Annotated in this window: 49 protein-coding genes; 17 read left to right on the forward strand and 32 right to left on the reverse strand. The window is 70.8% G+C overall.

Features of this window, described 5'->3' with window-relative positions; all coding sequences use genetic code 11:
* Positions 1-133 precede the first annotated feature (133 nt).
* Entirely contained in the window at positions 134-715 is a 582-nt protein-coding gene (locus ACFQV6_RS07930) for a dihydrofolate reductase family protein (RefSeq protein ID WP_378026695.1), read from the reverse strand.
* A gap of 241 nt (positions 716-956) precedes the next feature.
* Here ACFQV6_RS07930 and ACFQV6_RS07935 point away from each other — a divergent pair, with 241 nt between their 5' ends.
* The gene (locus ACFQV6_RS07935) at positions 957-1,730 is read left to right on the forward strand and encodes a neprosin family prolyl endopeptidase (protein ID WP_378026696.1); all 774 of its coding nucleotides are present in this window, start codon (positions 957-959) and stop codon (positions 1,728-1,730) included.
* A 7-nt stretch (positions 1,731-1,737) separates the two neighbouring features.
* Here ACFQV6_RS07935 and ACFQV6_RS07940 read toward each other — a convergent pair whose 3' ends face one another.
* From ACFQV6_RS07940 to ACFQV6_RS07955, 4 genes are all read right to left on the reverse strand, one after another.
* A complete protein-coding gene (locus ACFQV6_RS07940; protein WP_378026697.1) occupies positions 1,738-2,094 on the reverse strand; it encodes a cupin domain-containing protein in 357 nt (118 codons plus the stop codon).
* 96 nt (positions 2,095-2,190) lie between these two features.
* A complete protein-coding gene (locus ACFQV6_RS07945) occupies positions 2,191-2,469 on the reverse strand; it encodes an excalibur calcium-binding domain-containing protein (RefSeq protein WP_378026698.1) in 279 nt (92 codons plus the stop codon).
* A gap of 243 nt (positions 2,470-2,712) precedes the next feature.
* Complete coding sequence (locus tag ACFQV6_RS07950) at positions 2,713-3,867, reverse strand: glycosyltransferase family 4 protein (RefSeq protein ID WP_378026699.1); 1,155 nt, start codon at positions 3,865-3,867, stop codon at positions 2,713-2,715.
* 126 nt (positions 3,868-3,993) lie between these two features.
* The gene (locus tag ACFQV6_RS07955) at positions 3,994-5,103 is read right to left on the reverse strand and encodes an MFS transporter (RefSeq protein ID WP_378026962.1); all 1,110 of its coding nucleotides are present in this window, start codon (positions 5,101-5,103) and stop codon (positions 3,994-3,996) included.
* 304 nt (positions 5,104-5,407) lie between these two features.
* Between ACFQV6_RS07955 and ACFQV6_RS07960 the strand changes: the two genes are divergently transcribed.
* Entirely contained in the window at positions 5,408-6,046 is a 639-nt protein-coding gene (locus ACFQV6_RS07960) for an alpha/beta fold hydrolase (RefSeq protein WP_378026700.1), read from the forward strand.
* Positions 6,047-6,096: 50 nt separating this feature from the next.
* Here ACFQV6_RS07960 and ACFQV6_RS07965 read toward each other — a convergent pair whose 3' ends face one another.
* Complete coding sequence (locus tag ACFQV6_RS07965) at positions 6,097-6,228, reverse strand: hypothetical protein (protein WP_378026701.1); 132 nt, start codon at positions 6,226-6,228, stop codon at positions 6,097-6,099.
* Between the two features lie 261 nt (positions 6,229-6,489).
* Between ACFQV6_RS07965 and ACFQV6_RS07970 the strand changes: the two genes are divergently transcribed.
* Positions 6,490-7,476 (forward strand): TerC/Alx family metal homeostasis membrane protein, encoded by a 987-nt coding sequence (locus ACFQV6_RS07970; protein WP_378026702.1) that lies wholly within the window; start codon positions 6,490-6,492, stop codon positions 7,474-7,476.
* Between the two features lie 12 nt (positions 7,477-7,488).
* Here ACFQV6_RS07970 and ACFQV6_RS07975 read toward each other — a convergent pair whose 3' ends face one another.
* A complete protein-coding gene (locus ACFQV6_RS07975; protein WP_378026703.1) occupies positions 7,489-10,710 on the reverse strand; it encodes a PAS domain S-box protein in 3,222 nt (1,073 codons plus the stop codon).
* 113 nt (positions 10,711-10,823) lie between these two features.
* Here ACFQV6_RS07975 and ACFQV6_RS07980 point away from each other — a divergent pair, with 113 nt between their 5' ends.
* Both ACFQV6_RS07980 and ACFQV6_RS07985 read left to right on the forward strand, forming a co-directional pair.
* On the forward strand, positions 10,824-12,845 hold the full coding sequence (locus tag ACFQV6_RS07980) for a response regulator (protein ID WP_378026704.1): 2,022 nt from the start codon (positions 10,824-10,826) through the stop codon (positions 12,843-12,845).
* 340 nt (positions 12,846-13,185) lie between these two features.
* On the forward strand, positions 13,186-14,841 hold the full coding sequence (locus ACFQV6_RS07985) for a VanW family protein (RefSeq protein WP_378026705.1): 1,656 nt from the start codon (positions 13,186-13,188) through the stop codon (positions 14,839-14,841).
* Positions 14,842-14,946: 105 nt separating this feature from the next.
* On the opposite strand, the gene ACFQV6_RS07990 is transcribed toward ACFQV6_RS07985, so the two are convergent.
* A complete protein-coding gene (locus tag ACFQV6_RS07990; protein ID WP_378026706.1) occupies positions 14,947-16,032 on the reverse strand; it encodes a class I SAM-dependent methyltransferase in 1,086 nt (361 codons plus the stop codon).
* Complete coding sequence (locus ACFQV6_RS07995; RefSeq protein ID WP_378026707.1) at positions 16,029-18,935, reverse strand: BTAD domain-containing putative transcriptional regulator; 2,907 nt, start codon at positions 18,933-18,935, stop codon at positions 16,029-16,031. Before ACFQV6_RS07995 ends, ACFQV6_RS07990 begins: the two co-directional genes overlap by 4 nt.
* Positions 18,936-19,058: 123 nt before the next feature.
* Between ACFQV6_RS07995 and ACFQV6_RS08000 the strand changes: the two genes are divergently transcribed.
* The 3 genes from ACFQV6_RS08000 (at position 19,059) to ACFQV6_RS08010 (ending at position 22,297) form a co-directional block, all read left to right on the forward strand.
* On the forward strand, positions 19,059-19,772 hold the full coding sequence (locus ACFQV6_RS08000) for a LamG-like jellyroll fold domain-containing protein (protein ID WP_378026708.1): 714 nt from the start codon (positions 19,059-19,061) through the stop codon (positions 19,770-19,772).
* Between the two features lie 133 nt (positions 19,773-19,905).
* Complete coding sequence (locus ACFQV6_RS08005; protein WP_378026709.1) at positions 19,906-20,829, forward strand: diacylglycerol/lipid kinase family protein; 924 nt, start codon at positions 19,906-19,908, stop codon at positions 20,827-20,829.
* Positions 20,830-21,127: 298 nt separating this feature from the next.
* The gene (locus ACFQV6_RS08010) at positions 21,128-22,297 is read left to right on the forward strand and encodes an alpha/beta fold hydrolase (RefSeq protein ID WP_378026710.1); all 1,170 of its coding nucleotides are present in this window, start codon (positions 21,128-21,130) and stop codon (positions 22,295-22,297) included.
* 45 nt (positions 22,298-22,342) lie between these two features.
* Here ACFQV6_RS08010 and ACFQV6_RS08015 read toward each other — a convergent pair whose 3' ends face one another.
* On the reverse strand, positions 22,343-23,296 hold the full coding sequence (locus ACFQV6_RS08015; RefSeq protein WP_378026711.1) for a sulfite exporter TauE/SafE family protein: 954 nt from the start codon (positions 23,294-23,296) through the stop codon (positions 22,343-22,345).
* A 174-nt stretch (positions 23,297-23,470) separates the two neighbouring features.
* On the opposite strand from ACFQV6_RS08015, the gene ACFQV6_RS08020 reads away from it, so the two are divergent.
* On the forward strand, positions 23,471-23,836 hold the full coding sequence (locus tag ACFQV6_RS08020) for an MmcQ/YjbR family DNA-binding protein (RefSeq protein ID WP_378026712.1): 366 nt from the start codon (positions 23,471-23,473) through the stop codon (positions 23,834-23,836).
* 67 nt (positions 23,837-23,903) lie between these two features.
* The gene (locus ACFQV6_RS08025) at positions 23,904-24,515 is read left to right on the forward strand and encodes a GNAT family N-acetyltransferase (RefSeq protein ID WP_378026713.1); all 612 of its coding nucleotides are present in this window, start codon (positions 23,904-23,906) and stop codon (positions 24,513-24,515) included.
* A gap of 83 nt (positions 24,516-24,598) precedes the next feature.
* On the opposite strand, the gene ACFQV6_RS08030 is transcribed toward ACFQV6_RS08025, so the two are convergent.
* From ACFQV6_RS08030 to ACFQV6_RS08100, 15 genes are all read right to left on the reverse strand, one after another.
* Positions 24,599-25,312: a YcnI family protein gene (locus ACFQV6_RS08030; RefSeq protein WP_378026714.1), complete on the reverse strand. Its 714-nt coding sequence runs from the start codon at positions 25,310-25,312 to the stop codon at positions 24,599-24,601.
* A gap of 56 nt (positions 25,313-25,368) precedes the next feature.
* Complete coding sequence (locus tag ACFQV6_RS08035) at positions 25,369-25,926, reverse strand: copper resistance protein CopC (protein ID WP_378026963.1); 558 nt, start codon at positions 25,924-25,926, stop codon at positions 25,369-25,371.
* Between the two features lie 370 nt (positions 25,927-26,296).
* On the reverse strand, positions 26,297-27,211 hold the full coding sequence (locus ACFQV6_RS08040) for a metal ABC transporter permease (RefSeq protein ID WP_378026715.1): 915 nt from the start codon (positions 27,209-27,211) through the stop codon (positions 26,297-26,299).
* Positions 27,208-28,083: a metal ABC transporter permease gene (locus ACFQV6_RS08045; protein ID WP_378026716.1), complete on the reverse strand. Its 876-nt coding sequence runs from the start codon at positions 28,081-28,083 to the stop codon at positions 27,208-27,210. Before ACFQV6_RS08045 ends, ACFQV6_RS08040 begins: the two co-directional genes overlap by 4 nt.
* A complete protein-coding gene (locus ACFQV6_RS08050; RefSeq protein WP_378026717.1) occupies positions 28,080-28,934 on the reverse strand; it encodes a metal ABC transporter ATP-binding protein in 855 nt (284 codons plus the stop codon). The genes ACFQV6_RS08045 and ACFQV6_RS08050 overlap by 4 nt, the downstream gene beginning before the upstream one ends.
* Entirely contained in the window at positions 28,934-29,320 is a 387-nt protein-coding gene (locus ACFQV6_RS08055; protein WP_378026964.1) for a metal ABC transporter solute-binding protein, Zn/Mn family, read from the reverse strand. Before ACFQV6_RS08055 ends, ACFQV6_RS08050 begins: the two co-directional genes overlap by 1 nt.
* Entirely contained in the window at positions 29,206-29,781 is a 576-nt protein-coding gene (locus ACFQV6_RS08060; protein WP_378026965.1) for a metal ABC transporter substrate-binding protein, read from the reverse strand. Before ACFQV6_RS08060 ends, ACFQV6_RS08055 begins: the two co-directional genes overlap by 115 nt.
* A gap of 211 nt (positions 29,782-29,992) precedes the next feature.
* Positions 29,993-31,153 carry an aminotransferase class V-fold PLP-dependent enzyme gene (locus ACFQV6_RS08065; protein ID WP_378026718.1) on the reverse strand — a complete coding sequence of 387 codons (1,161 nt, stop codon included), beginning with the start codon at positions 31,151-31,153 and terminating at the stop codon, positions 29,993-29,995.
* Between the two features lie 2 nt (positions 31,154-31,155).
* Positions 31,156-32,469: a pyridoxal-phosphate dependent enzyme gene (locus ACFQV6_RS08070; RefSeq protein ID WP_378026719.1), complete on the reverse strand. Its 1,314-nt coding sequence runs from the start codon at positions 32,467-32,469 to the stop codon at positions 31,156-31,158.
* The gene (locus ACFQV6_RS08075) at positions 32,466-33,821 is read right to left on the reverse strand and encodes a Y4yA family PLP-dependent enzyme (RefSeq protein ID WP_378026720.1); all 1,356 of its coding nucleotides are present in this window, start codon (positions 33,819-33,821) and stop codon (positions 32,466-32,468) included. Before ACFQV6_RS08075 ends, ACFQV6_RS08070 begins: the two co-directional genes overlap by 4 nt.
* Before the next feature lie 92 nt (positions 33,822-33,913).
* On the reverse strand, positions 33,914-34,981 hold the full coding sequence (locus ACFQV6_RS08080; protein WP_378026721.1) for a hypothetical protein: 1,068 nt from the start codon (positions 34,979-34,981) through the stop codon (positions 33,914-33,916).
* Positions 34,978-35,673 (reverse strand): TIGR03943 family putative permease subunit, encoded by a 696-nt coding sequence (locus ACFQV6_RS08085; RefSeq protein WP_378026722.1) that lies wholly within the window; start codon positions 35,671-35,673, stop codon positions 34,978-34,980. Before ACFQV6_RS08085 ends, ACFQV6_RS08080 begins: the two co-directional genes overlap by 4 nt.
* A 34-nt stretch (positions 35,674-35,707) precedes the next feature.
* Positions 35,708-36,706, reverse strand: a complete 999-nt coding sequence (locus ACFQV6_RS08090) for a permease (protein WP_378026723.1) — start codon at positions 36,704-36,706, stop codon at positions 35,708-35,710.
* Positions 36,707-37,023: 317 nt separating this feature from the next.
* Positions 37,024-38,121 (reverse strand): calcium:proton antiporter, encoded by a 1,098-nt coding sequence (locus ACFQV6_RS08095; protein WP_378026724.1) that lies wholly within the window; start codon positions 38,119-38,121, stop codon positions 37,024-37,026.
* A gap of 36 nt (positions 38,122-38,157) precedes the next feature.
* Positions 38,158-38,460 carry a SelT/SelW/SelH family protein gene (locus ACFQV6_RS08100; RefSeq protein ID WP_378026725.1) on the reverse strand — a complete coding sequence of 101 codons (303 nt, stop codon included), beginning with the start codon at positions 38,458-38,460 and terminating at the stop codon, positions 38,158-38,160.
* A 55-nt stretch (positions 38,461-38,515) separates the two neighbouring features.
* Between ACFQV6_RS08100 and ACFQV6_RS08105 the strand changes: the two genes are divergently transcribed.
* The 3 genes from ACFQV6_RS08105 to ACFQV6_RS08115 all read left to right on the forward strand — a co-directional run bounded on the left by ACFQV6_RS08105 (position 38,516) and on the right by ACFQV6_RS08115 (position 41,637).
* Positions 38,516-39,325 carry an SGNH/GDSL hydrolase family protein gene (locus tag ACFQV6_RS08105; RefSeq protein ID WP_378026726.1) on the forward strand — a complete coding sequence of 270 codons (810 nt, stop codon included), beginning with the start codon at positions 38,516-38,518 and terminating at the stop codon, positions 39,323-39,325.
* 69 nt (positions 39,326-39,394) lie between these two features.
* Positions 39,395-40,225, forward strand: coding sequence for a hypothetical protein (locus ACFQV6_RS08110; protein ID WP_378026727.1), 831 nt, complete (start codon positions 39,395-39,397; stop codon positions 40,223-40,225).
* On the forward strand, positions 40,222-41,637 hold the full coding sequence (locus ACFQV6_RS08115; RefSeq protein WP_378026728.1) for a hypothetical protein: 1,416 nt from the start codon (positions 40,222-40,224) through the stop codon (positions 41,635-41,637). The genes ACFQV6_RS08110 and ACFQV6_RS08115 overlap by 4 nt, the downstream gene beginning before the upstream one ends.
* Positions 41,638-41,792: 155 nt before the next feature.
* Here the strand turns inward: ACFQV6_RS08115 and ACFQV6_RS08120 are convergent, their stop codons facing one another.
* Together ACFQV6_RS08120 and ACFQV6_RS08125 are read right to left on the reverse strand one after the other, a co-directional pair.
* Entirely contained in the window at positions 41,793-42,911 is a 1,119-nt protein-coding gene (locus ACFQV6_RS08120) for a glycosyltransferase (protein WP_378026729.1), read from the reverse strand.
* Positions 42,901-43,863, reverse strand: coding sequence for a glycosyltransferase family 2 protein (locus ACFQV6_RS08125; protein ID WP_378026730.1), 963 nt, complete (start codon positions 43,861-43,863; stop codon positions 42,901-42,903). The genes ACFQV6_RS08120 and ACFQV6_RS08125 overlap by 11 nt, the downstream gene beginning before the upstream one ends.
* Positions 43,864-44,077: 214 nt before the next feature.
* Here ACFQV6_RS08125 and ACFQV6_RS08130 point away from each other — a divergent pair, with 214 nt between their 5' ends.
* Entirely contained in the window at positions 44,078-46,573 is a 2,496-nt protein-coding gene (locus ACFQV6_RS08130; protein ID WP_378026731.1) for an HAD-IC family P-type ATPase, read from the forward strand.
* 631 nt (positions 46,574-47,204) lie between these two features.
* Positions 47,205-47,411: a hypothetical protein gene (locus tag ACFQV6_RS08135; RefSeq protein ID WP_378026732.1), complete on the forward strand. Its 207-nt coding sequence runs from the start codon at positions 47,205-47,207 to the stop codon at positions 47,409-47,411.
* A gap of 24 nt (positions 47,412-47,435) precedes the next feature.
* Here ACFQV6_RS08135 and ACFQV6_RS08140 read toward each other — a convergent pair whose 3' ends face one another.
* On the reverse strand, positions 47,436-47,987 hold the full coding sequence (locus ACFQV6_RS08140; RefSeq protein ID WP_378026733.1) for a GNAT family N-acetyltransferase: 552 nt from the start codon (positions 47,985-47,987) through the stop codon (positions 47,436-47,438).
* A 294-nt stretch (positions 47,988-48,281) separates the two neighbouring features.
* On the opposite strand from ACFQV6_RS08140, the gene ACFQV6_RS08145 reads away from it, so the two are divergent.
* Positions 48,282-48,452, forward strand: coding sequence for a Flp family type IVb pilin (locus tag ACFQV6_RS08145; protein WP_378026734.1), 171 nt, complete (start codon positions 48,282-48,284; stop codon positions 48,450-48,452).
* A gap of 6 nt (positions 48,453-48,458) precedes the next feature.
* Here the strand turns inward: ACFQV6_RS08145 and ACFQV6_RS08150 are convergent, their stop codons facing one another.
* The 3 genes from ACFQV6_RS08150 to ACFQV6_RS08160 all read right to left on the reverse strand — a co-directional run bounded on the left by ACFQV6_RS08150 (position 48,459) and on the right by ACFQV6_RS08160 (position 50,296).
* Positions 48,459-49,274 (reverse strand): siderophore-interacting protein, encoded by an 816-nt coding sequence (locus ACFQV6_RS08150; protein WP_378026735.1) that lies wholly within the window; start codon positions 49,272-49,274, stop codon positions 48,459-48,461.
* Positions 49,252-50,004 carry an AraC family transcriptional regulator gene (locus ACFQV6_RS08155; protein ID WP_378026736.1) on the reverse strand — a complete coding sequence of 251 codons (753 nt, stop codon included), beginning with the start codon at positions 50,002-50,004 and terminating at the stop codon, positions 49,252-49,254. Before ACFQV6_RS08155 ends, ACFQV6_RS08150 begins: the two co-directional genes overlap by 23 nt.
* Positions 50,005-50,167: 163 nt before the next feature.
* Positions 50,168-50,296, reverse strand: coding sequence for a hypothetical protein (locus ACFQV6_RS08160; RefSeq protein WP_378026737.1), 129 nt, complete (start codon positions 50,294-50,296; stop codon positions 50,168-50,170).
* An 80-nt stretch (positions 50,297-50,376) separates the two neighbouring features.
* On the opposite strand from ACFQV6_RS08160, the gene ACFQV6_RS08165 reads away from it, so the two are divergent.
* Positions 50,377-51,180, forward strand: coding sequence for an alpha/beta hydrolase (locus tag ACFQV6_RS08165; RefSeq protein WP_378026738.1), 804 nt, complete (start codon positions 50,377-50,379; stop codon positions 51,178-51,180).
* 244 nt (positions 51,181-51,424) lie between these two features.
* On the opposite strand, the gene ACFQV6_RS08170 is transcribed toward ACFQV6_RS08165, so the two are convergent.
* Positions 51,425-52,315, reverse strand: coding sequence for a DUF559 domain-containing protein (locus ACFQV6_RS08170; protein WP_378026739.1), 891 nt, complete (start codon positions 52,313-52,315; stop codon positions 51,425-51,427).
* Between the last annotated feature and the right edge of the window lie 441 nt (positions 52,316-52,756).

Below are 52,756 nucleotides of genomic sequence, written 5' to 3' on the forward strand. Positions count from 1 at the left end.
GGCGGCGAGAGTGCTCACCCACTCGCGGCTACCAGGCACCGAGTCTGCCAGCGGCTGACCCGGTAGCTCCCATTAGGCGGTACACGGTCGCCTGACGCGGGCCGTTCGGTCAACCGCGTTACCGTGGTCGGGATCAGTGCGGGGTGGGGCGGTAGGTGAGCTCCTGGATGTGCCCGTCGAAGGTCCGGCTCTCGAGCAGCTCCAGGTCGAAGTCGGCGGCGCCCGCGAAGACCGGGTGCTCGCCGGTCCGGCCGGTGAGCACGGGGAAGATCGTCAGCTGGACGCGGTCGACCAGGCCGGCGGCCATCAGTGCCCGGTTCATCGACAGGCTGCCGTGCGAGCGCAGCGGCACGGCGGACTCCTTCTTGAGGCGGGCGACCACGTTGACAGCGTTCCCGCTGACGAGGGTCGCGTCCGGCCAGTCGAGGGGGCCTTCGAGGGTGGTCGACACCACGGTGGTCGGCATGTTCCGCATCCGGGTGTTCACCGGGTCGAGCCCATCGGGCTGGGCGATGACGGCTCCCAGCAACCGCACGAACTGCCGGAAGGTGTTGGCACCGAGGACCATCCGCTGGTCCGGGCTGTACATCGCCAGGCGACGGTCGAGGAACTCGGGGCCGTGCTTGCCCCAGTAACCGCCCCAGTCGCCGTCGCTGTTGTAGGAGCCGAAACCGTCGAGGCTGGCGAAGACGTCGAAGGTGTAGGTCGCGGTCATGGTGTTCTCCTCGAGTGCCGGTGATCGGACCCGGCTGTCTGCCGGTTCCTGCACCTGCTACGAACGGGGCCGGCCGATTCCGACAGCGGGATCGATGTGGATCGGCCGGCCGGTCGGCCGCGTCGTGGATGCCGTCGACGACCTGGACTGCCGGTGGGGCTCGGGTGACGTATCGTCTCCGGCGAATATGAGCCCTCTGGAAGGACGATGCCGAGTGTCGATCTCACGAAGGCGGCCGCTGATGGCCGCGCTTCTCGTGATCATGGCGAGCACGACCACGCTCACCGCCGCGGGGACAGCACACGCCGATCCCGGCCCGGCGGTCGCGCAACCCATGCCGCCGTTGCCGGTGCTCTCCCTGTCCGACGCCGGTTACATCAGCGTCGGCGCCAGCCAGAAGACCGTCGCCGACGGTGCGATGGCCACCGTCACCGTCGGGAAGCCGATCGTGTCGGCGGACGATTCGCACTCGCTGGCGTCGGTTGCGGTGAGGTCGGCTGACAAGCGCCACAACGTGCAGATCGGATGGACTGTCGACCGGGAGCTCAACGGCGACGACGAGCCTCACCTGTTCGTCATCCACCGGGCCGACGGTGTGGACGCCTGTTACAACATCTGCGGGTTCGAGCCGTACGCCCCGAGTACGGTCCAGCCCGGCGCCGCCCTGCCGGCCGGGACGAGCAAGCGGTTCATCATCCAGCACTCCGGCGACCGCTGGTGGGTCGGTTACGACACCCAGTGGCTCGGGTCCTTCCCCGACTCCCTCTGGGCAGGTGCGTTCACCTACACGGGCGCGGTGCACTACTTCGGCGAGGTCAGCGGGACCGGCGACCCGTCGTGCTCCCAGATGGGCACCGGTTCGTACGCGGAAAGCACGCAGGCAGCGCGTTTCAGCAGCATCTCCCTGATCAACGGGACACCGGCGGCGCTCGTGCCGGGCCCGCCCGATCCGTTCTACGGCTACTACCCGATCAGTGCCGGCTCCTTCCGCTTCGGCGGTCCCGGCCTCTGCTGAGCACGCGTCACCAGTCGGCGCCCTCCGCGAGGGTGACCATCAGGGCGGTGAAGCCCTCATCGGTCGTACTCGAATGGCCGACGCCCGCGGTGTCCTCCACCAGCAGCAGATCCCCGGGCCGGCAGGTCCGGGTTTCGCCGGAGGCCGTGACGGTGCAGGAGCCCGCGAGGACCACGGCCAGCTGACGGCGGGCTTCCGGCTGCTCACCATGCCCGCCGCCGGGCGGTGCAATGAAGATCGAGGCCGACGACACGGCAACGGTGGCGGACCGGCCAAGCCCGTCCGCCACCTGCCGCAATGCCGGATCGAGGTCGGTGATTCGGGCCATCCCGTGCTCGTCGGAGAAGATCCGCAACATCGTCATGGCACGCTCCACAGAATCGGGGATGGGGGCGGCGACCTCGCAAGTCAGCGTCCCGCAGGGTCAGCGCTTCCCGCACGGTCAGCGCTTCCCGCAGGGTCAGCGCTTCTCGCAGGCGATGCCGTCCTTGTCACGGTCGGACTTCTTGTTCGCCTTGTACAGGGCGTTCGACACCTTGAAGTTCGTGACCTTCTTCGTCTTTCCGCGCACCTTGTCCTTCGCACCCTTCTTACCGACGCCGTGCTTGTAGACCTTGTTCAGAGCGGTGCAGTTCTTGTACGTCTTCGCCGCCGCCTGGGCCGGACCGGAGACGACGGCGGTGGCGCCGGAGAACGCGAGCGTGCCGATCAGCAGACCTCGCACGAGCTTGTTGAGCATGAGGCTCCGAATCTTCGGTGGAAGGTGGAAACCGGACGCTACCGCCGTCGAAACGTGGTCACTATCGGTCGTTCCCGCCGAGGGATTCGGCCACTCAGCCGGTCGGCGTGTACGAAATACGGACCGCCACAGTGGACTCCATGACGTACCGCTACCGCGGGGTGAAGGTGGCGAGCGTGCAGCCGACCAGCGCGGCGGCGCTGAGCACACAGGCGAGGGTGCGGATTTCGCCGCACGCTGCTGTCAGCCTCCCAGCGTGGCCACCAGGGGCGAGCGGGTCAAGGACGGTGCGCCCAGCGTGGCCCGGTAGTGAGTGATCAGTTCGTCGCCGATGGCTGACCAGCTGCGGCCGTGGACCGCGGCCCGTGCGGCGGCGCCGAAGGACTGCCGCAGGCTGGTGTCGCCGGCGAGGTGGGCGACGGCCTCGGTGAAGCCGGCGGCCTCGTGGGGTGGCACCAGAAATCCGGTACGGCCGTGCGCGACCAGGTCGAGCGGCCCGCCCGCGGCCGGGGCGACCACGGGCAGGCCGCTCGCCATCGCCTCCTGCACCGCCTGGCCGAACGTCTCGTACGGGCCGGTGTGCGCGAAGACGTCGAGGCTCGCGTAGATCCGGGCCAGCTGGGCGCCGTGCCGCGCGCCGAGGAAGACAGCGCCGGGCAGGGCCCTGCGCAGCGAGGTGGCGGCCGGGCCGGCGCCCACGACGACCAGCCGCACGCCGGGCAGCCGGGCGGTGCCGGCGAGCAGCTCGACCTCCTTCTCGACGGCGAGGCGGCCGACGAAACCGACGAGGATCTCACCGCCGGGGGCGAGCGCGCGGCGGATGGCCGCGCTGCGCCGGGACGGGTGGAACCGCACGTCGTCCACGCCGCGACGCCACAGGTGCAGGCGCCGCACACCGTGGGACTCCAGGGCGGTCATCGATTCGGTGGAGGGGGCGAGCGTACGGCCGGCGGAGTTGTGCACCGTCCGGATCCACCGCCACGCCATCCGCTCGGTCAGGCGTACCCGGTACGCGCGGGCGTACGACGCCACATCCGTCTGATAGACGGCGACCGACGGCAACCCGAGCGACCGCGCACTCGCCTGCGCCCACGCGCCCAGCACGAACGGGCTCGCCAGATGCACCACGTCGGTGTCGTGCCGCCGGATCGCCGCGTGCAGCGCCGGCGCCGGAAGGCCGAGCCGCAGCTGCGGGTAACCGGGCATCGGAAGGGACCGCACCCGCACCACGGGGTACGGCAGCGACCCGACGGACCGGCCGGTACCGGCCGGCGGTTCGGGGGCGACCACCATCGGGTCGTGACCGGTTCGGGCCAGGTGCTCGGCCATTCGAGCGACCGAGTTGGCGACACCGTTGACGTCGGGCAGGAAGGACTCTGTGACCAGCGCGATGCGCATGAACACAGGGGACGGCCGGGCCCGATCGGCGGGGCGACACCACCGTGACACCGAGCCGAACGATCGGCGACAAGACCGCTTTTCGCCCGCCGGACATCGACAGTTACCCGTGGATGGGGAAAGCGGTCAGGCCGGCTGCCGGGCGCGGCGCAGCGTGACGGCCAGCAGCACCGCCGAGAGGACCTGTACGGCGGCGAGCACGACGGCGAGCGCGGTGATCGAGTAGCCGTACAGGCCGCCGGCCAGCGCACCGCCGGCCAGCGCGGCCGCACCCTGGATCGCGGCGAAGACGCCGTAGGCGGTGGCGCGCCGGTGCGACGGCACCAGGTCGGCGACGAGCGCCTTGACCGTCGAGTCCTGCACGCCGACCGCGGCGCCCCACAGCAGGGTTCCGCCGACGATCGCACCGACGTTGCCGGAGAGGGCGAGCGCGGGGGTGGCGGCGGCGAGGGCGGGCAGGGCGTAGAGGACCCGGGCGCCCCAGCGGTCGTAGAGCAGGCCGCTGGCCAGGGCGCCCAGGGCGCCGGCGGCCATCGCGCCGGCGTACAGGACCGGCACCGCGGCCAGCGCGATGCCCGCCGTCTTGCTGGCGTGGTAGGAGATCAGACCGAAAGTGACCAGCCCGGCAGTAGCCGCCGCGGCGGAGGCGGCGAACCAGTAGAAGTCGCGCGGCAGGCGGCCGGCGCTGGTCGTGGCGGGCTCCCGGCGGGCCGGCGCGGGGAAGCGGCGCCGCATCCAGACCAGGAGCGCCATCGCCACCACACCGGGCACGGCCAGCAGGGCGAGCGCGGGCCAGACCGTACCGGCGACCACCACCAGCGCGGCGACCAGCAGCGGACCGGCGAAAGCGCCGATCTGATCAAGAGCCTTGTGTACGGCGAACCCGCGCCCCCGCCCGACGGCGCCCGCCGCCTCGGCGAGCAGGGCCGACTTCGCCGGGCTGCGGATCGCCTTGCCGACCCGCTCGGTGACGATCAGGAACGCCGCGACCGCCAGACCGGCACCCCCCAGGAGTGGCGTCACGGCAAGCAGGGGTACGCACACGGCGGTCAGCGCGTACCCGGTGATGGTGAGCGCCCAGTACCGCCCGCTGCGGTCGGCGAACGGGCCGGAGACCAGGCGCAGCAGCAGTGCCGCGGCCTCACCGGCACCGCTGATCAGCCCGACCGCGAGGGCGGAGGCGCCGAGCGTGGCGAGCAGCGGCCCGGTGACCGAGCGGGCCCCCTCGTAGACCATGTCGGCCGCGAGGCTCACCACGCCGAATCCGGCGATCGCCCGCCAGGGGGTGAGCGAACGCTCGGCCACTTTCCCGGTCACCCGGACTCCCGTCGTTCATTGAGCAATTTTCAACCTGTCATCGGGCCTGGAGCTGCCGGGCCGTTGTCCGGCGTCGGCGGCCGAGGCCCTCGCCACGTTGAAAAAGGCTCATTTTCGATCGGCGACATCATCTCGTCCGTACTTGATCACGAAGTCGACGGTGCCGGTCCCCCACGGCGGCGTCACATGTTTGCCGTCCCCCCGGAACAGGAAGTCCACACGCATGCATCCCCAGCCGCCACGCCGCACCACCCATGCCTACGGAACCCCGAGGAACCGGCTCGTCTACGACAGGTGGGGCGCGTTCGGGCGCCCGGTCGTCCTGCTGCACGGCCTGCTCTACGACCGCACCATGTGGTGGCCGGTCGCCGCGGACCTCGCGCTGGGCAACTCGTGCAGCGTGATCGCCGTCGATCTGCCGGGCCACGGTCAGTCCGCCACGCGCGGTGACTACGACCTGGACGCGCTCACGCAGGACCTCGCCGTGCTCATTGCCGGGCTCGACCTGCACCGGGCTCCGGTGGTGGTCGGTCACGGCGAGAGCGCGCTGCTGGCGGACGCGTTCGCCGGTGCCTACGCGACCCGGGCGGTGCTCACCTTCGACGAGCCGGTGGCCGAGCTCGCGGAGACGGTGGAGCAGCATCTGGCCGCTGCCGACCTGGGAACCATTCCGGCACCGTATCGGCAGTTCGCCGTTGTCCGGGAGGATCCGACGCTGCTCCGGGCGTACCGTTGCTGGTTCTCGAAACCGAACCCGAGCCGTGCCCGGCCGCACCAGGTCTCCGCCGCGCGGGCTCGCTCCGGTTTCCCGCACCTGCGCTCCCCGGCGTCCTTCGCCGCCACGCTGCGCGACCTTCTTTGACGCCGCAGGGTGACCGGCGGCCCGGTCAAACGGGTCGCCGGCCGACGTTTTCAGCTGTGCCGGTGGTGGAACCGCGCCCGATGATGATGCGCGTGCCCGCGCCGGCGTGGCGGCATGAGGGCGGCACTGCTGATCAGCATGCAGGTGATCAGCATGGTGCCGACCAGGATGTCGATCAGCATGTGCTGACCTCCCTTGACCAGCGACTTCGGCCCTTCAACGGTCCTCTTGAACACACAGTCCGTCAACCGGAATCGGCCAATCGCGTGATAGGGATGGCTGCCGCCTCGCCGGTTGCCTAAGCTGCTCGCGAGGGGAGTACCTCCTAAAAGAACGTGGCGGTCACCACGGGCATGCCGAACATGCCCCCGTGCGTTCGCCCGGCGTGATGCCGCGACGGGTGAGGGAGACCTCGGACGACGTAACGTGTCCGAGGGGGACCCGTGTCACATCTGAATACCATCGCGACGCCACAGCTCTGGGCGCTCACCATCGTCGTGCTGCTCGGTCTGCTGGCCGCCGACTTCGCGGTCACCCGCCGCCCGCACGAGGTGGCGATGCGCGAGGCAGTCGGCTGGTCGATCTTCTATCTCGCGCTTCCGGCCGCGTTCGGGGTGCTCCTCTGGCAGGTGTACGGGCGAACGCCCGCGATGGAGTTCTACACCGGATATGTGGTGGAGAAATCCCTGTCGGTGGACAACCTGTTCGTCTTCATGCTGCTGCTCGCGGCGTTCGCCGTACCGGCCGCGCTGGCGCAGCGGGTGCTGCTCTACGGCATCGTCGGCGCGCTGGTACTGCGGGCGATCTTCATCGCGGCCGGTGCCGCGGTGCTCCAGACCGGTGCCTGGGCGTTCCTGCTCTTCGGCGCCGTGCTGCTGGCCACGGCCGTCAAGGTGATGCGCGACGCCATGCGCGCCGAGCAGTTCCACGTCGACATCGACTCGATGCGCAGCGTCCGGCTGATGCGCCGGTTCATGCCGGTGACCAGCGAATATCACGGCGGCAAGCTGACCGTGACGCGGGGCGGCCGCCGGGCGCTCACGCCGCTGGCCCTGGTCGTCGTCGCCGTCTTCATGACCGACGTGGTCTTCGCCGTCGACTCGGTGCCGGCCGTCTACGGTGTGACCGAGGACCCCTACCTGGTGTTCGCCACCAACGCGTTCGCCCTGCTCGGGCTGCGCGCGTTGTACTTCGTGCTGCGCAACGTCCTGGACCGGCTGCGCCACCTCAACTACGGCCTGGCGATCATCCTGGCCTTCATCGGCGTGAAGCTGGTGCTGCACTGGGCGCACAAGGTGTGGGAGCAGGTTCCGGACATCCCGACCGAGTTGTCCCTCGGCGTCATCGCGGTCACGCTGGCGACCGTGACCGCGACGAGCATCGTGGCCAACCGTCGCGAGGCGGCCAGGGAGGGCTCGCCCGTTCCCTGAGCCGCCGCACCGTCACTTTCCGGCTGTCGCCGTCGTTTCCGACGGGCTGAACCGGCGGCGGATCTCCACGACCGCGTCGCGGACCAGGGCGACCATCGGGCGAGCGTACGAGAGCGAGGCCACGGCGGCATCGAGGTCACCGGCGCGGGCGTCCATCTCGAGCCGGTCGCAGGCCTCGGTGGCCGCGCTCGCCCCGAGGTTCGCCATGATGCCCTTGAGCTGGTGTGCCTCGCCGCGCAGCGTCCCGGCGTCGTCGAGGGCCAGCGCCTGCGCGATCTGCTCCAGGTGCTCGGGGATCTTCGCCGCCAGCGCGCTGAGCAGCCCGTTCAGCGCGTTGGCGGTGGCCACCGGATCGGGACCGCGGAGCTGGTCGAGGCGCCTCTCGATCTCGGCCGTCACGGTCGCCGGATCCGGTACGGGCAGCCGGTTGCCCCACCGCTCGAGAACCCGCGCGACGTCGGCCGGGATGAGCGGCTTGGCGATGTGCTCGTCCATGCCCGCCGCCAGGCACCGGGCCCGGTCCTCGGCGAGCGCGCTCGCGGTCAGGGCGATGATCGGCACGTGGTGTCCGGGCGGCTCCCGGCGGCGGATCTCCTCGGTGGCGGCGTAGCCGTCCATCTCCGGCATCAGGCAGTCCATGAAGATCGCCTGGTACTCCTGGCGGGCCGCCATCTCGACGGCCTCGACACCGTTGACCGCGACGTCGGCGCTGTACCCGAGGTTGGCCAGGACGCCGAGGGCGACCGTGCGGTTGATGTCGTTGTCCTCCACCACCAGCAGGTGCCCACGGCGGGGCTGTGCCTCGGCGGTGGCGCCGAGGGCCCGGTCGTCGGCGAGGTCGGTGACCGCGCCGACGAGCGCGTCGTAGAGCTGGGACTGCCGCAGCGGCTTGGCGAACGCGGCGGAGAACCGCCCCGGGTCCGGTTCCACGGGCAGAGCCTGCGCGTCGTCGGCGAGCAGGATGGTCTTCGGCGGCGGGCAGCCCGCCGGGGCGATCGCCATCGCGCTGAGGTGCAGCCCGTCGTCGCGGGCGGTGCCGATGTCGACGATGACCAGGTCGACCGGACGACCGGCCGCGGCCGCCTCGCGCAGGGCGGCGTCGGCGCTCGCCGTGTCCGCCGCACCGGTCGCCTGCATCGACCAGGCGGTCAGCTGGTCGACGAGCACACCGCGGTCGTCCTCGTCCCGATCCACGATCAGGACACGCAGGCCGTCGAGGGAGTGCCGGGGAGAGACGTCGAGACCGGCGCGGGCCGCGCGCAGCGTGACGCTGAACCAGAAGGTGCTGCCGTGTCCCGGCTCGCTCTCCACGCCGATGCTGCCGCCCATCAGCTGGACCAGGTCACGGCTGATGGCCAGGCCCAGCCCGGTGCCGCCGAACCTGCGGGTGGTGCCGGCGTCGGCCTGGGTGAACGCCTCGAACAGCTCCTCCCGCCGGTCCGTGTCGATGCCGATGCCGGTGTCGTGCACCTCGAACCGGATCGGTACCGCCTCCGGGCCGTACGGATGCCGGTCGTCGAGGCTGGCGGTGACGGTGACCTGCCCCCGGCTGGTGAACTTGACCGCGTTGCCGGCCAGGTTGAGCAGGACCTGGCGCAGCTTGGCGGGATCACCGCAGACGGTCGTGGGAAGGCGCGGGTCGCAGACCGCCGCGACGCACACCGCGTCGCGGGTGTCCGGCGGGGCGACGAGCGACACCACGTCGTCGATCAGGTCCCGGACTCCGAAGTTGGCGTCCTCGAGCAGGACCTTGCCGGCCTCCAGCTTGGAGAAGTCGAGAATGTCGTTGATCACCGCGAGCAGGGCCGATCCGGCGCTGCTGATGCCCTCGGCGTACCGGCGCTGCTTCTCGTCGAGCTCGGAGGCGAGCAGCAGTCCGGTCAGGCCGATGACACCGTTCATCGGCGTACGGATCTCGTGACTCATCGAGGCGAGGAACTGCGACTTCAGCCGGGCGGTCTCGATCGCCTGGTCCCGGGCCTCGGCCAGGGCCTGCTCGGTCTGCCGTCGTGCGGTGATGTCCCGGACGAAACCGTGGAACTGCGACCCGCCGTCGTGCCCGAGACGCCACATGGTCAGCTCGACCGGGATCTCGTGGCCGTCCTGGTGCACCGCAGCGATCTCGGTCGGCCGGTCCAGCAGCCACTCCAGGCGGCCGTCGAGCAGCCGCCCCAGCCCTTCCTGATAGCGGCCGGGCATGATGGTGCCCGCCACGTGCCGGCCGAGGATCTCCAGGCGGGGCCAGCCGAAGACGCGCTCGGCCTGCTGGTTCCACTCCGCGACCCGGCCGTCGCCGTCCATCGTGAAGAACGGGTCGCTGGCCGCCCTCATGATCATTTCGAGCTGTTCCCGCTCGACCCGCAGACGCTGCTCGGCCTGCACCCGGGCGGTGATGTCGTGCGCCACCGTCGAGGCGCCGATGACGGTGCCGTCGGTGTCCCGCATCGGTGCCATGCTCAGCGACACCTCGATGATGGTGCCGTCCTTGCGCTTGCGGCGGGTCTCGTACCGGCTCAGGGCACGGCCGCGGAAGACCAGGCCGAGGAGCTCCCGCTCCTCACCGAGCCGGTCCGGCGGCAGGATCCGGGTCACGTCGTTGCCGACCATCTCCTCGGCCGTGTAGCCGTAGAGCCGCTCGGCACCCGGGTTCCAGGTGCGGATCGTGCCGTCGAGCGCCTTGCTGACGATCGCGTCCTGGGAGGCCTCGACGATCGCCGCGAGCCGGGCGTTGGCGTGCGACTGGAGGCGGCGCTCGTCCTCCACCATCCCCTCGGCCATCCGCAGTTCGGTGACCTCGGTACCCACCCCGAAGATCGCGTACGGCCGGCCGCGGCGGTTGCGCAGCGCGCACAGCGTGGTGACGAAGCGCCGGTTCCCGATCTCGTCCTCGAAGGCGATCGGGCCGTCGGCGGCGACCACCGCCCGGTCCCGGCGCCGGAGCTCGGCCAGACGTTTCGGTGAGTGCACGTCCCGGTCGAAGCGGCCGGTGACACTGCCGCGGCGCTGACCCTCGACCCGCTCGAAGGCGGCGCTGACCAGGCGGTACCGGCCGCTGAGGCTCTTCACGAACGCCGGGGTGTCGGTGTGCTCCAGGATCGCGGCGAGGTGGAAGTACTGGTCGACGCGCCGTCCGATGCGGGCGCGGAGGACCTCCGCGCCGAGCGTCACGCCGGCCGCCGCCAGGGCGCCGAAAACGACGAGGACGGGGGTACGCCGGAACCTGCGCACCGACACAACACTCTCCCCTGCAATCCGAATCCGATTCAGCATCACCGTACATGTGATCATTTTCTGCATTAGCCTTATTACCGGACAAAGTTTCTCCGCCTGCCGCAGAGGGAGATGCCGTGGCGACAGTGATGGTCGTCGACGACGTGGCCGCCAACCGGGACATCGTGCGGATGCTGCTCGGCTACCGGGGCCATGACGTCATCGAGGCTCACGACGGGGCCGACGCGCTCCGGCTGGCCCACGTCCACCACCCCGACGTCGTGGTCTCCGACGTCCTGATGCCCGGCATCGACGGCCTGGAGCTGGTCCACCGGCTGCGCAGCGACCCCGATCCACTGGCCGCACAGGCGCCGGTGATCTTCTACACCGCTAACTACCTGGAGCCGGAGACCCGGCCGATCGCCGAGGCGTGCGGGGTGAGCCAGGTGGTCCTGCGCTCACAGGACCCGCACACCCTGCTCGACGCGGTGGACACCGCCCTGGCGCTCGGCCCGGTCACGGTCGAGGTGCCGGCGGCCGACGAGGCCTTCGCCCAGGCGCATCTGCACGCGGTCAACGCGAAGCTGATCGAGAAGGTGCGCGCCCTGCACGACACCGAGCGCCGGTTCGAGGCGATGGCCATCGCCTCACCGGTCGGCATCGGCATCCTCGACCGGCACGGGCACGCCGACTACATCAACCCCCGCCTGGCCGAGATCATGCAGGTGCCGGTGGACAGCTTCCTCGGCAAGGGCTGGCTGGAGTGGCTCAGCGACAGCGCGCAGGACGCCGCCCTGAGCCTGCTGCACGGCGCGGGCGAGGCGACGGAGCTCAAATTCGATCACCGGATCACCTGGAGGGACGGCACCGCCCGGCGGCTGCGGCTGCACCTGCGGCAGATCCACGACGACGAGGACGGGCAGCTCGCCGGCGGTGTGCTGATGGTCGACGACGTCACCGACCTGGTCTCCGCCGAGGAGCGCCTGCGCGAGGAGACCCTGCGCCGCCAGGAGGAGACCCGGCACCGCGACGCCGAGCGGCTCGACAGCCTGCGCCGGATGGCGGGCGGGACCGCGCACGACTTCAACAACATCCTCGGCGCCATCCTCGGGTACACCACCCTCGCCATCGAGTCGATCACCGACGGCCAGACCGACGGCACCATCCCGGCGGACGTGGCGGACTCGCTGCTCACCGACCTGGGCCAGGTGGTCAAGGGCGGCGAGCGGGCCAAGACGCTCACCCAGCAGCTGCTCGCCTTCGGCCGCCGGGAGATCACCCAGGTCGCACCGTTCAACATGAACACGCTGCTGCGGGACGCGGCCGACACCCTGCGGACCGCCGCGGGCGACCACGCCGAACTGGTCCTCGACCTCGACCCGAACCTGCCGGACGTGCAGGCGGACCCGGCACAGATCAACCAGGCGGTGCAGAACCTGGTCCACAACAGCGCCGAGGCGATGCCGTCCGGTGGCACCGTCACGATCACCACCACGCTCGAGAACGACCACGTCGTGCTGCGCATCCGGGACACCGGCGCCGGCATGCCGCAACACGTCCTGGACCGGGCCTTCGAGCCGTTCTTCAGCACCAAGCACACCGTCGGTACGGCCGGGCTCGGCCTGTCCACCGCGCACGGGATCGTCAGCCAGGCCGGCGGCCAGCTCACCCTCCTGTCGCGGCCGGGTCAGGGGACCACGGCGACGTTCGCCCTGCCCGCGGTCGTCACCGCACCCGCCGGCCCACCCCCGGCGGACGCGCACGAGTCGCGCTCCGGTGGCGAAACCCTGCTGCTCGTCGACGACGAGACCGCCCTGCTCCAGGTCACCGCCCGGATCCTGAGCGGCGCGGGTTACCACGTCCTCACCGCCACCGACGGCATCGAGGCGTTGAAGATCCTGGAACAGCACCCGGGACACGTGTCGGCCCTGGTCACCGACGTGGTGATGCCCGGCATGAACGGGCGGCAGCTCGCCCAGATCGCCAGCGGCCGGCAGCCGCACCTGAGCATCGTGTTCGTCTCCGGCTTCGCCGAGGCGCTCTTCGACGAGTCCGGCAACAAGCTGGAGCCGAACTCCACCATCCTCGCCAAGCCCTACAACCGGGAGACCCTGGTGAAGACGGTGCGGGCGGCGCTGAACGCCACCCATCACGGTTGACACGCAGGTCGATGTCACCGTCGTCGGCTAATATTCGCGGCCCGCGGCGTGATCGCGTCCGCGCACGTCAGAACCTGACGTATCGCCCATAGTTAGCCCGGAAGGACGCCCGGTGACCTCCCCCAGTGACCGACAGCCTCCCGTCGAGGACTCCCTGACCGCCCGGCTGCCGCAGCAGAGCACGCCGGGACACGACACGCTCCCGGGCGGTTTCGGTCCGCGGTCCCGGCCGCCGGATGTTCTGCAGTCGGGGCCTTCTGGGGCTTCTGGGGCTTCTGGGGCTTCTGAGGCTTCTGGGGCATCTGAAGCGAGATCGTCCGGCGGGCGAGGGTGGCGGCTGGTGATCGCCGGTGCTGTGGTGCTGGTTCTGGTGGCCGGTGCCGGCGGGGTGGCGAGCTGGGTCTACCGGGGTGACGTCCCGCGCGGCGTGACGGTGCTGGGAGCCGACCTGGGCGGGCTGAGCCGGGTCGCGGCGGCCACCGCCCTGCGGGACCACCTGGCCGCGAACCAGAAGCTCGGCGAGCCGGTGCCGGTGCTGGTGGACGGCAAGGAGGTCGCCGTCGAGCCGGCCGATGTCGGTCTCGTGGTCGACGTCGAGGCGACCGTCGACGCCGCGTCCGGCGGACGGCCCTCGCCCTTCGACGACCGCGAGGTGGCCCCGGTCATCGCCGTCGACCCGGAGCTGCTCGACGCCGCGCTGCGCAAGGCCGCCGGGAAGATCGGCACGCCGATGAGGAAGCCCGCGGTCGTCTTCGACGGTGTCGAGCCGCGGGCCGTCCACCCGGAGCCGGGCCGTGACATCGACCCGGCGCGCTCGGCCGAGGCACTGCGCGCCGGCTGGCTCGGCGGCGAGCCGGTCACCATCCCGCTGGTCGACGTGTCCGCGACGACCACCGCCGCCGAGGTCGACGAGTTGGTCGAGTCGCTCGCCCGGCCGGCCGTCTCCGCTCCGCTCACGCTCACCTCGGAGCTCGGCGACCTGAGCATCTCGCCGGCCGCCATCGCCAAGAGCCTCGTCCTGACCGCCGACAAGGCCGGTCTCATCGCACCGCGGATCGACGAGAGGAAGCTGCGCAAGGCCGTCGCCGGAAAGCTCGCCAAGCTGGAGAAACCGGCCCGCGACGCGCGGTTCACCTTCGCCGGCGGCAAGCCGAAGATCGTCGAGGGCGCCGACGGCACCACCCTCGACCTGAAGGCCGCGGCACCGGCGATGATCACCGCGCTGCGTAGCACCAGCGAGCGCTCGATCGCGACCTCGCCGGTCCGGGCCGCCCCCGCGCTGACCGGCGCCGAGCTGGAGAAGCTCGGCGTCAAGGAGAAGGTCTCCACGTTCACCACCAAGTTCCCCGGCGGCCTGTCCTCGCCGCGCAGCCAGAACATCGTCCAGGCGTCCAAGCAGGTCAAGGGTGCCCTGGTGCTGCCGGGCAAGACGTTCTCGCTGAACAAGCACACCGGCGAGCGCGGTTATGAGCAGGGTTACCAGGACGCACCGGTCATCATCGGCGGCAAGCTCACCCCCGGTGTCGGCGGTGGCGTCTCGCAGTTCACCACGACCCTGTTCAACGCCACCTACTACGCCGGTCTCGAAGACGTCGAGCACAAGCCGCACTCGTTCTACTTCGACCGCTACCCGGCGGTCATCGAGTCGACGATCTTCTACCCGGACCTCGACTTCCGGTTCAAGAACGACAGTCCGCACGGGGTGCTGATCGACACGGCGTACACCAGCAGCACGATCACCGTGTCGGTCTGGAGCACCAGGGTCTGGGACAAGGTGACCACCGACTACAGCCCGCGCCGCAACATCACCTCGCCGCAGGCGATCGCCCTGCCGGGCGGGCCGGACTGCATCGCCACCAGCGGGATCAACGGGTTCACCCAGGACGCCTTCCGGCTGTTCCACCGCGACGGCACGGTGGTCAAGCGGGAGAAGTTCACCTGGAAGTACGACGCCGAGCCCCGCTACACGTGCGGCGACCCGGAGACCACTGACTGATCCCCGGGCCGTAACACGTTTCTCGGTCGCCCTGTTCTCTGGTCGCCCTGTTCTCTGCTCGCCCTGTTCTCTGGTCGCCTCGCGTTACTTCTTGGTCGCCTCGCGTTACTTCTTCGTGGCTGACAGCACCAGGTTGAAGCCGGTGTCGGCGGCCAGGATCGGGTCGGCGAAACCGGCCTCGGCGAGCAGGCCGAGGCGCTCGGCCGGACCGCCGAGGGTGCCCAGCCCGTAGGCGCCCGGCTGGCTCAGTGAGCCGGGCGTGCACAGGGCGGCCGAGGAGGCGTACCCGATGCGGGTGATCGGCATCCCGATCGTGCTGGTCCAGTCGTCGGCCGACCACGGCTCCACGGCCACCACGACCCCGCCCGGGGCGAGCGCGCCGTACGCCGCCCGCAGCGCGGCGGCCGGGTCACCCAGGTCGTGCAGGGCGTCGAAGAAGACCACCACGTCGAACGGGCCGTGCGCGCCGATCGCTGCCGAGTCCGCCGCGTGGAAGGAGACGTTGGCCGGACCGCCGGACTCGATCGCACGGGCCCGGGCGGTGGCGATCGACGGCTGGTGCCGATCAAACCCGGACACCGTCGACGACGGCCAGGTCCGGCCGATCAGCCGGCTCGCGAAGCCGTGCCCGCATCCGACGTCGGCGACCCGGGCACCGGACTCCAGCTTGGCGACCAGGCCGGGGACGGCGGGGAACCAGGTCTGTGCGAGCTGGTTGACGTAGGCGGTCCGGAAATACCGCTCGATGCCGTGGTACGTGCAGCCCGGCACCTCCTCGTGATCCAGTCCACCGTCGCCGCGGAAGGCCTCCTCCAGCTTCTCCATCGACAGGAAGTACCCGGCGATGATCTCGCCGGCCGCCACCACGTACGCCGGGGAGTCGACCACCGACAGCGCCAGCGCGTGCTCCAGCGGCAGCTCGAACGTGTCACCGCCGGAGGTGACGTAACCGGACACGGCCTGCTGCCGCAGCCACTCGGTGACCAGGCGCGGGTGCAGGCCGGTCCGCGCGGCCAGCTTCTCGGCGGTGATCGGGCCGGCGCCGGTCATGGCCTGGAACAGGCCGAGCCGGTCGCCGAGAACGGTCATCGCGGTGCTCGCCGCTCCGGCGAAATCGGTGATCAGACGGCCGACGAAGGCTTCCACTCGGGCCTCGTCGACGGTCGGTGCTTGCTGCGTCTCAGTAGTCATGCTCCGACAGTGCGGGGCGGTCCTTGCTCGCTTCTTGCCCGCTCCTTGCTCAGGCCGGCCTCGTGTGCTGACCAGACCTTGCTGAGGGCGGTCCGGGCGGAGCCGATGATCGAGGCGGTGTCGGCCGGGCCTGGTGGCGGTGACTCCACGCCGTCGCGCAGGCGGGCCAGCCTCTCCCGGTCCGGGCCCATCACCGCGGGCGCCATCGGGTTCGCGGCGGCGGCGCGGACCAGCATCGCGGCAGTCACCGGGTCGCCGAGGGCGGCGAGGAGCTCGGCGGTGAGCCGCAGCATGGTCCACACCTGGGCGGTCATGTTCGCGTCCCGGACCGCGAGGACGACGTCTCGGCAGGCGGGTACGGCATCCGCGTACCGGCTCAGCCGGATCAGGACCGCGGCGCGGGCGACACGGGCCACGTTTGCTGTGTAGACCTGGTTGGCCCGGTCGCTGGCGGCGATCGATCGGTCGTACCAGGCGAGTGCCTGCTCCGGGGCGCTGCCGGCGAGCAACTCCCCACGGGTGAACGGGACGAAGCCGTCGAGGCCCTCGGTGTGCAGGTGGTCGGCGTACCTCTCCAGCCGGCGCCGGCCCGCCTCCGGGTCACCGCCGTAGGCGTCCATCAGCGCGGCGCAGCAGATGCCGGTGGCCCGCGCCCACCGTGGCGCACCGTGGTCGCCGGCCATCCGCTCGGCATCGGCATGCACCGCGCCGGCCCGGCCGGCGAACATCCCGTTGGAGATCCGCACGATGAGCGCACCCCAGCGCAGCGGATGATCATCCGGCATCCGCTCGAGAGCCGCGCTGAGCAGCCGGTCCGCCTCGGGCAGATCGCCCCGCAGCCACTCGGCGTTGCCGGCGGCGAGGGCGCGCAGCACGTCATTCTCGGTCTCCACCCGCTCCGGGGCCCAGCCGGCCAGCTGCTCGGTGAGACCCGGGTCCGGGGCGTCCGAGCCGATCACGGCGAGCAGGGCGGCCAGCCGGGGGCCGTCGTCGTGACCGCTTTCGCCCAGCCAGGCCAGCGCCTCCTGAAGGTTCGGCAGCTCCCGGCGCAGCACGGGGGTGGTCCAGGGGTCGCGGTCACGGCCGCGTTCGACGAGTTCGGCGGCGAGAGAGAGCATCCAGCGGGCGTGCGCGTCGCGGGCGTCGCGCTCGCCGTCCGGCCCGAGGTGCCCGAGACCGACGTGGCGCACGGTCTCCAGCAGCCGGTAGCGCGGCGGGTCGGCGGCCAGGTCGCAGGTGACGAGCGAGGCGTCCACCAGCTCGGCGAGCAGTTGCTCGGCGTCCGGGGCGGCCGGGATCGCTCGGCGGGGGGTGAGGTGGGGCAGGGCTTCGAGGGTGAAGCCGCCGCGGCAGACCGAGAGGCGGTCGAGGAGGTGCTGGGCGGCCGGGTCGAGGAGGCGGTACGACCATTCGACGGTTGCCGCCACCGCGGTCGCCCGGTCGCCTCCCCTGGCCGGGTCGAGCACGTGGAGTCCGGCGCCGAGCCGGTCCCGCAGGTGGGCGAGCCCGAACACCGCCTCGCGGCGGGCGGCGAGTTCCACAGCGAGTGGGAGGCCGTCGACAAGTCGGCAGATTTGGGCGGCCAGGTTCCGCGTACGCGAATCGGCAGTGAAATCGGCGCGCAGCAACGCCGCGCGGTCGCAGAAGAGCGCCACCTGATCGTCGGCCGGCAGCGGGCCGAGGCGCAGCACCCGTTCGCCGGCCACGCCGAGACGCTGCCGGGAGGTGGCCAGCACCGTCACGCCGGGGCAGCGCACGACAAGTTCCTCGACAAGCGCCCGGACCGCGTCCAGCAGATGCTCGCAGTTGTCCAGAACCAGCACCGCGGGCGCCGCACCGAGCCGTTCAGCGAGGGCGGCCACGCCGCCGTGCGGTGCGGTACGCAGGCCCAGCGCCCCCGCGACGGCAGCCGCGACATCGGCCGGCACGGAACGTTCGGCGAGTTCCACCACCAGCTCGCCGCCGGTGAGCGCCTCGGTCATCAGCCGCGTCTTGCCGACACCACCCGGGCCGACGAGCGTGGTGATCCGGCCGGCGGCCAGGGCGTCACGCAGGGAGGCCAGCTCGGTCGCCCGCCCGAAGAAGCGGTCAGCCCGCCGACGGGCACTCCCCGTCGCCGGTTCGTGGCTGATCGGGATGTCCTGCGCACGGGATGCTTGCGGTGATGTCCGCCGGGGTGGGCGCAGGGCCGGGTCGTCGCTGAGGATGCGCTGCTGGAGGTCGGTCAGGGCGGGTGAGGGATCGATGCCGTGGCCGTCAGCGAGTCGTTCCCGGAACCTCCGGGCGGTCTCCAGCGCCTCCGGGGTGCGCCCGGAGGCGTGCAGCGCTCGCATGAGCAGCAGTTGCGGCCGCTCCCGGAGGGGCTCCGCGGTGGCCAGCGCTTCCACGTCGGGCAGCGCGGCGGCGGCGTCCCCGGCGTCAAGCCGCCTCTCCAGGTGTTCCTCGCGCAGGTGACGCCGCCACTCCATCAGCCGTGCGATCTCGGGGGCGAAGGCCAGCCGATCCGCCACGTCCGCCAGGGGATCACCGCGCCACACCGCCAAGGCTTGCGCAAGGGTGGCCGCGGCCTGGTCCGGCTCCTGGCTCCGGGCCAGTGCGGCCAGGTGCTCGACCCGCTCGGTGTCGATCACCGCGGTGAGCCGGTAGCCGCCCGGCTCGCGGGTGATCGCAGTCCCGCCGGTGTGCCGCCGCAGCCTCGACACGTAGCTGTGCAGGTTGCCGATCGCGTTGTCCGGCGAGTCGCCCTCCCACAGGGCGCCGAGGAGGTCGATGACCGGAACTGGTCGCCCGCCGGCGAGGGCGAGCCGGGCGAGCAGGATCCGCTGCGGTGCACCGGGGAGCGCGATCGGCACGCCGTCGCGGCGTAGCTCGACCGGCCCCAGCACGCCCACCCCGATGCTCACCGCGCCATTCTCGCCAGTCCGCTCCCCGCGAACCAGTAGGTTTCCCGCCCCGTCGAACCGGGGGCGGATCCCGGTTCGGGTTACCGGGGCGTCGCTGGGGAGGCGGACGCGCGTTGACCGTACGTGTCAACCACCCGCCGCCGGATCGCCGCGCTGCTCATCGTCGCCGCAATGATGCAGGGTTGCTCGGTGCCCCTGCCCGTGCCGCCGGCCACCGTCGCCCGGTACGACTTCGACGAGTACGCGGAGTGGCATGACAGGTCCGGCCGGGGTCCCGATCTCACCGTCGCCGGCAACAACACGGCTACGGCGGTGCACGTGCCGCATGGCCGGGGCAGGGCGATCCGGTTTCCTGAGCCGTGTCGTGTCAAGCCTTGCCCGCGGCTGATCCTGCGCACACCGAGCCGCCCGGATCTGCAGCCGGGCAGCCGTGACCTGCGGTTCGGCGCCAGCGTGCGGCTCGCGCCCGAGTTCACCAGCGAGGGGCAGAACGTCCTGCAGAAGGGTTATTCGACGGAGGGCAGTCAATACAAACTGCAGATCGATGGGTACGCGGGACGGCCGAGCTGTGTTCTCGTCGGTGCGCCGGACCGGCTCATCCGGCGGGCGGTGGCCGATGTGATCGTTTCCGACGGGCGCTGGCACCGGCTGGAGTGCCGGCGTACCGGAACGGCGTTTCTGGTTCTCGTCGACGGGACACCGCGCGGTGCGGTGCCGGTGCCGTCCGGGCTGACGGTCGCCGACGACGATCCGCTGCTGATCGGCGGCAAGAGCGTCTCGCAGTCCAACGACCAGTTCCACGGCTCCGTCGACGACGTCTGGATCGCGATCGACTGAGCCTCGCCCGTGGCGGGTTCGCAGGGCGGCGCAGGCTGGGCCTCGCCCCGTGGCGGGAGCGAGACGCGGCACGGGCTGGGACGGGTCGCGCGGGTTCGGGAGGTGGCACAGGGCGGGACGGTAGGGTCTGCCGGTGCGTACGAAGCAGGAGCTGACCGAGGCAATCCGGAGCGAGCGGCGGGCGGCGCTCGTCGTCAACGCGCGGTCCCGCCGGGGGCGGCAACTCTACGAGGACGCGCACGCCAAGCTGGTCGCCGCCGGCTTCAAGCTGCTCGGAGCGTACGCGGTGGAACGCGACCTGGAGAAGTCCCTGGCCGACGCCATCGCGCAGGGCCCGGACCTGCTCGTCGCCGGCGGCGGTGACGGGACGATGAGCACGGCCGGCCGGATGCTCGCCCACCGCGACATCGCGCTCGGGTTGCTGCCGCTCGGCACCACGAACAACTTCGCCCGTACCGTCGGCATCCAGCCCGGCCTGGACGAGTCGATCGGCACCCTCGTCGACGGCGCGGTGATCGACGTCGACCTCGGCATCGCCGGGGACATGCCGTTCACCAACCACGTCGGGGCGGGGCTCTCCGCGGAAATCATGATCAGCGCGCCGAGCCGGCTCAAACGGTTTGCCGGTCGTCTTGCGTACCCGATCACTGCTCTCGGTCTTCTCACCCGGCACCGCCCACTGCGCGTGACGGTCCGCGCTGAAGGCCGGGAACTGGTCTTTCAGACACACCAGGTGTATGTGGCGAACGGCGGCTTCCACGCCGGCCGCCCGATCACCGCCGACGCGCACGCCGACGACCGGCTGCTCGTCGCCTACCCGGTCGGCGATGCCACCCGGCGCGGGCTGCTCCGCGAGACCGCCCGCAACGCACTCACCGGCCACCGGCGCACCCTGCACGAGCGGCCGTTCCTCGCGGTCAGCGAACTGTGGCTGGAGACCGACCGCCCGGCACACGTCGAGGTGGACGGTGAACCGTGCGGCCAGACGCCGCTGCGGATCGCGCTCGACGCCAACGCCCTGCGGATCATGGCACCGCCCGGAACGCCGGACCATTAGGGACAGCCTCGATCCGCTGTGTCCGGCATACTCGGGCACGGAAGGCCCCTCGCTGCTCGCCACCTGCGACAGGAGTGTGCCATGTCAGCGCTGACCCGAACTCTCCGACGGACGGCCGTCACGCTGGTGACCGTCGTGCTGGCCGTTCCGCTGAGCGCCGCCGCGGCGCCCGGGCAGGCCACCCGGACACCGGCCCTCACCGATCCACGGCCCTGTGCCGAGATCGCCACCTTCACCTGCTCCTTCCTGACCGTGCCGCTCGACCGCGGCGGCCCGGCCGGGCACCTTGCGATTGCGCGTGGCGGTCGCCGGCAACGCGGACGCACCGCGCGGTGTGCTGATGGTCCTGTCCGGCGGGCCCGGGCAGCCCGGCCCCGCTCTCGTGCCGCGGATCTCCCAGCGGCTGTCGTACCTGCTCGCCGACTACCGGATGGTCATGATCGATCAGCGGGGCACCGGTGCCGGCGCGATCGACTGCCCCCGGTTGCAGGCGGAGGTGGGCTCGTCGGACATCACACCGCCGTCGGCGGACGCCGTCCGGCAGTGCGCGGACCTGCTCGGCGCCGACCGGCACCACTACACCACCGCGGACACCGTGGCCGACCTCGACGATCTGCGCCGCGCGCTCGGTGCGGCGCGGTGGACCCTCGACGGCGTCTCCTACGGCAGCTTCGTCGCGGCGCAGTACGGGCTGACCCACCCGCACCGGGTGAGCCGGATGGTCCTCGACTCCGTCGTACCGCAGCACGGTCCGGACGCGCTCTACCTCGACAGCCTCCACCGGGCCGGCTCGGTGCTGCGCAGCGCGTGCCGGGAGCAGCAGTGCGGTTACGACCCGGCCGCCGAACTCGCCGCCGTGGTGCGCCGCCACGACAACGGGGTGGGCGTACTCGACCTGCTGGTGATCGCGAGCATCGTCGACCCGAAGCTCACCGGTGCCACGTTCTATCCGGTGCTCGCCCTGTTGCACCAGGCCGCGCAGGGGGATCCGGGCCCGCTGAACGCCGCGATCGAGGAACTGCGGCACGGCGCACCGACCGCGCCGGGCGAGTACAGCGCCGGGCTGCACGTGGCGACGCTCTGCGCGGACCTGCGAAGCGCGCCGTGGGGCGATTCGAGCACGCCGGTGCGCGTACGGGACGAGGCTGTGGACCGCGCGCTGGACAAGATCTCCGCTGCTGAGGTGTGGCCGTTCGAACCGGAGACCGCGGTGGAGCAGGGCATCGTTCAGGGCTGCCGGCACTGGCCGGTGTCACGGCCGAACCCGCGGCCACCGTACTCGCGGCTCACCATGCCGGTGCTGATGATCAACGGTGACCGTGACCTGTCCACGCCGCTGGAGTGGGCCAGGGAGCAGGCGGCTCGTACGCCGCACGGCCGGCTTGTTGTCATCGCGGGCATGGGGCACTCGATCCAGGGCCGCAACGCCGAGGGTGACCAGGTGGTCCGGGAGTTCCTCACGGGTTGACACGAAGATGCCCGGGAGCTGGTGCTCCCGGGCATCCTGTGCGGGTCAGGCCGAGGTGGAGACCTTCTCGTCGGGGGCGTCACCGGAGGAGGCGGAGACGGCGTCCGCCTCGGCGAGGATCTCGGCGTCCTCGTCGCGGTGGCTGCGGTACTGCTTGATCGAGTAGACGAGCGCCGCCGCCCAGGCAACGTAGATGACCGCGTAGAAGCCGTACCGGACGGTGTCGGAGGCGTCGATCCAGTCGCTGCGCAGCAGGGAGCGCGAGTTGGTCAGGATGATCAGACCACCGACGGCGGCGCCGAGCACCCGCGGCGGGATGTGCCGGACCAGCCAGGCCGCGATCGGTGCCGCGATGACGCCGCCGATCAGCAGGGCCAGGACCCAGGCGTAGTCGATGTTCTCCGAGCCGATGCCGACGATGAAGCCGAGGCTCGCGGCGACGGCGACCAGGAACTCGCTGGTGTCGATCGAGCCGATGGTCTTGCGGGGCTCCAGGCGGCCGCTGGCGAGGATCGCGGGCGTGCCGACCGGGCCCCAGCCACCGCCGCCGGTGGAGTCGACGAAACCGGCCACGAGGCCGAGCGGGGTGAGGAACCGCTTGCGCAGTGGCTTGCCGAGCTGCCCCTTGGGCAGGCCCTGGAACGTGAAACGGATGAAGACGTAGAGGCCGAGCACCAGCAGGATGACCGCCATCAGCGGCGCCGCGGTCTCGGTCGAGATGCTCGAGAGGAACGTCGCACCGGCGAACGCACCGACGGCGCCCGGCACACCGATCTTCAGCACGACCTTCCAGTCGACGTTGCCGAAGCGCCAGTGCGAGAAGCCGGAGACGAGCGTGGTGCCGATCTCAGCGAGGTGAACGGTGGCGGACGCGGCCGCTGGGTTGGTGCCGATGGCGAGCAGCAGGGTGGTCGAAGTCACGCCATAGGCCATGCCCAGGCTGCCGTCGACGAGCTGAGCCCCGAGCCCGACGAGGGCAAGGAGGAGAAGTTTCGTCATGTCGTCACCGCCGTGGTGTATGGGGGGTTTTCAGTCCCGTCGGCCGCATTGCCGACCTGCTATGCCTAACCTGTATTTCCTATTTATTGGGTCGGAGATTAGTACGCGGCGCAGCAGACGGCAAGCAGGCGTCCACATGCTGTGAGCGGTGGCGGGTCACCTACCCTGTTGCGCATGGCTGACGCGGACGATGTACGCCGGCTCGCCCTGGCGCTGCCCCACGTCGCGGAGATCGACAGCGACGGCTTCGACTTCCGGGTGGCGAACAAGGGTTTCATCTGGTCTTATCCGGAACGCCTTCCGGGCAAGCCGCGGGTGATCCGGACCGACGTGGCGGTGCTCTTCGTCGGCAACGAGGCCGAGAAACAGGCGCTGGTGCTCGGCGAGCCGGACCTGTTCTTCACGACACCCGGCTACCAGGGCCTGCCGCTGGTGATGCTGCGCCTGCCCGCGGTGACGGTGGACCGCCTTACCGAACTGATCACCGACGCGTGGCGGATGCGCGCCCCCGAGGAGATCCAGGCGGAGCTGGGCGCCTGACCCTGTGGGTTGCCCATGAAGAGCTCGTTTGCTTAGGTGAGCCTTACCTAAGCAAGGATGGCTGACTATGACGCTCGACATCACCGCGCCCGCCGAGGAACTCGAGAGCGCGGTCATCATCACCGCGCCCTCCGAAGAACTCGACAGCGCGGTCATCATCACCGACAAGGTCGACATTGAGGCGCTGGCCGCGGTCTACCGCCGGGTGCACGCCGCTGACATGCACCTTGTCGATCACAGCACGCCTACGGTGGAGGAGCGCCTGCGGGCCACCGCGGAGGCGGACGGCTTCGTGGCGGCGCTCGGATTCGTGGGCGGGGAACTGGTCGGCACCGTGATGGGCTGCCCGCTCCCGCCGGAGACGCTGTGGTGGCGGGACCTCACCGACGTCAGGGACCCGGAGCTGGCGGTCGAGTGGGAGGGGCGGACGTTCGCCGTGGTCGAGGCATTTGTGCTGTCCGAGCATCGGCGGCATCGGCTGGGCGTACGGATGATGTCTGATCTTTTGGAAGACCGCCGGGAGGAACGGATCTCGCTGGCGGTGACCGAGACGAATGTCCGGGTTTGGCGTGCGCTGCAGCGGCTGCGGTTTCAGCATGTTGGGGATCTTGTGCCGTTTGCGGGGTGGCGGTCGCATCGGATGTTGGTGCGAGATCTTCCGCTGAGTTCGTCTCGCTGAGCTTGCCCTGCCGTCTTCCTGCGGCCGGGGCCGTCCGATGCTCCTGCAGCCGGGGCCATCCGGTGGGATGGCCCCGGTGGCTTTCAGGAGTTTTGCGAGGCCTGGGAGGCTTTGCGGTAGGCGAGTAGGCCGAGTACCAGGGCGGCGATGCCGGCGACCAGGCCCGCGATACCGAAGGCGGTGCCGTTGCCACCCTCGTCGTCCTCGTCGACCGCCGCCACGACGTCCTCCGCGGGCGCCGAGGCGGGGGCGTCGGCCGCGGCGGCTGTCAGCTTGAGTACGGGGGCGGGGCTCTCCGGCTCGGTGCCGTCGGTGCTGGGCTCGTCGATCCAGCGGACGACATCACCGTTGGAATAGGTCTGCAGCGCCTTGAACACCATCTGCTCGGCGGCCGGCAGCGGGCCGAGCGACACGTCGAACTCCTGGAACGTGCCAGGCTTGATCTCCGAGCCGGCCGCCGCCGTCCAGGTGATCTTGGTGACGGCTTCGGTGATCTCGGAGTCGTGCGCCTTGATCGGTGTCGCCAGCTTGGTCTTGACCGGCACCGCGGTCCAGCCCGGAACCGGCTTGAGCGACACCGAGGCGACCGGGGCGTCGGCCGGCAGGTTGACCTCCAGCTTGGTGGTCGAGGCGCTGTCGCTCTCGTTCGGTACGCGGAACGTCACCTTGGTGTATCCGCCCTGCGTGGCGGTGCCCGGGTTCACCGTCACGTGTGCGGCCGCGGGGGCGGCCAGGGCGAGCACGAACGCTGCGGCCAGGGAGGAGATGGCAGCGGTACGCCGGAGGGTCTGCTTCATCACGGAACCTTTCACGCCTTGCGGCGACGAACTCACGCCTTGCGGCGACGGACGGATCACGCTTTGCGACGACGGACGAACAGGAAACCGGCGAGGCCGGCCAGAACAATGACGACGCCTACCGCGACTGCGATGGTCGTGGTGTTGGATGCCTTCTCGGCGGCGGGGGACGCTTGCTGAGCGGCGGGGCTCTGCTCGGCGGCGGGGCTCTGGGCGGCGGCTGGGCTTTCCGCCGCGGCGGGGCTCTCGGCGGCCGGGTTTTCTGCTGGGACTTCTGCCGCCGGGTCGTCCACGGTGAACTGGTACGAGCCCTTCACCGTGTGCCCGTCGGTGGAGACGACCTGGTAGGCGACGGTGTAGACCCCGTTCGCCAGGGTGCCCTCGAGCTTGATCGAACCGGTCGCGTCCTTCACCTCCGGCTCGGAGGCGGCCACCTTCTGCTTCGCGGCGTCGCTGACGGTGATGGTCGTGTAGCCCGGGTCCAGCTTCTGCAGGAATCGCAGCTTGACCTCGGTGGGCGCCTTCTTCAGCGTGGCCTTCTTCGCCGGCGATGCCTCGGCGAGCGCGTTGTGCGCCCAGGCCGGGGAGCCGGGAACCAGGAAGCCGAGCGCCACGACGAACAGGGTCGCTACGAAGGCGGCCGCCCGCTGAGCCGGCCGTCCGCGGTGGGGCCGGGTGCGATGGCGGAGATCGCTGATCCGATCGGTGTCGTCCATTCGTTCAGTAAATCCTTTTCGGCCAGACGTCTTTGAATCGGGAGGAGCCCGGCGTCACGAGGTCGAACTCGCTGACGCCGCCGGCACGCGTGGCGCCCGGCTCGTAGCGTCTCAGCATCGCCCTCCTCCGGCTCGGGAACGCCCGTTAGTCGCTGCCCGTCCCGGTTCAGTTCCCGAAAAGTTTCGCGGCGCCCTTTCTGCGAGGTCCATGGTCCGTTTTGCGAGGTTGGCACGGCCGTTTTGCGGCGTGATCAGCTCGCACGCAACGTCAATGTGTGCAGCTACCAACGCTGGTTCGGCGGTCACGGCGGCGTTTGTGGAGCCGGTGCTCGTAGGCCATGCCGCGCAGCACCGTGACCGCCCGCCCGAGCAGTGACGGGTTCACCAGGGTGAGGAGGTGGGTCAGGAGGGCTGAGAGTACGAGCGTGCCGGTGGCGGCCAGGGCGATGCTTGCGCCGGCGGCGATGTTCCAGCGGGCTGAGGCGTACAGGCCCGCGACGCCGCTGGCTGTTGCGAGAGCCATGGCCAGCGGGGTGATGACGGCGAGGCGGGTGGACCACAGGCGGGCGGCAGCGGCGGGGGCGACGATCAGGGCTACGGCGAGGATCGTGCCTACGGCGGGTACCAGGGTCACCACCACTACCTCGATGAGCAGGAGCAGGAGGAGGGTCCAGGCGCCGGTGGGTAGGCCGGCGGCGCGGGAGCCGGTGGGGTCGAAGCCGGTGAAGAGAAGGGGTCGGGCGCCGGCGTGTAAGGCTCCGGCGACGACTGTGAGGACTATGGCTGTGGTGATCAGGTCGCGTGTGGTGACGGTGAGGATGGAGCCGACCAGGTAGGAGGAGAGGTCTCGGCTGAAGCCGCTGCGGGTGGCGATCAGGGTGGCGCCGAGGGCGAAGCCGGCTGAGAGGAGTACGCCGGTGGCCGCGGTGGCGTTCTGGCCGGGGCGGCGGGTGAGGGCGGCGACGCCGAGGACTACGGCTGTCCCGGCGATCATTCCGCCCAGGAGGAGGTCTACGCCGATGAGGGCGGCGAGTACGACTCCGGGGAACGTGGCGTGGGTGAGAGCCATGGTGAAGAACGACAGTCGGCGCAGCACTACGTGGACGCCGACCAGGCCGGCGAGTGCACCGGCGAGTACGACCTCGGCGATCGCTCGATGCAGCGCGTCATCCCACCAGCTCATGAGGTGGCCTCAAGAAGACCCGGGCGAGCCGGACGAACTGGACGGGGGCGGCGGAGTCGATCCAGGACGAGCAGGGTGAGGTAGGTGGCGACCAGTAGTAGGACGACGGTGGGGGCTGAGGGCAGGGTGATGGCGTGGTTTACGGAGGCGTACCAGCTGGTCAGGAGGCCGGTGTAGCCGGACAGCAGGGTCAGGGCGGTTCCGGTGAGGGCCATCAGGGCCGGGCGGTGGGTGAGCAGGCGGGCCGCGGCGGTGGGGACGATGAGCAGGGCTACGACGAGGATGGTGCCTACGGCGCGGACGGCGGCTACCACGACGAGCGCGATGATCACGTTCAGGGCCAGGTCGAGGGGGAAGACGCGGTAGCCGGCGGCGGCTGCGGCGGTCGGGTCGAAGGCGCGCAGGAACAGGGGGCGGGCGGCGAGCGCGAGTAGAGCTAGGAGGAGGGTCGCGAGTGCGGCGGTTTCGGCTATCTGCTGTGGGGTCACGGTCAGGAGGCGGCCGAAGAGGAAGGAAGTCAGGTCTGAGGTGTAGGAGGTGCGCCTCGAGACGAGCACTACGCCGACCGAGAACATCGCGGTGAGCACTACCGCTGTGGAGGCGTCGTCGGTGACTGTGCCGCCGCGGGTCAGGACGGTGAGGATTACTGCGGTGAGCAGGGCGGCGACCAGTGCACCGGGGAAGATGCCGTCCACTCCCCCGGCTACGAAGCCGATCACCACGCCGGGGAAGACGGTGTGGGTGAGTGCGTCCGAGACGAAGCTCAGCCGGCGGGTGAAGACGAAGACGCCGACCGGGCCGCAGATCAGTGCGAGCAGGGCGAGCTCGGCGAGGGCGCGGGCCATGAACGGTACGGTGAACGGCTCGATCACGGTTCGACCAGCACTGTCGAGCCGTCGGCCAGGGTGACGATCCCATGCCGCGGCGAGCCGTCGGCCAGGGTGACGATCCCCTGCCGCGGCGAGCCGTCGGACAGGGTGACGATCCCCTGCCGCGGCGAGCCGTCGGTCAGGGTGACGATTCCGCCGTAGGCCTGACGTAACGGGGCGGCGGCCAGTACTTCGGCTGGTGGGCCGACTGACCACTGGCGGCGGTTGAGCAGGCAGATCAGGTCGGCGAAGTCGCGGGCCAGGGTGAGGTCGTGGGTGCTGAGTACCAGTGTGGTGCCGGAGGAGGTGAGTTCGCGCAGGACGGTCAGGATCATTTCCTGGCTGAGCGTGTCGACGCCGTTGAACGGTTCGTCCAGGAGGAGCAGCTGGGGCTGGGAGGCGATCGCGCGGGCCAGTAGGACGCGCTGCCGCTGACCGCCGGAGAGCAGGCCGAATCGGCGGGCGGACTGGTCGGCGAGTCCTACCTGGGCGAGGGCTTCGCGGGCGGCGCGGCGGTCGGCGGCGCCGGTGGGACGGAACCAGCCGAGTTTGCGGTAGCGGCCCATCAGCACCACCTGGCCGGCGGTGACCGGGAAGTCGGGGTCCAGGTCGCCGACCTGCGGGACGTATCCGCAGAGTTCGCGGGCCCGGGAGGGGGTGCGGCCGAAGATTCGGGCGGTGCCGCCGAGCACGTCGGCCAGTCCGACGACCGACTTGATGAGTGTGGACTTGCCGGCGCCGTTGGGGCCGGCCAGGGCCAGGCGCCGGCCGGGTGGCAGGTCCAGGTGCACGTCGGTCAGTACCGGCGAACCGTGGTAGCCGACGGTGACACCGGTGTAGGAGAGGGCGGTCATCAGCTCAGCGCTTCGACGATGACCCGGGTGTTGTGCTCCTCGGCGCCCAGGTAGGTGCTCTGCGGGGTGCCTTCGGCGCCCAGGCTGTCGCCGAACAGGGCGTTCTCACCGGCTACCACCTTGACGCCCGCCTGCTGGGCGATGGTTTCGGCGCTCTTGGCGGGCAGGGAGCTCTCCGCGAAGATCGCCTTGGCGCCGGTCGACCTGATCTTGGTGACCAGGTCGGTGAGCTGGCGCGCGGAGAGTTCGGCCGAGGTGTCCAGGCTGGGGATCACCGAGCCGACGAAGTCCAGGTCGTAGCGGGCCACGTAGTAGCCGAAGGCGTCGTGGTTGGTGACCAGCTTGCGGTTGGTGAGCTTGGCGAAGGCGGCGGTGTTGTCGGAGATGCCGCCTCCTCAGAGGACTCCTCGTGGGAAGACTCCTCGTGAGTGTGGCCGCCCTCGCGCAGGGGCACGCCCTGGCTGGAGTCGACGATCGTGCCGGAGAAGCCGGCCGATTCGATGGTGCGGTCCAGCCACTCCTCGAGGCCGACGCCGTTCTTCACCACGAGTTTCGCCTCGCCGATGGCCTTGAGGCCGGCGGGGGTCGGCTCGTACTCGTGGGGGTCGACGTTCGGCTTGATGATCTGGGTGACCTGGACTCGGTCGCCGCCGACGTTGCGGACGAAGTCGGCGACCTCCGGCGTGGTCGCGACCACCGCGAGCTGTGCGGCCGTCGAGGCGGCACCGGCCTCCGACTCCGGGGAACCGCAGCCGGCGAGAAGGAGCACGCCACTGAGAAGGGTGGCGGCGGCAAGGCGGGAGGCGGCGGAACGAGGGGCAACGGAGGGAACTGCGGAGAATCGCATCACCCGGAAAACGGTAATGGTTTTCAACAATCATCGTCTAATGACTGTATGACCATATGTTCATCGATGCGGCCGCCATTCTCATGCACATTTTCTGATATCAGCAGAACCGCATGTAAGGAATGAGCTTTTTTCAACGTGGCGAGGGCCTCGGGGGCCGGCGCCCGACGATGACCCGGCAGCTTCGGGCCCGATGCCGGGTTGAAATTGCTCATTGGAGGCGAGCCAGCACCCTCAGAAGACGGTCGATCTCGGCGGGAGTGTTGTAGATGTGCGGGCTCACCCGTACCGAAGAGGTCTTTTCCCCTTGCTCCGCCTGGCAGTGACCGTCGGCCCGGACCAGGAGGCCCTCGCTCGCCAGGATGAACCCGAGGTCGTTGGAGCCGATCGAGCGGTGCCGGAAGGTGACGATGCTGTGCCGCCGCTGGACCGGCGAGTCGGCGGCCAGGCTGGTCTGGCAGCCGAGGATCTCGTAGGCGGGCATCGCGGCGAGCCCGGACGTGAGGCGCAGCTCGAGGGCCTGGTTCCAGCGCGCGATCCGTTCCAGGCCCGCGTCGTCGAGCCAGTCCATGGCGGCGGCCAGGCTGATGATGCCGCTGGTGTTCGGTGAGCCGCTCCAGCCGGCCGGCGCGTAGGCGGGGCCGCGCCGGTTGCGCGCCCAGATTGCTCCGATTCCGGGGAGCGCCATCATCTTGTGGCCGGAGAACACCACGAAGTCGACGTCCAGCGTGTCCAGAGAGATAGGGACATGTCCGGCGCTCTGGGCGGCGTCCAGGCAGATCGGTACGTCCGGACCCGCCAGCGCCCGAAGCCGGTGCACGTTCATGTCGCTGCCGTACACGTGGTGCACGTGGGTGGCAGCGATCATCCGCGTCCGGGGCCCGACAACGAGGTTGCGGTGGTCGTAGTCGTGCGCCACGTCGTACGGAATCGCCCGCACCGCAGCCGCCGCCAGCGCCGCGGCCTCGACCCAGGGCAGGGTGTTGGCGGTGTGGTCGGCGAAGGGCACCAGGATCTCGTCGCCCGGCTCCAGCTGGGGCGCCAGCCAGTCGCGTGCCACCGCCCGCAGCCCCTCGGTGGTGCCGCTGACGAAGTGCACCCCGGAGGTGTCCGTCATGTCGCCGAGGAAGCGTCGCACCTGCTCACGGGCCTGTTCGATGCGCGCGGTGGTGCGGTTCGCCCACGGGTAGGTGCCGCGGGCGGCGTTGGCGTTGCCGGTGGTCAGGTAGTCCATGACGGCGTCGAGCACGGCCTGCGGCTTCTGCGACGTGGCGGCGCTGTCGAGGTACGCCACGTCCGGGTTCCCCTCGATCATCGGGAACTGTTTGCGCAGCTCACACTGCCAATCACCAAGATCATCCAGTACGGTCATCGTCAGTCCCGGACCAGCGGGAGGCCGGCGTCCCGCCACGCGATCACGCCGCCGTCGAGGGAGTGCACGTCCGGGTGGCCCATCCGGGTGAGCAGGGCGGCGTAGGTGGCCGACTTCTCGCCGACCGGGCAGACCAGCAGCACCGGCTGGCGGCGGCTGAACGGGAGCCCGGCGTGGAGCAGGTCGGCGAACACCTCGTCGACGATGTTGATCGAGCCGTCGATGTGGAGGGCCTGGTAGGCGTACGGGCTGCGCAGGTCGATCACCAGGGCACGCTCGGCGAGGACGCGGGCGGCGTCGACGGTCAGCGAGGAGACCGACGTGAGGTCGCCGGCGGAGACCGAGGCGACCGAGTGCGGGCGAGGCGGGCGGCCGAACAGCTCGGGGCGGCGTTCGCGCAGGTAGCTGAGGTAGGACTCGACACGATCACAGACGATGAACACCGCGGTCCGGCGGGAGGTCAGAGCAGGGTCGACCGTACGCAAGAACCGCACCGCGCCCTGGAAAGCGCCACCGCCCGTCGGCCCCGCCAGCGTGCCGCACCGGCGCACCAGGGTGAGCAGACCGTCGATGGCCTCGTCCGCGCTGATCGTCTCGATGGCGTCGTAGACGCCCGGCTCGAAGAGGCCGACCTCGTGCACCTCGTCGATCGTGCGGATACCGGGGATGAAGTCGCTCTTGGCCGCGACCAGGCCGATGACCCGCGTGTCCGGGTTGTGCTGACGCAGCGCGCGGGCCACACCCGTCGACGATCCGGCGGTGCCGACGCAGGCGATGAAGTAGTCGGGTGCGACGCCGTCGAGGTCCTTGATGATCTCCGGACCGGTGCCGGTCAGGTGGGCGTCGGCGTTGAGGCTGTTGAAGTACTGGTCGGTGTGGACGTAGCCGTTGCCCTCCTCCTGCAACAGCACGTGCATCCTGGTCAGCGGATCGTCGGTGTCGGAGGGGTCCAGGCACTCCGACCGGCCGGGCAGCTCGTCGATCTCGGCGCCGAGCAGCAGCAGGAGGTCCTTGATCTCGGGGACCCTCATGCGGTTGGTGACGCTCTTGAACGACAGCCCGTACATCCCGGCGATCAACGCGAGAGCCTTCGCCGTGTTGCCGCTGGAGAGCTCGACGACGGTGTCCCCGCGCTCGACGGCACCGTCCAGCAGCGGGCGGACCATGCTCCACGCGGCCCGGTCCTTCACCGAGCCGAACGGGTTGAGAAGTTCCAGCTTGGCGTACAGGTCGATGTTGCGCAGGCCGTGCACGGCCGGGTCGATGCGCACCAGCGGCGTGTTACCGATGGCCTCGGTGATGTCGTCGAATCTCATGGCTCCTCCGGGGGCGGCAGGTGGACGGGCCAGTAGTTCTCGTCGAGGCACCAGCGCCACGCCGCGCCGGAGCGGTAGAGCGCGACCTTCCTGCCGGGCGGCCGGTGCAGGGCTTCGGTGGCGGTGAAGTCCATGAAGTAGCCGGCGGCGTTGACGAAGACGAGCAGGTCACCGGGTTGCGGGGTGCCGGTCAGCGCGACCTTGCGGCGGGTGATCAGGTCGGATTCGAGGCAGAGGTTGCCGAGCAGGTAGGCGGCCGACGGCGCGGTCCCGGCGTTCCGGGAGATCAGCACCGGGTCCATCTGCACACCGTGTTCCTCCAGAGCGACGTCCCGGGCGTTGAGGTCGAGCCGCACCAGCTCGCCGTCGGTGGCGACCACCCGGGCGACCACCAGGCCGCACTGGTCGAGGAGGGCCCGGCCGGGCTCGACGTCCAGGTCGTACATGTGGTCGAGCAGCAGCTCACCGAGCGGCCGGCGCTGCCCCGGCGCCTGCGTGGCGAGGAGCTTGTCCAGATAATCCGCGCCGGCTACCGGGCGATGTGACGGGTACAGGTTCAGCGAGCCGCGCAGCTTCCCGGCCTCGGCACGCAGCCCGTAACCATGACCGTTCCAGGTCAGCGGCGGCCGGTTGCCCAGCACCGCCTGGGCCAGCTCCGACGTCCACGCCTCCCACTCGGCACCGTCAGCCAGGTAGTTCACGCCGAACCCGCCGCCGATGTCCACCGACCACGGCCGCAACCCGGCCGCCCGGCACTGATCCAAAGCCGCCAGGCACCCCTCCAGGGCCACCGCCTTCTCGCGCAGCTCAACCGTGTCCAGGTGGTAGGACACCCCGGCGAACTCGAGCTTCCCGGCAAGATCCAAAGCCTGATCAAGAGCATTCACCGGTACGCCGAACCTGCTCCGCCTGCTCATCACCCGCACACCGCCGGACTCGAACCCGGAGAGCCGCACCATCACCCGCGGTCGTGGCAGCCGGTACGCCGAGACCAGCGCGGAGAGCTCCCGCAGCTCGTCCAGCGAGTCCGCGTTGACGATCACGCCGGTGCGCGCCGCCAGCCAGAGGAACTCCCGGTCCTTCGGGCCGGTCGCCATGATCCGATCCGGGGTGAAGCCGGCGCCGAGCGCGTGCTGGAGCTCACCCAGCGACGCCACGTCCACCCCGGCCTCACCGGCGGCCAGCTCCCGCAGCAGCGCCGACGACCGGTTCGCCTTGTGCGCGAAATAGATCTTCCCGCTGAGCCGGTGCCGCCGATAGGCCGCGCGGAAGGCCGCGACGTTGGCACCCACCCGTTGCGGCAGAACCACGTTGACCGGCGAGCCGAGCCCGGCAACGAGTTGTCGCAGCAATTCGCCGTTCTCGAGAACGGATTGAGTCAGCTGATCAATTCTCGGAACCAGGGAAAGCACTGTGGAAATCCTTCCGGCGTGCTCCCAACGTATCAAACAGTCCGCAAATCCAATGTGTGCCAGATCGCTCTTTCCCGGCCGCCGGTGGACCACCACAGCATCCCGTCCCGGGTGGCGGCCAGGTTGGCGGCCCGCGCGAGATCGACCGTCTTCGCGGAGACCAGATCGTGGACGACCAGTCCCGCCGTACCGGTCACGTCGGAGTCGGGACGAGGCTCGGAGAGCACCTCGAACCGGTCCAGCACCGCGACGTCGGTGACGGCGGACTGGGCACCGGAACCGGCGATCCGCCGCCGGTCCGCGCCGTCCGGGCGCATCATGTCGATCCGGGCCAGGCCGTCGGCGTTCATCACCATCACCCGGCACCAGGCGGGACTGCACATGTTCCACTCGGGACCGGTGGCGGTGATCCGCTGCTCCCGGCCGGAGGTCATGTCGCGCATCCGGATGGTGCCGGCCTGCCCGCCGACGTCGTCGGTGAGCCAGGGCCAGGTGGTGAGCGCCCACTGGCCCTTCTCGGTGCGGACCCGGACGTCGCCGCCGGTCAGCGCCACGGAGCGGATCTCGGTGCTGGTGTTGTCGCCGGCCGCCCAGTGCACCCGGCCGTCCGCTACCACCAGGTCGTGCTGGTTGCCGTAGAACAGCACGTTGCCGGTGTCGGCGGTCAGGCGGCGGGGTGGGGTGTCGCTGTCGAGTGCGGCGGTCCAGATCTCGGTCGGGCGGTTGCCGCCGCCATCGCCGCCATCGGACGTCTCGGTCCAGAGGAGGTTGTTGCCGGCGGCGGTCAGGTTGTCGAAGCGGGGCTCTCCGGCGTCCGGGACGCTGCGCAGCTCCCGGATGCCGCCCGGGTTCTCGATGAGCAGGCGGACGGAGCCGCCCGCGGTGACCGTGCCGACCGGGGTGGTGGCGTTGAGGAACAGCAGGGGTTCGACGGTCAGGTCTCGCAGGCCGGCCCGTTGCGCGGCGGGCCAGGCCTGGTCAAGGGTGGGGCGCCCGGGTGGGGCGGGTGTTGCGGCCTCCGGTGCGGGCAGGCTGCCGGCCAGCAGGGCGCCGGCGGCTACCAGGGCGGTGAGCAGGGCGATGCGGGAGCGGGTGGTCACTCGTAGGGCCGTTTCGGCGGGGTGATCGGCTGCCACCCGGTGACTTCGAGGTAGGCGATGTCCGCCTGGTTGACCGGGTCCGTTCCGCGTTTCGGGCTGTGGGTGCCGGTGACCCGCACCCACGTTCCGGCGGGTACGTCGAGGACGGGACCGCCGCTGAGCCCCACCTTGATCGGGCGGCCGTCGGCGGCGCAGCAGCTCACCACGATCCGGGCCAGCATCGGTGCGCCGTCCTCCCCGGCGGCCACAAATCCGGTCAGCTGGACGCGGCGGCCCGCGAGACTGCGGCCGTCGTCGTAGAGCGCCCGCGACGCGTAGTCCAGCAGGCCTATCGGTGCGGGGTCCTCCGTGGGCAGCTCGGAGTAGTCGGAATCGGTCACCGGCACGGTTCCTGACTGGCCGGCCGTGAACGAGCCCAGGGCTGGTGGCGCGACCAGCAGCAGGCCGAGCACCGGCAGAATCAGCAGCCAGCCGACCCGCGGCTCGTGGTGGTGGTGATCAGGCGGGTCATCCGACGGGCGAAGCTCGTACCAGAGGGTGGCGACGGCGGTGACCACCAGCACGGCGCCCGCCACTAGAAGGAACGGGCGCAGGCCCTCCTTCACGTAGCGCAGGTAGAGATCGGACAGCGACGCCTTGAGGATCGCGCCGCCGAAGAGCAGCAGGACGACCGCCTGGGCCTGCCGGTTCACCGCGATCCTCCCCGGCGCTTCCCGCGTGCGGCCGTCACAGCAGCATCACTCCGGTGGCCGAGCCGACCAGTACCGCGACGGCGAACGTCACCGGGGCGAAGCGGGCGGTGAAGCGGCGCCCGAACACGCCCGCCTGCATCGAGATCAGCTTGAGGTCGACCATCGGGCCGACGACGAGGAACACCAGCCGCGAGGTGAGCGAGAACTGGGACAGCGACGCCGCGACGAAGGCGTCCGCCTCGCTGCAGATCGAGAGCAGGACGGCGAGTACGGCCAGGGCGAGCACCGACAGGACCGGGCGACTGGCCAGGGTCTGCAGCCAGGCCTCGGGGACGATTACGTTGATCGTCGCCGCGGCTGCCGCGCCCAGCACCAGGAACCCGCCGGCATGCACCACGTCGTGCCGGCACGACGACCAGAACGCCCGCCCGCGCGGGGCCCCGTCAAGATCCGGCCGGTGCGGCAACTTGATCCACTCGGCGCGTCCGAGCCGGAGCCACAGCCAGCCCATCAGGACCGCCACCACCAGGCTCGCCCCGCCGCGCGCCACGACCATCGCCGGGTCGTCCGGGAACGCCACCGCCGTCGCCGTCAACACGATCGGGTTGACCGCCGGTGCCGCCAGCAGGAACGCCAGCGCCGCTGCCGGTGTCACCCCGCGCCGGATCAGCGAACCCGCGATCGGCACACTCCCGCACTCGCACCCCGGCAGGACCACGCCGGCCACGCTCGCCGCCGGAACCGCCAGCGCCGGATGCCGCGGCAGCGCCCTCGCCCAGAACGACCGCGGCACGAACACCGCGATCACCGCCGACAGCAGCACCCCGAACACCAGGAACGGCACTGCCTGCACCAGCACCGACACGAACACCGTCGTCCAGGTCTGCGGGCGCTCCCCGCTCACCAGCCCCGACAGCGGCCCCCGGAACACCACCACCAGCACGAGCAGCGCGGCCAGGACCTCCACCGACCCGATCCCCCGGGCCCGCCAGGGGCGCTCCACCTCACGCTCCACAGTGCGCGTCTCGGTCACGCTCGCTCCCCCGCCGCCGGTTCAGCGACAAAACCTACCGGCTGGGCGGCCCGCTCCCGCTCCTCCGACGCCCTCCCGGACAAGAAAACCCCTTATCGGGTACGGGCTGAGCGCTCCGGCCGGCGACCACGCAGCTTATCCGTCACCGGTTATGTGCCTGAGCGCCAGCCGAGCAACCTTGAGCTCGGCGGAACGGGACCGCGGGTGTGGGGAGTCATGAGCCGGCGGCGAGGGACGGCCGGGAGGGGGCGCCTGGCTGGTCCGCGTCGGCAGAGGAGGGCTGGGGACGAGCGTACGAAAGAAGGGATTGTAAAGGGTTATGGGCTTGCGGCTAGGAAGAGGAAGACCGCTAGGAGGCCCAGATGGAGGCCGCCGTGGAGGATGTTGGCGCGGCCCGGGACGACGGTGAGGGTGCCGACCACGACGGTGAGGACGAGCAGGACCATCTGGGTGCCGCCGAGGCCCAGCAGCAGGGGGCCGTCGAGCCAGATCATGGCGATGGCGATGGCCGGGATGGTGAGGCCGATGCTGGCCATGGCTGAGCCTAGGGCGAGGTTCAGGCTGGTCTGGACGCGGTCGCGGACGGCGGCCCGGATCGCGGCGATGGTTTCCGGGAGCAGGACCAGTAGGGCGATCACCACGCCCACGACGGAGTGGGGGAGGCCGGCCGCGGCGACGCCGGATTCGACGGCCGGTGAGATGCCCTTGGCGAGGCCTACGACGGAGAGCAGGGCGACGAGCAGCAGGCCGAGGCTGATCAGGGTGGTGCGGCGCGACGGCAGGTCGACGTGTTCCTCGGCGTCGATGACCTCGCCGGAGGTGGTGATCGGCATGAAGTAGTCGCGGTGGCGGCGGGTCTGCACGGCCACGAAGAGCAGGTAGAGGGCGAGCGAGACGACGGCGGCGAAGGCCAGCTGGGCCGGGGAGAACTGGGGGCCGGGGCGGCTCGTCGTGAACGTCGGGAGCACGAGGCTGAGGGTGGCGATCGCGGCGACGGTGGCGAAGGCGGAGCCGGTGCCCTCCGGGTTGAAGACGGCGACGCGGCGGCGGAGGGCGCCGACCAGCAGGGAGATGCCGAGGATGCCGTTGCAGGTGATCATCACGGCGGCGAAGACGGTGTCGCGGGCGAGGGACTGGGAGCTCTCCCCGCCGCTGATCATGAGGGTGACGATCAGGGCGACCTCGATCACGGTGACCGCCACGGCGAGGATCAGTGAACCGTACGGTTCACCTACCTTGTGCGCCACGACCTCGGCATGATGGACGGCGGCCATCACGGCACCGCCGAGCACGATCGCCACGATCACCACGACGGGTGGCGGCAGCTCGCGTCCCCACGTCAGGACGAGCGCGACAACGGCAAGAATCGGTACGTAGATGGTCCAGCGGGACAGATGTGTGAGGATCTTCGGCATCACCTGCCAACTCTGCCAAAGCTGAGGTCGGCCCGCTCAACTCTCGTCGGACAAACCGGGCCGCCGGCGGTCGGAGTGACCAAGATCGCGCTCCGGAGCCACCCGGTCACGGACGAGACGCTTCAGGTGCGGCAGCTCGGGGAAGCCACCCTCGGCCTTGCGGGACCATAGGGTCTCACCGTCGAGCCGCACCTCGAAGACACCGCCGACACCGGGCACCAGGGCCACCTCGGCGAGCTCCTTCGGGAAGGTGGTGAGCAGCTCCTGAGCGGTCCAGGCGGCACGGAGCAACCAGCGGCACTGGGTGCAGTACTCGATTTCCACGCGTGGCTGTCGCACGGCTGAGCATTCTTGCATGATCATGGGCTGAACGTGTCGAAGTCGGGAGAAGCAGTTGAAACGAGCATGGGTTTTCGTCGCCGCGGCGATGGCGGTCGCCGTGGCCGGCTGTTCGGGGTCGGACGCCGGCGACGCCCCGCCCCCGGCGGCACGCGACTACGTGGCGCTCGGCGACTCGTACGCGTCCGGCCTGGGCGCCGGGAACTACCTGAACACCGAGTGTTTCCAGAGCAAGGACAGCTCGTACCCGCAGCTCTGGGTGAAGTCCCGGCCGGCCGGCACGCTCGGGACGGTGACCGACCGTACGTGCAGCGGCGCCCTGATCAAGAACGTCCGCGACACCCAGCTCGATGCGATCAACGCGGACACCGGGTGGGTGACGCTCACGGTCGGCGGCAACGACGCCGGCTGGGTCGGCGCGCTCCGGCAGTGCCTGCTCGGCAACGACCAGACCTGCCGGTCGACGGTGACCCGCTCGGCGAGCGATGCCGAGGCGATCCTGCCGGACGAGCTCGACAAGCTCTACACGGCGATCCGCAAGCGGGCACCGGACGCGAAGGTCTACGTCCTCGGCTACCCGCACCTGGTCGGCGCCGGCACCGGCGCGGGCTGCGAGTCGCTGCCCGAGTCCCGTCGCGAGATCCTCAACGAGGGCTCGGACAAGCTCGCCGAAACCATCAAGGCGGCGGTCGGCAAGCACGAGGGGTTCACGTACGTGGACGTCCGCAAGGCGTTCGAAGGGCACGAGGCGTGCACCGGCTCGCCGTGGATCCACTCGGTGCGCGACGAGCTGTCCGAGTCGTTCCATCCGAACGCGGAGGGCTTCCAGGCGTACGCGAAGGCTCTGGCCGAAGTCACCGGCTGACCTTCTGCCGCTCACCGGGGGTTCGCCGGGGGTCCGCCGGCCGGACGCCTGCCCGGGGTGCGATGGGCCGTGCACCACGCGAACCACTACTACGGCCACACGTATGTGCTGGCCAGGTACTGCGGATATGCCGGAGCCGACCCGCCCCGGATCCGCGGGTACCTGCAGCACGGATGGAACATCGGGGACGGGCTGGCGCCGGACCACGAGTTCGTCCCCGGGATCGCGACCTTCGTCTGGAGCGAGCGGACCCGGCGGCGGGCGTGGTCGATGGGGCGGCGCCAGGTGTACGTGACCGGGTCACCCTGGGCGTATCTGCTGTCGCTCTCCCCCGCGCCTTCCCCGGCGCCCTCCCCGGTGCGGGAGGGGACGATCTGGTACCCGTTCCACGGCTGGGAGGGCCAGCACGTGGAGGGGGACCACGACCGGCTGATCGCGGAGATCCGGGACACCGAACCGGGGCCGGTCACGGTGTGCCTGTACTGGCAGGAGTACCGGTCGGCGCGGGTGCGGCGGCGCTACGAGCGGGCCGGGTTCCGGGTGATCTGCCACGGGTACCGCGGCGGCTGGTACCGCGACCTGGACCCGTCGTTCCTCGACCGGCAGCTTGCCGAGCAGCGCAGACATCAGCGGGTGGCGTCGAACCGGCTGTGCAGCGCGCTGCTCTACGGCACGCTCGCCGGGTGTGAGCCGGCGGTGTACGGGGACCCGATGCAGCTGCGGGACGAACGTGATCTGTTCGGCGGGCGGTCGCGGATCCGGCGGCAGTGGGCCGAGATGCACGGTGCCGCGGTGGACGTGTCCGTTGCGCGGGAGATCGCCGTGGAGGAGCTCGGTGCTGACCGGCTGCTCCCGCCGGGCGAACTGCGCCGGCTTCTGAACTGGGAGGTCCCGGCGTGACGCCGCTGCTGCTCGGCGGGGAGATGCCGCACTGGTCCGACGCGTCGCCGGTGGGCGGGGCGGCACTGCGGGAACTGGTGGGGGCGGCGCGGGGGCACACGCTCGTGGTGGGGCCGCACGATCCCGCTCTGATCGACGGGATACCGGCCCGGCATGTGACGGTGCTGGTGCGGGGGGTGCCGGACGCGGAGGCGCTGGCTGCCCGGTACGCGTCCCGGCCCGGGATCGAGGTGTGCTGCGGGAGCCTGGAGAAGCTCGCGGCGGTTCCGGCGTACGACACGGTGATCGCTTTGGACGGGCTGGACCGTACCGGGTCGACCGAGACGGCCGACATGTCGTGGGCGGCGGGGTTCTCCCTGCTCCTCGCGGTGCTGCGGCCGGGCGGGCGGCTGCTGCTCGGGGTGAGCAATCCGGTCGGGGTGCACCGGCTGCTCGCGTACGCCTCCGAGCCTGGGAATGCGGAGTGGGCGGCGCCGCCGGAGGACGATCCGACCCGGCCTGCCGGTCCGGCGCGGATCGGTGAGCGGGTGCGGGAGGGCGGGTCGGCGGTGCTGCGGATGTACGCGGCCTATCCGTCGCCGCGGGAGCCGAGGGTGCTGCTGAGCGAGGGTGTGCTCGAGGCGCCGGGGCTTGCGGGGTACGTGTCGGGGGTGCTGCGCCGGGCGGGGACGTCCGGGGAGCGGATGCTGGCTGATCCGCGGCCGGTGTCGGTGCAGCTGCTGCGACACGGGCTGGCGGCCGGGCTGGCTCCGGGGTGGGTGGTGGTGGCGGGTCACGGTGGGGCGGTGCTGCCGGAGGCGGTGGTGGCTGAGGGGTCGTCGGTGCAGGTGCTGCATCGGGCCTCGGCTGACTGGATTCGGGTCGCCGGGGCGGGGCGGGCGGGTGAGGTGGTGCCGGCGGGGAGGTGCCTGCACGATCTGCTGCTGGCGGCTCTTCGCGGGCGGGACATGGGGCGGGTGCGGGGGTTGCTCGGCGCTTGGCAGGGCGGGGAGTTCGCGGGGGTGGACGCCGACGCGATCGTGGTCGATGTTGAGGGGCGGCTGCACGGGCTCGCCGAGCCATCGGGGCCGGGCGAGGCGTTCGGGCGATTCGTGCGGGCGGTGGGGGATGAAGGGCAGGGTCACCTGTGGCCGCCGGGCGAGACTGCAGCGCGGCCGTCGCCGGAGGCGTTGCGCGAGGTCAGTGCGGCGCACGACCGTCTGGCGCGGGAGCTTGACGAGGCAAGGGCACAGGCTTCGTGGTACGAGGGACGACTCGCCGTACGGGACGCTGAGCTGGCCCGCGCCTACCGGATCATCGGATTGCTCAAGGGGACGGTGCCGGGACGGGCTGCTACCGCGGTGCGGGGCGCTCTCCGCACCGGGAAGCGAGCAGCCCGCACAGCCCTGAATCGCATCCATCCCAACCACTGACCCCCGCCCCCGCAGCAGCAGTGGGGCCAGCCGGGGCGGGGGGTTGGGGTGAGGTGGGGCACGGCAGGTCAGCCCGGCGGGGGCCGGACGGTCTGGAGTGGCAGGTGGTCGCCGGCGTCGGGTGGAGGACTCTTCGTCGGGCGTACAAAAGCGGTTTATGCAGTTTGGAGAGCTTGCGCCGCGACCTCGTCGTAGAGCGACTCGAGGGCGCGCGTCTGGTCTTGAAGGTTGAAGTTTGTAGTGATGTGGCGGCGGGCCTGAGCGCCCAGGCGGTGGCGCAGGTCGGCGTCGCCCAGCAGGCGGGTCATGGCGGCGGCGAGGTCGGTGGGTGCGTTCTCGGCGGTCAGCAGGCCGGTCTCGTTGTGGGTGACCGCCTCGGGAATGCCGCTGTGGCGGGTCGCGACGACGGGCAAACCCAGGGCGGCGGCCTCCAGGATCGTTGTCGGCAGGCCCTCGGTGTCGCCGTCCGGAGCGGTCCGGGAAGGAGCAGCGAGCATCCGCGATTCGGCGAGGTGGCGCTGCACCGACTCGGGCGGCTGATCGCCCACGAACGTCGCGTCGAGGCGGAGTGACTCGGCGCGTTCCCGCATCTGCGCCTGGAGCGGGCCGTCGCCGATGAAGAGCGCGCGCGGCCTGGGTGAATGCATGCTCGCCAGGGCCGTCAGCAAGTCGTCGACGCCTTTCTTGGGCACGAAACGGCCGACGAAGACGACGTCCCAGCGCTTGGGGACCAGGGGGAGGGTGCCGGGCACGGGCACGCCGGTGTAGTGGACGCGCACCTTCGCCGGATCGGCACCGCAGTCGACGGCGCGGTCGCGGATCACGCCGGAGACCGCGAGGATCAGCGACGCGCGGTCGAAGGCGGTTCGCAGGTTCCGGCGGTACCGCAGGCCGCGCAGTCCGGGGCTCTTCGGCTGGCGGGTCACGTCGTGACCGTGAACGGTCACGACGAGCGGCACCCCCAGCCGACGCGCGGAACCGCTGACCAGGAAGCCGTCGCCGCCGAAGTGGGCGTGCACCAGGTTCGGGCGCAGGCCGGTGAGTGCGGCGCGCAACCGGGGTGACTCGCCGGTCAGGCGCAGCCGCAGGAAAGCCGAGCCGCCGCCCGGGAAGGTGATTGTGTCGTCGTCGCGGGACAGGGCCGAGGTGACACGGGTGGCGCCGATCCAGGACGGGTGCCATCGGGTGAGGGCGTCGCCCTGGGCGCGTACGAACGTTTCGGAGCCGGGCAGCATCGCGCTGCGCCAGATCGCGACGCGGCGTTCAGTGGGCATTCTCGGTCTTCCCGGCGGGTTGGTGTTTCCCGACGATCAGGTCGCGGAGGCGGTGGCGCACGCTGGGCGGCAGGGCCCAGATCTGCGCGTGCGTCAGGTAGTCGAGAGCGCCGGGGCGGCCGTTGCCGCGGGCCTCGGCGAGCAGCTCGCGGAAATGCCGGGCCTGGCGGGTCGGCGCGGCCATCGAGCTGAGCACGCTGAGGGCGAAGGCGGCGTACGCCCGAGCCGTGAACAGATCCCGATTGGCACGGAGCCAGGCGAGCTGTTCCTCGTACGGGTTCTCCAGGCTGATCCGGTCCCGATCCTCGTCCTGATGCCAGAGCACCAGCGGTTCCGCGGCGTACACGAGTTCCGTGTCGGCCTCCCGGATCGCCCGCAGCGTCCAGTCCAGCTCCTGCTGACGGCGCAGCCCCACGGTGAACGGCACCCGCCGCAGCAGCTCGGTCGGCGCCATGATCGTGGAAGTTTGGATGAACCCGTCGCCGTAGAACAGGCCCCGCCGCACCGTGAAGTACTCACTCAACGGCTCCCCCGGCCCCGGCAACCGGCGCGGCATGATCGAGTCGGCCCGGGGCGTCCGGTTGATCAGCCTGCTGGCGACGATCGGCAGCTTGGCGTTCGCGGCGGTGGCCAGGTTCAGCTGAACGGCGATCTTCTCCGGCAGCCACTCGTCGTCGTCGTCCAGCAGGGCGGTCCAGTGGCCGCGAGCCTCGAGAGCGCCGACGTTGCGGGCGTTCGGGGCTTTGCGGCGTTCCGGGAGAACGACGGGGCGGACCCGTGGGTCGCCGATGTTCTCCAGGGTTTCGACGGTGGCCGCGTCCGGGCCGTCGACGACGACTATCACCTCGTGGACCGGGTGGGTCTGGTTGAGGGCGCTGCGTACGGCGCGGGCGGCGAGTTGCGGGCGGTCGCACGTCGGGATGACGACGCTGACATCCAGCGCTGGGGGCATGTGTCGGCTCGCTAACGCAGGGAGCGCCGCCGGGGGGAAGCGGCTGGCCGGGCGTGGTCCGGGCCGACGGTAGGTGCGGCGAGCGGCGAGCGGGTGAATCACAGGAGGCGGGCGGGCACCGCCCAGTCGAGCAGTTCCCGCGCCGCGGAGTCGGGCGAAAAAGATCATAAGCGGCCACGCGACTATAGGGTGAATCGCGGGGGCTGCGATCGACATGGAACAGCTGATGCTCGCGCCGGCCGATGGGCTGACAGACGCGGAAGCGGCGGCCCGGCGCCGTCGCGGTGAAGCGAACACCGCTGTTCAGGGTGGTGCCAGAAGCTACGCCGAGATCCTGCGGACGAACGTCTTCTCGTTCTTCAACCTGATCCTGTTCGTGATCGGCGCCGCCCTGCTGGTGCTGGAACGGTACAGCGACGCCCTGATCAGTGTCGGTCTCGGCCTCATCAACGCGATGATCAGCGCGGTGCAGGAGATCCGGGCGAAACGGAAGCTGGATCGGCTCCAGCTGCTGGATCGGGCGGGTGTGGTCGTCGTCCGCGACGGCCGGGAGGTGGAGATCGCGCCGGAGCTGGTGGTGTGCGGTGACGTGATCCGGGTACGTGCGGGCGACCAGATCGTGGTGGACGGCCCCCTGCTCGACGGCGGGCGACTGGAGGCCGACGAGTCCCTGCTCACCGGCGAGTCCGACCCGGTCGTCAAGCATCCCGGCGACGACCTGCGCTCCGGCAGCCTCTGCGCCTCGGGTGACGGGCACCAGCTGGCGCGTGACGTCGGCGCGAACAGCTACGCCGGACGGCTCACCGCCGAGGCGCGCCGTTCGACCACCGACAAGACGCCGTTGCAGCGGCGCATCGAGTTCATCGTGCGCCTCGTCATGGCGCTGACCGCGCTGATGAGCGGCGCGATCCTGGCACAGGCCGCGATCGAGGGGTTCAGCGTGCTGCGGGTCGTGCAGATCACCGCGGTGCTGTCCGGGCTGGTGCCGTACGGATTGTTCTTCCTGATCGCGCTCGCCTACACCGCCGGAGCGGTGCGGATCGCCCGGCACGGCGCCCTGGTCCAGCAGGTCAACGCGGTCGAGTCGGTGAGCAACGTGGATGTGGTCTGCACCGACAAGACCGGCACCCTGACCACCGGCCAGCTCACCCTGGATGAGGTCGTCCCGCTCGGACCCGCGGAGTACGGCGAGGTCACGAGCGCCCTGGGCAGCCTGTCGCACAACGCCTCCACCCCGAACCTGACCACCCTCGCGCTGACCGCCGCCCTGCCGGGTGACCCGTGGGACGTCCACGACGAGGTGCCGTTCTCCTCGTCGCTGCGCTGGTCCGGGCTGGCCGCCGAGGAGGGCACCTGGGTGCTCGGCGCACCGGACGCCCTCGGACCAAGGCTGCGCCGCCCGCTGCGCGCCGGCGAGGTCACGTCCCGGACCGAACGCGGACTCCGGGTGCTGCTGCTGGCCCGCGCCGACGGCCCCCTGCGCGACGCCGACGGCCGGCCGGACCTGCCGATGCTGGAGCCGACAGCCCTCGTGGTGCTCGCCGACGAACTCCGCGACGACGTCGTCGACACCGTTCGCCGTTTCCAGGACGACGGTGTCCGGCTCAAGGTCCTGTCCGGCGACGACCCGCAGACGGTCGCGGCCATCGCCCGCCGGGCCGGCATCGCCGCCGACGATCCGGTACCCGGCGCCGCCCTCGACGACCTCGACGATCCGGCCCTCGACGCCGTGGTCGCCCGTACCGCGGTGTTCGGCCGGGTGGCCCCCGAGCACAAGGAACGGATCGTCCGCTCGCTGCGCCGGCAGGGCCACTACGTCGCGATGATCGGCGACGGGGTGAACGACGCCCGCGCGCTGAAACAGGCCCAGGTCGGTGTCGCGATGCGCAGCGGTTCCGCGGTCACCCGCGACGTGGCCGACATCGTGCTCGTCGACGACTCGTTCGCGGCGCTCCCACCGGCGCAGCACGAGGGCCGCCGGATCATCAACGGGATCGGGATCTCGCTCTACGTCTTCCTCGCCCGGGTGGCCAGCCAGTTCCTGGTCATCCTCACCGTGACCATGCTCGGCCTGGGTTTCCCCTACTCACCCACCCAAGTCGGATTGACCATGTTCACGGTCGGTATCCCCACGGTCTTCCTGACCTTCTGGGCGCGCCCACTGCAACCCGACCCGCACCTGCTGCGCAACCTGGTGCGCTTCGTCGTCCCCGCCGCGGTCGTCACCGCCACCTACGGCACCGCCGTCTACACGTTCCTCTACGAGATGATCTACCACGGGTTCACCTCCGGCCGGACCCCCGACCGCATCATCGACGAGTTCGAGAAGTACACCGGCCTGCAATACGGCGGCGACGGCGACTTCACCGCGGCCGCCGCCACGATCCTGGCCCAAACCGGACTGTCGACGTTCTTCTCCTTCGCCTCCTTCATCCTGATCCTCTTCCTGCTCCCCCGCTCCCGAGCCTTCGCCGCCTGGACCAACCCCACCGGCGACGTGCGCCCCGCCCTGCTCGTCGTAGCCCTCTGCGTGGTCTTCGCCGCCGTACTCAACGTGCCGGTCCTCTGGGACTACTTCGGTCTGATGGGCCCGTCAAAACCGGTCTTCACGGTCGTGCTGCCCGCCCTGTTCCTCTGGTGGAGCAGCCTCACGATCGTCCTAAAACTCAAACTCTTCGACCGCCTCCTGGGCCTGGAAACCCCGGCCTGATCGTTTCGCCTCCTGAACCCGGAAACCTCGGGCTGATCGCTTCGCCTCCTGGACCCGGAAACTTCGGCTGATCGTTTCGGTCACCCTTCTTTTTTTCGTACGATCCACGCAAAGTCACGCCGTCCCACGCGACCCGCTGCATGGTCCAGACCGTCCGGCGCCCGCCGGGCGTGAGCGTCCGGTCACCCTCACCCGCACCCCATCCCGGCCCTTGAGCACCGCCCCGCTCACGCCCAGCCGGGCGGATCGGCTGGTGCTCAGGGGGGCGTGGCGGTCGGAAACACCCCGCTCACGGCCAGCCGGGTTGGGCGGCTGGTGCTCAGGGGGGCGTGGCGGCCGGAAACACCCCGCTCACGGCCAGCCGGGTTGGGCGGCTGGTGCTCAGGGGGGCCTGACGGCCGGAAACACCCCGCTCACGGCCAGCCGGGTTGGGCGGCTGGCGCTCAGGGGGGCCTGACGGCCGGAAACACCCCGCTCACGGCCAGCCGGGCGGGCCGGCTGGCGCTCAGGGGGGCCTGACGGCCGGAAACACCCCGCTCACGGCCAGCTGGGTGGGGCGGCTGGTGCTCAGGGGGCGTGGCGGCCGGGAACTGCGCTGCTCGGGGCACTGGCCGGGCATGCCGCGGCCGGGATGAGCAGGCACGATCTGAAGGAGCTGGGCGAGTACCTGGATTCCGGCGAGTTCGGGCTGGTCGTGGTGGCTGTGACCGACATGGGCTCGAAGGTGGAGCGTGCCATGCGGCAGGGCACGAAGAAGGTGGCCGTGCGTGAACTCAAGGCCGACCCCGACGAGATCGAGCAGGACGCCAAGATCGCCCTCGGTGGAGCAACAGCCTGATCAGGCGGGGCAACGACGGATGATCTATTGGGTCATGATCCAGATGGGGAGCGGGGCGGTGAGCCGGCTGACGACCTGCCAGCCGCTGCGCAGGTAGAAGTCGACGTTGCCGGGGTTGCTGGTCTCCAGCACGGCCGGTAGCCCGTCCGCGGCAGCCTGGTCGAGGCCGGCGCTCATCACGGCACGGCCCCAGCCACGACCGGCGCGGGCGGGGTGGGTGCCGAGCACACCGAGGTACCAGAACGGACCGCCGGGGAAGGCTTCGTGCACAGCGTCGTCGTACTCCTTCATCCGCCCCAGCGCATCGGAGGGCAGATCCGGTTCGGGCAGCGTCTCGCCGCCTTCCGTGGGCGGCTCCCAGATGGCGACCGCGGCACGCTCGATCGTCCAGATGGACCGCCGGCCCACCCGCTTGTCGAAGAGGTGGCCGAAGAACGCCGCCGCGTGCCGCGGATAGGTCTCCTCGTCCGGGAAGAGGTGGCGCAGAACGGGATCGGCGGGAAAAGCCTCGACCAGCGACTCGACGACCGCTTCCCGGTCGGCGATGGTGGCGACGGTGATCTCTGGTGCTGTCACAGTGCCGGACTGTACGGGGAACGAGGCACCACCCTCACCCCTTAACCATCCTAGGAGGCTAGGCCCTCTCGGCAACCCACCGCAACCGGACCGCCGCGACACCACGGTGGCTGTCCTGGAGGATCGGTGCGCTCCGGCCGTACGCCTGCTTTCTGCTGTTGCCTCCTGACACTCACTCCGCAACTCAACGCATCCGGCCGGCAACCGCCGGGTGTCTCAAGGCGGGTGCAACGGCTCCGATACGTACGGCGCAAGGCCGCCGGCCCGGGCAGCCGCCGAGTGTCAGGACACACCGTGGGGCAGTTCAAGCTCTTCCTCGACCACCTGCGCGCCGCCCGCGGGACGGACCAGCGTGCTACCGCGGTCGAGTATTCGCTGCTCGCAGTCCTGTTCGCCGGCGGCCTCATCGCCGTGGTCGTCACCCTGCGCGAGGGCATCACGGCGCTGTTCACGGGAGCCGCCTGAGGGCGGTCACATGGCGGCGCGGCCGTGGCGCCAGTAACCGATGAAGTCCACATTCTGCTTGGGCACCTGCTGCTGCTCCACCAGGTGCCGGCGGCCACCGGTGACCAGCGCGGACTCGCCGACCAGGTAGGCGTAGACGTCGCCGGTCGGCAACTCCGCCTCCCGCAGGCGGGTCAGGGCGAGCTCACCGGGCACACCGCCGGCACCGTTGCGGGCAACCCAATCGATGCGTACGCCGGACGGCACCCGGAACTCCTGCCGATCCTCAGCCGACGGGATCTCCACGATGGCCACACCTCGCGCGTCCTCGGGAAGGGACTCGCAGATCCCGGCCACCGCGGGCAGCCCGGTCTCGTCGGCGACCAGCAGGGTCCAGTCGTGCTCGTGCCGCGGGTTGTAGCCCACACCCTGGTCGAGCAGGCCGGCCTGATCGCCCGGCTTCGCGTTCAGCGCGAACGAGGCGGCCGGACCGCAGCTGCCGTCGGGCTCCAGGTGCACCACGAAGTCGACGTCGAGTTCGCGCTGTTCGGGCCGGTGGGCGCGGACCGTGTAGTTGCGCACGTACGGCCGCTTCTGCTTCGCGGTGGCGAGGTATTGCGCGTACCAGAGGCCGGAGGCGCGGGTCGGCAGCTTCAGGCTGTCCTGACCCGGCCGGGGCAGGAAGAGCCGGAACCACTGGTCGAAGCCGGTGGCGGTGAACCTGTCCAGGCCCTCCCCGCCGAGCGTCACCCGGACGACGTTGGGCGAGATCCGCTCGCTCCCGACCACCTCGAGCAGAAGCACATGCGGGTCGACCGCCTTACGAATCCTGTGACTGGCCATCGTGTGGACCTCCGGGGCTGCGACGGGCGATGTAAGCGCCCGGCGTCTCACCGAAGTGCCGCCGGAACGCGAGAATGTAACCGTTGGCGCTGGTGAAGCCCACCCGGACGGCGACGGCGCCGACGAGCAGTCCCTTCGCCAGCAGGTCGAGCGAGTGGTTCAGCCGCAGGCGGGTGCGCCACTCGGTGAAGGCGAGCCCGGTCTCCGCGCGGAACGCCCGGCGCAGGCTCGTCGAACTGGTGAAGTGCCCGGCCGCCCACTCGGCGGCGGTGCGCTTGTCCCCCGGGTTGCCGGCCAGCTCACGGGCGACGGCGCGGGCGATCGGGTGGTACGGCTCGGGCAGCGGGAGCCGGCTCGGCCGCAACCCGGCGAGGGCGGCGAACAGGCCGGGGCCGGGCGGTTCCCCGGTGGCGATCCGGGAGCGGGCCAGCAGCCACTCGCGTACGTCCGGAGTGACTTCCACCGCGATGGCGTCGCGGTACGGCAGATCATGCCCCGGCGTCTCGAACTCCTCCGACAGCACGAGCGCGTCCCGGCTGAACCGGGCGCCGTGCACCACGCCGGCCGGGATCCACAGGCCGGCCGCCGCGTTGACCAGGAACTCCCTGTCCTGGGCGTTCACCGCGATGTGACCGAGCGGGGCGTACACAAAAAGGTGTTCGTCGTGAACATGCGGTGGATGGCCCCACTCGGCCAGCGGAGCGTCGTCCGCCTCGACCGTGTCCGCCATCGTCACCGATCCCTCCGACCTTTGAGTTAGGTGACCCTAACCCATTCCCGAACCGCTCCGGTGACGAGCCGGTTCCTGGGTTGGATCGAGGGGGGTCGCTCACCCGTACGCTCGCTCCCGTGTCCAGCCGGAACCACGTTTCCATCGCTGCGGGAGTTGACGGTCACTGTTCGGGGGCCCACAGCGTCTCGCGGGACGGGCTGGATCTGCCGGCCTCGCCGAGCAGGGCGCCGATCGGCCGGTCATGCCCCTCCAGGAGATCGCCGGCCTGGACCGGCCGGTCGGCGCTCATCCACCACCGATCCGCCGGGTGCACGACACCGGGACCGATTCGCCGGGGTGCACGAGAGCCGGGTGCACGACACTGGGGCCATGAGGAGGATCCTCGTGCGAGGTGCTCTGGGCGTACCCCTGATTCTGATCTTGATCGTGGCCCTGGCCTGGGTCGCGCAACGGCGCCTGATCTATTTTCCGGATCGCGGCGTGCCGCAGGCGGCAGCGCAGGCGAGCGACGTCACCTTGCGCACCGCGGACGGGCTGCGGCTGGATGCCTGGTTGATCAGACCACCATCGGGTACGCCGGACCTGCGCGTCTCCGTCCTGGTAGCACCGGGTAATGCGGGTAATCGGCACGGTCGGTTGCCGCTCGGGACGGCTCTGGCGGGGCTCGGGCTGACTGTGCTGCTGCTCGAATATCGGGGGTACGGCGGTAATCCCGGCCGTCCTACGGAGAGTGGTCTGGCCCGGGATGCTGATGCGGCCTGTGACTATCTCGCGGAGCGGGTGGGGTTTCCGGTCCTCTACTACGGCGAGAGTCTGGGGGCGGCGGTGGTGACTGCTCTGGCGGTTCGGCGGCCGCCGGTGGGGCTGGTGCTGCGTTCGCCGTTCGCGGATCTGGCGGCGGCTGGGCGGGAGCACTATCCGTTGCTGCCGGTTCGTCAGCTCCTGCGGGACCGGTTTCCTGTGCTGTCCCTCATTCCGCGGGTTCCTGTTCCCACGGTCGTCGTCTACGGGACCGCTGACCGGACGGTCCCGCCGTCCCAGAGTGCGGCCGTGGCGGGTGCAGCTCCCGACCTGCGGCTCGAGCTCCCCATCCCCGGCGCCGATCACAACGACCCCTCGCTGGTCGCCGGCCCCCACCTCCGATCCGCCCTCCTCCCCCTCCTCCCCCCTTAACCTCTCGCCCGACCCCCCTCACGCCCAGCTGGCACTCAGCGGCGCCTTTCCGCCCTCCCGACCCCCCTCACGCCCAGCCGGCGCTCAGCGGCGCCTTTCCGCCCTCCCGACCCCCCTCACGCCCAGCTGGCACTCAGCGGCGCCTTTTCGCCCTCCCGACCCCCCTCACGGCCAGCCCGCTCCACCAGCTGGCGCTCAGCGGCGCCTTTCGGTGGCCGGGACCCCGCTCACGCCCAGCCGGACCTCAGCGGTAGCGGGCCAGCTCGGCGGCGACTGTCATCGCGGTTTCGCGCGGGCGCTCGTGCAGGTCGTCCGCGGTGAAGCGCAGCACCGTCCAACCGGCCGACCGCAGCGCGTTGGTCCGGGCGACGTCGCGGCGGTACTGGTCACGCTCACGATGATGGTCACCCTCGTACTCGACCGCGAGCCTGGCGGCCGGCCATGCCAGGTCGACACGGCCGATCAGCCGGCCTCGATCGTCGCGTACCTCATGCTGGGGCACCGCGGGCGGCACGCCTGCGTCATGGAGCAAGAGCCGCAACCGGGACTCCATCGGCGATTCCGCGCGGGGATCCGCCAGCTTCAACACTTCCTTCAATTGTGCGACGCGTGGCCATCCCCGGCGTTGCACAGCCATTTCCTGCACGACCACGAGATCCGGTTTCACGTCGCGGATCATTATGTCCATCGATACCAGGGCTTCCGTACGCCGAAGGCGTCTACCAAGATCGAACGCAGTGCGTTCCGGCGTGGTCACCAGTACTCCATCAAGCTCGGTGAGGTCGCTGTCGGCGATGACGGTGTGGTGCGCGACGATCCTGGAGTTGCGGTTGGTCCATCTGTCGCGCGGAGTCACCACCGACACCGGCGACGTGGCACGCGACAGTTCGGCACCCCAGAGGTAGGCCGCACTCAGCCCACCGATCGCGGACCCCCGGGGAAGGATCAGGCTCACGGCCGCACACCAGAGGCGGTGATCGACGACGACGTCACGGTGTGCGTAGACATCGGGCAGCAGGCGTCGCCACTTGCCACCGCGGAGCATGTCCTTGCTGACGGTTCCGGCGGCGACTGCGGCCGACCCGCGGAACGGGAGCTGGGCGAGTGAAGCGGGCAGGTGCGGTTTCGTGGTCATCGAGCCAGGATCGCCATCACCGCCGAAACGCGCGTCGACGCCTGTGGACAGATGCCCAGTGTGGACAACTCAGCCGGCGCCAGAATGTCGGCTAGGCGCTCCCCGAAACCCCCCTCACCCCCAGCCGGACAGACCAGCTGGCGCACAGCGGGGCCCTGCCGGCCCCGAAAGCCCGCTCACGACCAGCCGGGCCGACCGGCTGGCGCCCAGAGGGGCCCGACGGCCAAAAACACCCCGCTCACAACCAGCCCGACGGACCGGCTGGCGCCCAGAGGGGCCCGGAGGCCGAAAACACCCCCCTCACGACCAGCCAGGCCGACCGGCTGGCGCCCAGAGGGGCCCGACGGCCGAAAACACCCCGCTCACGACCAGCCAGGCCGACCGGCTGGCGCCCAGAGGGGCCCGACGGCCGAAAGCACCCCGCTCACGACCAGCCAGGCC

The sequence above is a fragment of the Actinoplanes sp. GCM10030250 genome, assembly GCF_042666575.1.
In the GTDB taxonomy this organism is placed as follows: Bacteria; Actinomycetota; Actinomycetes; order Mycobacteriales; family Micromonosporaceae; genus Actinoplanes.

What these genes read in the sequence shown, in the direction of transcription:
- ACFQV6_RS07930 (WP_378026695.1), bottom strand. Translation starts at nt 715, where the DNA reads ATGACCGCGACCTACACCTTCGACGTCTTCGCCAGCCTCGACGGTTTC.
- ACFQV6_RS07935 (WP_378026696.1), top strand. Translation starts at nt 957, where the DNA reads ATGGCCGCGCTTCTCGTGATCATGGCGAGCACGACCACGCTCACCGCC.
- ACFQV6_RS07940 (WP_378026697.1), bottom strand. Translation starts at nt 2,094, where the DNA reads ATGACGATGTTGCGGATCTTCTCCGACGAGCACGGGATGGCCCGAATC.
- ACFQV6_RS07945 (WP_378026698.1), bottom strand. Translation starts at nt 2,469, where the DNA reads ATGCTCAACAAGCTCGTGCGAGGTCTGCTGATCGGCACGCTCGCGTTC.
- ACFQV6_RS07950 (WP_378026699.1), bottom strand. Translation starts at nt 3,867, where the DNA reads ATGCGCATCGCGCTGGTCACAGAGTCCTTCCTGCCCGACGTCAACGGT.
- ACFQV6_RS07955 (WP_378026962.1), bottom strand. Translation starts at nt 5,103, where the DNA reads ATGGTCTACGAGGGGGCCCGCTCGGTCACCGGGCCGCTGCTCGCCACG.
- ACFQV6_RS07960 (WP_378026700.1), top strand. Translation starts at nt 5,408, where the DNA reads ATGCATCCCCAGCCGCCACGCCGCACCACCCATGCCTACGGAACCCCG.
- ACFQV6_RS07965 (WP_378026701.1), bottom strand. Translation starts at nt 6,228, where the DNA reads ATGCTGATCGACATCCTGGTCGGCACCATGCTGATCACCTGCATGCTG.
- ACFQV6_RS07990 (WP_378026706.1), bottom strand. Translation starts at nt 16,032, where the DNA reads ATGACTACTGAGACGCAGCAAGCACCGACCGTCGACGAGGCCCGAGTG.
- ACFQV6_RS08015 (WP_378026711.1), bottom strand. Translation starts at nt 23,296, where the DNA reads ATGACGAAACTTCTCCTCCTTGCCCTCGTCGGGCTCGGGGCTCAGCTC.
- ACFQV6_RS08020 (WP_378026712.1), top strand. Translation starts at nt 23,471, where the DNA reads ATGGCTGACGCGGACGATGTACGCCGGCTCGCCCTGGCGCTGCCCCAC.
- ACFQV6_RS08025 (WP_378026713.1), top strand. Translation starts at nt 23,904, where the DNA reads ATGACGCTCGACATCACCGCGCCCGCCGAGGAACTCGAGAGCGCGGTC.
- ACFQV6_RS08030 (WP_378026714.1), bottom strand. Translation starts at nt 25,312, where the DNA reads ATGAAGCAGACCCTCCGGCGTACCGCTGCCATCTCCTCCCTGGCCGCA.
- ACFQV6_RS08040 (WP_378026715.1), bottom strand. Translation starts at nt 27,211, where the DNA reads ATGAGCTGGTGGGATGACGCGCTGCATCGAGCGATCGCCGAGGTCGTA.
- ACFQV6_RS08050 (WP_378026717.1), bottom strand. Translation starts at nt 28,934, where the DNA reads ATGACCGCCCTCTCCTACACCGGTGTCACCGTCGGCTACCACGGTTCG.
- ACFQV6_RS08060 (WP_378026965.1), bottom strand. Translation starts at nt 29,781, where the DNA reads ATGCGATTCTCCGCAGTTCCCTCCGTTGCCCCTCGTTCCGCCGCCTCC.
- ACFQV6_RS08065 (WP_378026718.1), bottom strand. Translation starts at nt 31,153, where the DNA reads ATGACCGTACTGGATGATCTTGGTGATTGGCAGTGTGAGCTGCGCAAA.
- ACFQV6_RS08070 (WP_378026719.1), bottom strand. Translation starts at nt 32,469, where the DNA reads ATGAGATTCGACGACATCACCGAGGCCATCGGTAACACGCCGCTGGTG.
- ACFQV6_RS08095 (WP_378026724.1), bottom strand. Translation starts at nt 38,121, where the DNA reads ATGCCGAAGATCCTCACACATCTGTCCCGCTGGACCATCTACGTACCG.
- ACFQV6_RS08120 (WP_378026729.1), bottom strand. Translation starts at nt 42,911, where the DNA reads ATGCCCACTGAACGCCGCGTCGCGATCTGGCGCAGCGCGATGCTGCCC.
- ACFQV6_RS08125 (WP_378026730.1), bottom strand. Translation starts at nt 43,863, where the DNA reads ATGCCCCCAGCGCTGGATGTCAGCGTCGTCATCCCGACGTGCGACCGC.
- ACFQV6_RS08130 (WP_378026731.1), top strand. Translation starts at nt 44,078, where the DNA reads ATGGAACAGCTGATGCTCGCGCCGGCCGATGGGCTGACAGACGCGGAA.
- ACFQV6_RS08135 (WP_378026732.1), top strand. Translation starts at nt 47,205, where the DNA reads ATGAGCAGGCACGATCTGAAGGAGCTGGGCGAGTACCTGGATTCCGGC.
- ACFQV6_RS08150 (WP_378026735.1), bottom strand. Translation starts at nt 49,274, where the DNA reads ATGGCCAGTCACAGGATTCGTAAGGCGGTCGACCCGCATGTGCTTCTG.
- ACFQV6_RS08155 (WP_378026736.1), bottom strand. Translation starts at nt 50,004, where the DNA reads ATGGCGGACACGGTCGAGGCGGACGACGCTCCGCTGGCCGAGTGGGGC.
- ACFQV6_RS08160 (WP_378026737.1), bottom strand. Translation starts at nt 50,296, where the DNA reads ATGAGCGCCGACCGGCCGGTCCAGGCCGGCGATCTCCTGGAGGGGCAT.
- ACFQV6_RS08165 (WP_378026738.1), top strand. Translation starts at nt 50,377, where the DNA reads ATGAGGAGGATCCTCGTGCGAGGTGCTCTGGGCGTACCCCTGATTCTG.
- ACFQV6_RS08170 (WP_378026739.1), bottom strand. Translation starts at nt 52,315, where the DNA reads ATGACCACGAAACCGCACCTGCCCGCTTCACTCGCCCAGCTCCCGTTC.